This window comes from Bacteroidia bacterium (genome assembly GCA_041391665.1).
Lineage (GTDB): Bacteria > Bacteroidota > Bacteroidia > J057 > J057 > JAGQVA01.
The window spans coordinates 576,714-634,384 of record JAWKNO010000002.1 but is presented as its reverse complement, the minus strand read 5'-3'; the positions used below and the strand labels follow the sequence as shown (position 1 = coordinate 634,384).

Below are 57,671 nucleotides of genomic sequence, written 5' to 3'. Positions count from 1 at the left end.
TATTTGTAAGTAGTTACCATAATGTTATAAACGTAATTTAGTGATTCGTTGTTTAATTCCCAAATGATTATTCTGCCAACCTAACAGAACTGAATATTGTCAGAAAATCAGCCTTTGTGGATTATTAGTATCCTTTTGTTATCCATTACTTTTTGTATAAATTCGCGTCCCGCCCCAGCCCCCAATCCATACTCAATTATTCCTACATGCAAACTGAGATTACCAAATTCGACAAAATATTAGTCGCAAACCGCGGGGAGATCGCCATTAGAGTTTTACGGGCTATTTCCGAACTGAATATCAGCACCGTAGCCATTTATTCTTTTGAGGACAGGTACTCACTCCACCGCTATAAAGCGGATGAGGCCTATCAGATTGGAGAAGATGATGATCCGCTACGCCCCTATCTGGATATCGAAGCCATTATCTCTCTTGCAAAAAGTAAACAGGTAGATGCCATTCACCCTGGCTATGGATTTCTTTCAGAAAATGTGGACTTTGTTCGCAGATGTGAAGAGGAAAAAATTGTATTTATCGGCCCACGTTCCGAAGTGATGGATAAACTGGGCGATAAAGTAAAGGCGAAAACGGTAGCCGGTGCGGTAAATGTTCCTTTGATTCCAGACAGTAAAATCAAACTGGACAAACTTTCCGATGCGATGATGGAAGCAGCCAGAATCGGGTTTCCCGTGATTCTGAAAGCTGCCGGCGGCGGCGGTGGAAGGGGCATGCGTGTGGTTCGCAATGAAGAAGAACTGATTAAAGCCTATCAGGAAGCCCGTCAGGAAGCAGGGACTGCCTTCGGTAATGATACCATTTTTATCGAAAAATATATTGATAGCCCCAAACATATTGAAGTGCAGATTCTGGGGGATAACTTTGGCAATATCGTTCATCTTTTTGAGCGCGACTGCTCCGTACAGCGGCGATTTCAAAAAGTGGTGGAAGTGGCACCTTCTATCCTTCCCGATGAACTTCGCAAACAGATATTTGAATATGCCCTCCAGATCGCAAGGTATGTCGGATACAACAATGCAGGTACTGCCGAGTTTCTTGTTGATCAGCAAAACAATGTATTTTTTATTGAGGTAAATCCCCGTATCCAGGTCGAACATACGATCACGGAAGAAGTAACCGGGGTAGATATCGTGCGCACCCAAATCCTTGTTGCAGCCGGATATCGTCTCTCCGACCCGCAGATCCTTATCCGTAGTCAGGAAGATTTGCACTGCAATGGTTTTGCCATTCAATGCCGCATTACCACGGAAGACCCCAAAAATGGCTTCAAGCCCGACTACGGCAGAATTATCGCCTACCGCAATGCCGGTGGGTTTGGTATCCGCCTCGATGAGGGTTCTTCCTACGCAGGGGTAGACGTCTCCCCTTTCTTTGACTCCATGCTTGTCAAAGTTTCTGCATGGGGACGCACACTTAAAGGTGCTACCCAACGTATGCACCGCACGCTGCGTGAATTTCGGATCAGAGGAGTAAAAACCAATATCAACTTTTTGCTCAATGTCATCACCCATCCGGTGTTTATGGCAGGCGAAGCTAGTGTTGGCTTTATCCAGCAAAATCCAGAACTGCTGGATTTCAGAACAAGCCTTGACAGGGGTACCAAAACCCTGCGTTTCCTCGCCAAAGTCCAGGTGAATGGCAACCCGGATGTAAAGTTTGTGGACAGTTCACGGACATTCAGGCATCCGGTAGTACCACATTTTGATAAAAATGCACCTATACCCGAAGGCACAAAAACCCGGTTGACTCATTCAGGCAGAGAAAATTTCATTCAATGGCTGAAGTCTGAATCTAAAGTTCAATATACTGATACGACCTTCAGGGATGCTCACCAGTCTTTGCTGGCTACCCGGATGCGTACCATGGATATGCTCAACGTCGCCGAAAGTTTTGCCAGAAATCACCCGGAAGTTTTTTCTATGGAAGTATGGGGAGGCGCTACCTTTGATGTTTCCATGCGTTTCCTCCACGAAGATCCATGGGCGCGGCTCAAAATGCTCAGAGAAGCGATTCCTAATATTCTTTTCCAGATGCTGCTCCGGGGCTCCAATGCGGTTGGCTATACGGCTTATCCTGACAACCTGATCGAATTGTTTATCGAAAAGGCCTGGAAAAATGGAATCGATATTTTCCGGATATTTGACTCGCTCAACTGGCTCGATGCCATGAAAGTAAGTATCAAAACGGTAAGAGAAAGAACCGAAGCCCTGGCAGAGGTTTGTATCTGCTACACTGGTGATATCACAGACCCGGCCAGAACCAAATACAACCTCGCGTATTACCTGGACCTCGCGCGGCAGATCGAAGATCAGGGGGCACATATTCTGGCTATTAAAGATATGGCAGGTTTGCTCAAACCCTATGCAGCAGAAATATTGGTTACCGAGCTGAAAAAAGCGGTTGACCTGCCAATTCACCTTCACACACACGACACTTCTTCCAACCAGATCACTACCTACCTCAAGGCTATTGAAGCCGGGGTGGATGTAGTGGATGTGGCTCTCAGTGCCATGTCAGGGCTGACTTCTCAACCGGGATTTAACTCAGTGGTTGCCGCTTTCCAGGGCCATCACCGTGCGCCGGATATTAACCTGCAATCACTCAACGATTTCTCCAACTACTGGGAAGCTGTCCGTGGATATTACTATCCTTTTGAATCTGAACTCCGGGCCGGAACAGCAGAGGTTTATAAACACGAAATCCCCGGAGGGCAATATTCCAATCTTCTTCCCCAGGCACGCTCACTGGGACTGGAAGATAAATTTGAAAAAATCAAGGAAAACTACGCCATCGTCAATCAGATGTTTGGGGATATTGTCAAAGTAACCCCTTCCTCCAAAGTTGTGGGGGATATGGCGCTCTTTATGACCAGCAATAACCTCACCGAACAGGATGTATATGACAAAGGGGATCACCTCGCTTTTCCAGATTCCGTAAAATCCTTTTTCCGGGGAGATTTGGGACAGCCTTATGGTGGGTTTCCGGAAAAACTGCAAAAACTGGTACTCAAAAATGAAAAACCCTACACAGAAAGGCCCAATGCCTTCATGTCTCCCGTGGACATTGATAAAGAGTTTGCAGAGTTCCGGGAAAAATTTGCAGACCCACGGATGAGTTTTCTGGATTTTCTATCCTACAAACTCTATCCCAAGGTTTTTACTGAATACTACGAACACCTCATCACATTTGACGAAGTGTCCAAAATCCCCACACCTGCGTTCTTTTACCCAATGAAGCCAAATGAGGAAATTCTGGTGCAGATTGAGCCTGGAAAAAACCTGCTGATTCGCTTTATGTATGTATCAGAACCTGATGATGAAGGTTTCCGTGCGGTATTCTTCAAAATCAATGGCCAAACCCGATCCGTAGAAGTCCGCGATGAAAAAGTATCTGTGAAGAAAGTCGTACACAGAAAAGCATTGACAGCCAACGAAATCGGCTGCCCCCTCCAGGGAAGGCTCACCCGGATATTTGTAAATCCCGGAGACAAGGTCACCAAAAACGAACCCTTATTTGTCATCGAAGCCATGAAAATGGAGTCAACGATCACTTCACCTGTCAGCGGTGTGATCCGGGCAGTCCACCTGGCAAATAAAACCATGGTAGAACAAGATGACCTCGTTGTGGAATTTGAGCCTGCCTGAAAAAACTACTCAAAATTGACAACAATTACCAGCACCTGACTCAGCAGTTTACTGATGGCGTACGGGTGACTGGTAAACTCTGGTTCATAAATGTTTTTTAGCCCCAGAGAATAGCGTATTTCGGGCGAAAGTTTAATCCTGTCGCCATAGAGATTGACCCCTGCGCCAAAAACCAGGCTAACGTCCTGTGTTTTGATTTTCAACAGGTTCATATCATCACGCACCTTCTTGTTGCTGTTGAGGTTTATCCCTATCTGCGCGCCGGAAAGTACATATACCCGGGTTGCCTTGTAGTATTTGGTTTTAAACTGAAATACCAAAGGCAGATTCAAATAGGACGCTTCAATTTTGCGCACAATGAGAGAATCATTGGCAAAGAAATAATTGAAGTCCCGCTGTTCCAGAGAAATATTTATACCCGACCGGAGACTTACCTGATCAGCCAGATTGTAATTGGCGATCATGCCAAGGGAAAGCCCGTAGCGGGGCACGACATTTATTTGGTGGAGAAGAATTCCTCTGTCGATAATGTTGATTTGTTCCTTAAGGTTGTAGGCGTTGTAATTCAGCCCCATTAAAAATCCCAAATTGAAATTTTTAAAATCGAAGGGGTGCCTGTTACCATAACTCTGGGATACCCCCCGCAGTGATACACACAGCAGGAACACAACCACCAATGTTGCGCGTGCAAATTGATTGCCTTTCATATAATAGTCTTAAAAACGTAAGGTACAACTGGTGGATATTTTTTTTCTAATTAAGGGTTTTTAATTCAGACAATTTATGCAAACCTGCGAAATTCAAAACATGTGTGCAAAAAAAACATACAAAACCTTACAAACATTCGCTATCATTTAAATAACGGATATCCAGACATTCAGATGCCACGGGGAAAAAGAAAGATTTACTTTTCCAAAACATACATGGAGCAAATCCCCAGCGTCAGGGGTTTGTACGCTGCCTTTTTAAACCCAACTTCCCGGCAGATTTGCGTAAATGCAGTGCCATTGGGGAATGCTTTTACAGAATCGGGCAAATACTTATAGGCTGCATTGTCCCCGGAGATCAGCTTTCCAATGAGGGGCGTGATGACCTGAAAGTGGAGGAAAAACAACTGCTTCAGCGGGAAGCGTGTGGGATACGAAGGCTCCAGTATAACCGCAGCTCCACCCGGACGAAGCACGCGATATATTTCGCTCATTCCCAGCTTGAGGTTTTCAAAATTGCGCACCCCAAAACCTACCGTGATCGCGTCTATGGAATCCGTTTCCAGATTCAGGGACTCAGAGTCTCCCAAACGCATTTCTACCCGCTGATCGAGGCCTTTTTTCTTCATCTTCTCAGCCCCTATCCGAAGCATTTCCGCAGATATGTCTATGCCAATGATCTTATCGGGATTGAGTTTTATCGCTTCTACCGCAAAATCACCCGTCCCGGTCGCTATATCAACGACAACCCGTGGGTGATATTGTTTCAGCATACGGATCGCTTTTTTCCTCCACAGAATATCAATCCCAAAAGAAAGGGCATGATTCAGAAGGTCATAACTGGGAGCAATGTTGTCAAACATTTCCGTTACCTGAGCCTTCTTTGAGGCGTCTGGTTTTTGGTAAGGTGTTACTGTTTCAGCCATTTATGAATAATCTCTTTTTATCAACAAGTAATAACTAAAAACTAATTACTATTTTTGTGCACTATGATCATACACTCCGCAACATTCGTCAAAAGCAGTGCAAATATAGGGCAATTCCCTCCTAATAACTATCCGGAGTACGGGTTTGTTGGGAGGTCTAATGTAGGAAAATCGTCCCTCATCAACAGTCTTTGCGAAAGAAAAAACCTCGCAAAAACCAGCTCTACACCCGGTAAGACACAGTTAATCAATCATTTTCTGATCAACGAAGCCTGGTATCTTGCAGATTTGCCAGGCTATGGCTATGCCAGAGTTTCGAAAGATAAACGTGAAGGTTTCTCCAAACTTATCACCGACTACGTCACCAAAAGAAACAATATGTTGAACCTGTTTGTTTTGGTCGACAGCAGAATTCCCCCCCAGGCTATCGATATGGAATTTATGGAGTACCTCGGTGTCAAAGGGGTTCCTTTTACTATTTTGCTGACCAAAACAGATAAACCTACTCAAAAAGAATTCTCCCAAAACTTCAAAGCCCTTAAAAATGAATTATTAACTTCATGGGAAGAATTGCCGCCTATGATCCAGACTTCCGCACTTTCGGGAAAAGGGAGGAGTGAAATTCTCCAGTTTATTCACGAAACCAACCCGCTTTTCAAACTTTAGTTTCAGGCGACAAGCATCCCCCGATGGTAACAGAGGGTCTTTCAGGAAAATGATATGTATTAAACCTGAAATATCTTTCAAACCATCAATTATGAATCCAATTACAAAATTATTTCTGCTTGTATTTGCCACTGCGGCGCTAGCCTCCGGCTGCGAGGTTTTGTCTCTTTCAGGTGACCATGAAGTACAAAGTACGCTCGATCACTCTTTTGTACAAAGTGAAGTTACCATCATCGGCAATCAGTTTGATGCCATTGCCCAATCGGCAAATAATCTGAAACAAACCGGTAGCATTCAAAGTCCCTTCTGCGATTGCGCGGTGATTGATATTGCACAAAGTGCCAATGACCAGTATATCGTTACCGTAGATTTTGGTGAGGGATGTGTCTGTAAAGATGGGCGTACCCGTTCGGGAAAGCTAACCGGCACATTTACCAACCTTTGGGATCAGGAAAATGTACAGCTAAAGATAACACCTGAAAATTATACAATTACCAATCTGCTCGGAACCGTCTTCGACTTCAACTTTGAAAAAACGATTACCCGGGAGAATGTAACATCTGACCAGCCTGTGTTTAATATCCTCGTAACCTCAGCTGAGCTGACTTCAGAAAAGGGCGAAACCATTACCTGGTCATCGCGCAGAAAAACCACATTAATATCAGGTGCAGGAGATCTTGACCCATCCAATAATGTGTATAGTATCACAGGAACTGCTTCCGGAGTTGCCCGCAATGATGTAGCCTTTGATGTGGAAATTACAGAGCCCATGGTGCTTGATGCGACATGTGGTTTTATCTCTTCTGGTATCGTGGTTCTCACACCTGAAGGAAAAACAGCCCGCACCATTGACTATGGCGACGGCACATGCGACAAGGAAGCCACCGTTTCAATTGGAGACTTCACGACCACGATTTCTCTCTAAACAAAAATTCCTTACCAACGAAAGCCTGCGGCCAGATTTCCCGATACAATAAATTGGGGATCTGGCCCAATAAATTCATGTAGCGAAGGATCGATCCTGACCATAGGGTTTATCCCCATCATCACAAACCAGTTGGCATTCTGCTTCTGATACCGGTAACCAAAACCGCCACCTATATACAACAGTGATTCCGAACCTTTGATCGTAAAGGTGTCGTAATCCTCGATATAAGGGGTAAGGCCAGCACTAAACTGGACATGGTGGTCACCGAAAGTATCAAAAATATTGATCCCAACAGGTATTGCCACTACATGAGGCAGAAGCGACAACCCAATCCGATACTTATAAGTGAACATAATGTTCCCCGGATCAGGCGCTCATAGTTGAACGAGTACACAGGGCTAATGCCACCAAGCTGAAAGAAAGCGGCGTTAGCATATTTAGGAAGGGCTGGAGATTGAGAATAAGCAAAGGAAGAAAGCAGCAAGAATAAAAATGCCAGGGGTAGACAGAAACGCATGAAGCGGCTTTTTTTCCATGTAAACTGCTCAAATCTCTGTAAATTCTGTGAGAATGCCAATCTCCCCGGGAAAATAAACCTTAACTATTTGCGAAAGTAAAAATTTAATTAAAAGCACTGGTTATTTCCCAACTAAATGTTTAGTTTTGTCTAAAAGCTAATGTATGGAATTAAAACTGCTCACCCCGCTGGAATTGAAAGTGATGAACATCCTATGGGGGATGAAAAAGGCGTTTGTAAAAGAGATCATTGCCAAATGGCCGGAAAATTCGGAGCCTGCGTATAACACCATTTCTACCATTGTGCGTATACTGGAGGAAAAAGGTTATGTGGGGCATGATTCGCAGGGAAGAAGCCATCAGTATTTTCCTTTAATTTCGAGAACCAAATATCAAAAACGGCTGCTCAGCAGCGTATTAGATAATGTTTTTTCAGGATCACTGACAGGCATGGTATCCAGCCTCCTTGATAATGAGAAAATATCGTCCGACCAGCTGACCGAATTGCGAAAGCTTATTGATAATAGTGATAAGGAATGATCTCGTTCATCTTCACCTCCATCCTCCTTTCCGCAGTCGCCTGGCTGTTGTACTTTTTCCTGATCAGGGGAAAAGCTACTTACAGTCAGCAAAAAGGATTTATCTATTTCTCGCTGGCAGCATCTCTACTGCTTCCACTTACGGTGTCATTTGAGGCAGATTATTTCCCGGCTCCCAATCCGACAGTAAAACCACTGGCTTTCGGCCAAAAGATAGACCACTCCCAACTCACTCATTATTGCCGCTGCGAAAATCCCAACTATTCTCATCGAATCAGCTACAGGGCAAACAGTTGGTATAATTTTCTGTTTGACTACAAAAACTGGGTGGGTGGAATCATCTCTCTTGCCGTCGGGGCGCTGGTAATGAGCTTTTTTCTCCAGCTATTATTCCTTATTCACCTTGTCCATTCTTCTGAAAAAAAACAGATTGTACTTCAGAATACGCGTTTTTTCCTGCTAAAAACCCGAAAGCGACTCGGCACAGGCGCATTTCGTCTTAAAGATAAATTTATCATCTGGCAGCCGGAAATGGATTCTTTATCCGAAAATGAACTCCATGCGGTTTTCCTCCACGAGCTTTCGCATCTCCACCAATGGAATACACTGGAAAAAGCCATCCTGAAGATGATCCAGTGTTTTTGGTTTGCCAATCCGTTTTTTTACTTTTTCAGGGAAGAGCTTGATTTCCTCAGTGAATGTATTGCAGATGCCGAAGGTGCCCGGGCTTTCTCCAACCGTAAAGCATATGCCAATCTGTTGCTGAATCTTAAGTCGTTACAACATATCCCTCTCGTCCAGCACTTTAAAGGAAATTCTCTTCGAAGGAGAATTGAAACCTTACTCACCGATACCACTACTTCTTCCCCTGGCCTGGGTTTCCTGCCAGGTCTAATGCTGGTTTTGACTTTGCAGATACTGATGGTTCAGCCTGTTTCGGCAACGGTATCTCAAACCATTCACGATCTGGAGACTTACGAAGAAATCTATCATAAGATTGTTCCCGGCCAGACAGAAGCCGTGTATTGCACGGACTGTGAGACTGTGTGTTTCCCGTGATTTAGTGAAACGCCCATTTTCCCCGCCAGGTAGGTTTTGGAACAGAAACAGCCAGGTCTGAAAGGAATTTTTTCCGGCTGATTTCCACAGCTCCGAGACTTGACAAGTGATCGGTATACACCTGACAATCAATCAGTTCATAACCGATTTTTTCCAATCCCCTTACCAGATAGATAAACCCGGCTTTAGAACCATTGCTTACATTCGTAAACATCGATTCTCCAAAAAAACATTTTCCCAAAGAAACCCCGTAAAGCCCTGCGACCAATACGTCCTTCTCCCATACTTCCACCGAATGGGCAAACCCCAGATCGTGTAATTCACAATAAGCTTCCAGCATTTCATCGGTAATCCAGGTTCCATCCTGGCCTTTTCGTGGCGCTTTACTACAAGCTGTAATTACCTCTCGGAATGCTTCATCCATGGTAAATGTAAATTTGCCCTGGTTAAATACAGGACGCATACTGCGCGATACGATAAGTTGGGAAGGGTACAACACCAACCGGGGATCAGGAGACCACCAGATAATCGGGTCATCATGAGAATACCAGGGGAAAATCCCCATAGAGTAAGCAAGCAATAGCCGCTCAGGGCGAAGGTCCCCACCCACAGCAAGAATTCCGTCCCGGTTTGACAGATGAGGCGGAGGAAAAATCAATTCTTCGGTGAGACCATAAACAGGCATGTGTGCAGGGTCTCAGGCCAATTCTTCTACTGTGGCACCAATCCCACGGTCAACCAGTGCTTCCCGCATGGGGCCTATTTTTTTCCTGGGGCCTTTTTTGACATTATACTTTCCTTTGTAGTGAATAATCCAGGCGGACTGCTCTGCCTGCTCAAAGGTATGTCCACAAACTTCGACAAGGGATTGAATCACCCAGTCAAAAGTATTCACCTCATCATTCCACACGATGAGGCTTACCGGAGTATCAAGGTCAGTATCTTCCAGAACAAGCTCTAATTCTTTGACAAGAATGTTATCCAAAATCATACTTCAGACAGGTATTTGAAGCCGCTAAATTAAAAAATTTCTCTGCGATTCCCAAGACTCTTATATTCGCATAGTACAGCACCCATAAAACCATGAAATACAAATCAATTATTTTCACCATTTTACTGACAATTTCTGTCAAAAATCTTGTCGCCTGGGGTTTCTGGGCACACGAACGAATCAACCGGCTGGCAGTTTTTACCCTTCCGCCGGAGATGATGGTTCTATACAAACCGAATATTGAATACCTGACAGCTCACGCCACAGACCCCGATAAAAGGCGTTATGCGGTAGATGGAGAAGCAGCAAGGCATTATATGGATCTGGACCATTATGGCAATTTTCCGTTTGACAGTCTGCCCAGGAAATGGAAAATGGCAGTTGAAAAATATTCGGAAGACAGCCTTAATGAACATGGCATATTACCCTATCATCTGCCGGCAGGTTTTTTTCAGTTGGTTTCTGCCTTTGAACACAGAGATCTCAAACGCATTCTCAAACTTTCTGCTGATCTGGGGCATTATGTCGGAGATGCTCATGTACCGCTGCATACGACCGAAAACTACAACGGACAGCTCACCGGACAAAAGGGAATTCACGGGTTTTGGGAATCACGCCTGCCGGAACTTTTTGCTTCAGAATATGATTTTTTTGTAGGAAGAGCGTGGTTTATCGATGACGTAGTTTCTGAAAGCTGGGAAACTATATTTGAAAGCCACCGTGCATTGGACTCTGTGCTGTCTTTTGAAAAAATACTCAGCACTCAATTTCCCCCCGACCAAAAATACGGATATGAAAACCGCGGGAATATGGTCGTTCGTACCTATTCACAAGAATATGCAACCGCCTATCACCGTATGTTGGATGGAATGGTCGAAAGGCGAATGAGAACAGCCGTAAGGCGAGTGGGCTCCTACTGGTACACCGCCTGGAAAATGGCAGGATCTCCTGATTTGCAGGATTTGGGTAAAGAAAATGATTTACCCGAACCCGATGAATTTGAGAACAAACTGCCCGTTACTGACAGAGAAAATGAAGATATCGGCTATTTGACGCCAGAATCACAACCATTTTTTGCGGCGGAAATAAAAAATCATCCCTATCGCCATGGTCAGCATAACCGCCCACGTGATAGCATATCCCCAATGGTACTGCAGCTCGGGCATATAGGAAAAATTCATTCCATATATACCTGCGATGAAAGTCAGCGGAATAAAAATCGTCGAGATAATGGTCAGCACTTTCATGATTTCGTTCATCCGGTTGCTGACTTCGGAAAGGTACAAATCGTGCAGACCGGAAAGCAGATCCCGAAAGGTTTCGACCGTATCCGAAACCTGATAAATATGATCATACAGGTCGCGGTAATAGACTTGTATTTTTGATCCTATCATTTTCCCATCTCCTCTTAGTATCTGACTGATCACCTCGCGAAGCGGGAATACAGCCCTTCGAAGGTAGATCAGTTCTTTTTTCATAACCTGAATTTCCTGGAGAATGATTGAATGGGAATCGTCATACAAACGCTCTTCAATGTCTTCGATTTTGTCTTCCAGTTTTTCAAGAACGATAAAGTAATTGCTCAAAATCACATCCATCAGTGCATACAGCAGGTAATCCGATTTGCGTTTCCGGAGACGTGAACCATCCTGTCGAATCCGGTCTCTGACGCTTTGAAAGACATCTCCAAATTGTTCCTGAAAGGTGATTACGTATTTTTTTCCCAGGACAAAACTCACCTGCTCGATCAGAATCTGTCCCGTTTCTTCATAAAAATAAATCATCTTCATGACTACAAAATAGTAATCATCGTATTCTTCGATCTTGGGCCGGAGTGAGGTATTGACAATATCTTCCCGGGTAAGGGGGTGAATACCAAACATTTCGCACACCTTGTCAATGACGCTGGGCTCATGAATGCCATCTACATTGACCCAGGTTACGGTTTCGGGGTTGGTGCAAATAGACAGTTCTTCCGGCTGAAGTTTTTCGTGAAACTCGATCTTTGAGTCGTTGTAGTCAAAGGCTGAAATAACGGTTTCCCCTTCACGGGCTTTCCCCACATACACCATAGATCCGGGCGGTAGTCCGGCTTTTTGGGAGGGTTTCCCCATAAACTTGATGCGGGGAATGGCAACGGGCAGGATACGTCTTCTCTTTTTTATCATCTCACTACCAGAGCATATTATTTGCGGTATTCCATGATCACTTTGGCTAACCCCTCTGCTCCCTGCAATAAAACATCAAAAACAGGAAGTCCCAAATCTTTTTGGATCGATTCACAAGCCGCAAGGGTTTGCTCTCTGCTCATTTCCTCGTGATTGATTGTTATCGCCTGAACCTTGCGATCTGACAGTACCTCTATCGCCTGAATTTGTCTTTGAAGCGGATGAATAGGATAACCGGGAAAACCGTCGTATTCTTTTCGGGCGGGAGCATGCTGCAAAACGACAATATCAGGTCTTCCGGCAGCGAGGATTTCAAATCCGCCAGGGTACGCCGGATTCATCAGACTGCCTTGCCCTTCAATCACAATTACATCGGCCCCGCCGTCGCGCCAGGCAGAATGTACGGCATGTTCGATTTCACCAGATACAAAATCATTGACCAGGGAATCCATGATAATCCCATACCTTGCCCCCTGCATCCAGGCTGTCTGCCCCGTTCCGACCAATTCGGTTTTTACGCCCAGTGCATTGAGCGCATGAACGAGAATCCAGGCAGTGGTGCGTTTACCGACAGCAGAATCCGTTCCCAGCAGAGCAATTTTGAGGGCGCGCACATCTTCAATTTTGCCCGAGAAAAAATGAAGGGAATCGCGGGCGGGTGGTTTACGCACGTCCCGGATCATTACGCCTTCTTTCTGGGCGGCAGATGCTATTTTGGGATCATCGGAAAGAAAATCGTGTAAGCCGGAAACCACATGTAACCCCTCCGTAATCGCTAAAATCACATCCGCTTTTACCTCCGGCCCTACCCTGCCGCCGTCTGGCGCCAAACCGATAACCAGGTGGGTTGCAGGAAATTCACTGTTCCACGCCAGCCGCATGGCATCATGAATACTGGGAACTACCGGGATTCCATTGGGTTTTCCGTCGAGCACTTCTCCGGCGTCTTTTCCGGCATATCGTGAATCAATGACTGCCAGCACTTTATATCGGTTGGTAAAACGCACAAGTCCGTGCGCAGTTTTCCCGTTTGGGGTATTAAACGCCCCCTGACAATAGACAATGGCGTTTCCTTCAGGCTTTTTTATCATTTTCTTCCGGTTAGTACCGCCACGTACCGGTCAGGTTCGAGCGGCGTTTTTTTATGTTTTTCTATCAGTGAAATCAACCCTGCGGTCGAAGCGGGTAATACATGTACCCCTTCTTTTTCTTTGAGCATTCTGGCAAATGCAATCATTTTCCGGTCGCTCACATTCACCGCCCAACCTTCCGTATCCCGAATGCAGTCAAGTGCAAGTTCTCCGTCAAAAGCATGCCAGTTGATCAAGGGTTCATTTACATCCGTCTCATGAATATCCGAAGGAGAAAGGTCTTCGCAAAATGTTTTCCCACCAACATACGCCTCTACGATCGGATTTTTTTTAAAGGCTGATCCTGTAACCATCTTTGGGATGCGGGAAATTTTACCTCTTCTGTGAAGCCGGACAAATCCTTTGTATATACCGGCCAGCACCGTACCATTGGAAACCGGGCATGCGATTGCACGAGGCGCATCGCGAAGAATATCATAGATCTCGTAGGCAATTTCACCATATGCCTGAAGTTGAAGCATGGTATTGTCCCCCCCCGGATTGGCATCATACCATTCGTGCCGGGCGGCATCTTCCTGAGAAGCGGCTACGGCGGTTTCATAGTCTCCATTTACCCGGATAATCTCGGCACCCAGCTTTTCCATTTCATCGAGGCGGCGGGTATGATAGCTGGCAGGTATATATACTTTGGTGTGCAGGCCTGCCTGTTTTCCGGCAAAAGCCGTCGCAACCCCATAATTTCCACAGGTAGCAACGGTAATGATGTCGTATCCCCGGCGCAGCGCATCCATACATTGAGCAAAGGCGATACGATCTTTATGAGTTCCCGTAGGGTTTCCGCCTTCAAACTTCAGGTAGAGCTGTCTGATGCCAAACTCTCTTTCGAGGTTTCTGGCCCGAACGAGGCTGGTATCGCCCACTTCGGAATCGGTCATGTCTTCAAAGGCTTCGAGACGCTCGGCAAGGGTCGCCTGTGAATGGTCAAGCCGGGGAATCAGCTTTAGATGGTCGGCAGGAATTTCAGGTTCGGAAAGGATTTCTTCCGGAAGGTTTACAAGGGTGTATGGGGGCAAACCCGGAGGTTCCTGGGATTTATCGGGCAAATCATTTTTTTCCATTTTTCGATTGCATTTATAATTCGGAATAATAACGAAATATGGAAAAATAAGTTATTGCACAGACCATATTTGAGATATTCGGGGCAGGTCCCGATACGAGCCGCCCGGCGTTGCCGTCGAGGGTTGGTTAAATTTGCTGAGCCACCCCCGGATGTTGTATTGGTAATCACGGATTTGGAGGAATTGTGTCCCGGCGTCGTGGTCGAGGTTTTTTGTTCGACGCGCAGGAGGCGGCCCCGGGGGTCGTAGGTGTAGGATTTGAAGATCGTCGCGCTGCGCTCGTAGGGGTCGAAGTCCAGGCCCGGCGGCTGGTCGTAAAAAGTGATCGTCCAAAGCCAATCGGGCATGTCGGTGTCTTTTTTATCTCTACTGCAATTTAAGTTTTTTTTACACTTAACTTGTGGTCTAAATTTGTCGAGGTATTAATGTGTGCGGCATTCTGAATGTTTACGCTCGTTTAATGGATGTAATATTTTATAAACCCTAGAGAAAAATGATACTTAATCTCTTCTAAATCGTACGAGGTAAATTCCGAAGAATGGCTGAGCATGAAATCTGAAATGGTTTTCTGTGACTCCATTTTAGAGTTTGAGGGAGTATGTATAGTTCCATCAAAAAATAGGAAAAGTCCGTCTGTCGGCGGTTGTTCAGGATTGCTCCTGTTTTCCGATAGATAAAAACTATAGAGACCCGTACAATGATCACTATCTGAAATTATATAAGGATAAACTATTACATGATGGAATTGAGCAGTATCACGTGTTATAAAATAGCTCTCGGATAAAAGTTCTTCAATGATATTTACGGGAAGGCATCTTTTCACAGTTCTAGTTTTATACGAGAACTTTTTTTTCATACCTACTTGGGCACTGTTACAAGCGATTATCGTCAGCAAAAATATCAGTAGTATCCATTTATGTTTCATCATTCATTTTTGATAATTTCTTTTAAAATACCTTACTTCTCGTTTCACCGCATGTGCCTCAGCATTTTTAATATTATTTGAAGGAAGAGTATGAACCGCTTCATGATAAGATACCAATTCAACAAATTTGTCTAAGGAAGAATACTTGTAATTCTCAGATTTTCTATAAAGGGATTGATCATGTCCTGGAGAATTAATAGCTTCTCTTTTTTGACTTTCTACTTCTGTCTTGTTTTTATATAGTTCTAAAATTTCTGTTTTACTCATATTCATTGTGGCAAGCTCTCTTCCTTTCGTTTCGTCAAAATCAATTACATTGTAGCTATCTTCTGTTAAAGACTCCTCAGAAAGCCGCTTTGTCTCAAAAGATCCTTTAAACACATAAATTGTAGCATTTCCAGTTTTATCCGTAAGGGTCAGCCCTCGTGCTATTCCCACAGCGTTAGATTGCTTAAGTATGCCTATGTTTTCAGAGAGAATAAGCTTCCTTTCTTTTGAATTTCTATCCAATTTACGGAGGAGCTTTCGTCCGTCATGATTTTGGTTTAGAGAACTCAATATCTCTTGCGTACCTTCATTTAATTTTTCTCCATTTGCAGTTGAAAAAGATAGCGTTTTTGTCTTTTTATCATTTTGAACAATGATTTTATTTCCGTCAGCATCATAAATAGTCCGCCCATCCGGATCAACAAATATTAATGGATTCCCCATCACATAGTTATATGGACTCCATCCCACATATTTCTCCCCCAACGCATCCACCCCATTCCACCTACTACTCGCCGCATCATACATCCGCGCCCCAAAGTCGATCCAGCCCAAACCCAACTCATCTTGTGTCTCCTTCCCCGTAAACAAGTAACTATTCTTCACCCCCGGCACCAGCGAAAGCCCCGCCATTCTCAAACCAAAAGGATCCGCTTAGGCGGATGCAAGCATACTAATGATCCACCTGCAACACCTCCCCATTGACGGGATCGGGATCAACCCAGCCATCGCCATTCATATCGGCAAACATCACGCGCACGTTCCCGAGGTGATCCTTCAAAAACGACTCATACACAAGTTCGTTCCCCGCTCGCCTTACCCGCCCCTCCTCATGGGAGAAGAAAAGGATTTCCGGTGTGGCACTGCTGCCGTCGCCGTCCGAGTCCTCATAGTGAAACGGCCCGACGTAGTCGGTCTCCACCGTCGTCGAAGACCCTCCATTGCCAAAGACCTTCTGCCTTAGCTTTGCTCCGGCAGCATCCCTTCGAGTCCCCTCAGGGCAAGCATAAATATACTGAATTTTCTTTCCATTGGAAAACGTCACCAGCGTCGGCTTATTCAGATGATTATAGACAATGCTGGAAATGCCCTTATTCAAATCCTGTTTCAGGTTTCCGCTGTTGTCGTAGAGGTAGTCGGTGTTGGACGTGTTGCCATCCACGAAGTGCTCTACGCCGGTCATCAGCGTCTTCACTCCCGCATCGTTGATGCGTTGACGGTAGGGGCAGGTCGCGACCTGCCCCTACGCCGTGTTTTCGTAGGTGTAGGTGAGGTTGTCCATGACGCCGTAGGCGATCGGATCGGACAAGGGCTTGAGACAGAACATGCCTCAACTAGTATAAAAAATGCCTCATCGTATAGTTTTAGAAGTATTTCTGTCCACTACCAAAGAAATTTCACTGTTTTGATGTCAATTTCAACTAATTCCGTATAAATGCTGATTTTATAAGAATGGGAAGAATGATGTATAAAAGACTCTCTTGTTTTTGATTCCAAAATCTTAGCATAGAGAAGGGTGGAAATCGTAATTTCAATTCCTACCCATCGAAAAAATTCAAATTCGTTTGTTGAATCGTCCTCAATGTACGAATTGTTATATAGAACGTTACTGGGGTCGTCCGCTAGAACAATTGCAAAAGTATCTGTCAAAATCGCCGTTTTCCAATTGTCAAAATTAGTGGGAATAAATCGGGGAAGTACCATTTCTTGAGTGATAACAATTCCTCTTATGGTAAGACTAGAATCTATTTGTGAGTGCGCAGAAATAAATCCTAAATAGTAAAACACAAAAACACCTATTAAAACTCTCCAATTTTTCATATTATTATTTTTGTGGAAGTTTTCCTGATTTCTGTTTTACAGAAACCTTACTCAAATTATAATTGACTACCCCTTCAGAAGCACTGTTAATGTAAAAAATAGCTTGACTTTTTTCCTGCGCACTTTTAGCCAATTCGACAATTCCCTGAAATTGCTCCGGATTCCTCAGGTACGTTCGTTTTCCCTGTCCCATCATATCGTCATCATACCCCCGGTCGGGCTGCGGCCCTGCGTACCGGTCTAAAATGCCAAAAGCGTGGAGCACTTCGTGGGGTAATGTATTCGATCCTTCCTTTTGGTATGGGTCAATGACTCCATCGGCATTTTGTTGGGTAAGTTTTATATTTCTACCCGGCCATACCCGAACATCGGCTTCGTCCTTTTCTGGGTCCATTCGTTCCAATTTCCAATCCGAAATTCTCATATGATTTGCTCCGGGAACAATATCCACGAAATTGTCTTTCGCCGGGTCAAATTCATCTAAATTCTCTCGGACTGCATTAACCTGAAACGCAATCACAATGTTTTCGTCATATTCCACCGACTGCGTATTCAAATAGCGGTTGAGTTCGCGGTTCATATTGGCGATTGTTTCATCGGAAACCTCTCCTCTGACATGAAGGGTAGAGGAAAACGTCAAGACAATTTTTCCATCACCGCGAACGGAAATCGAAACAACTCCGGAATTCCCATCGGGATCTATGAATAACGCCGGGTTGTTATAGGCATAATGATACGGACTCCAAGCCGTGTATTTCTCCCCCAACACATCCACCCCATTCCACCGGCTACTCGCCGCATCATACATCCGCGCCCCAAAGTCTATCCAGCCCAAAGAGAGTTCGTCTTGGGTTTCCTTCCCGGTAAAAAGGTAGCTATTCTTCACCGCAGGCACGAGCGAAAGCCCCGCCATTCTCAATCCAAACGGGTAAAAATGCTCAATCTGCAAAACTTCTCCATTCACCGGGTCAGGACTGACCGCCCCATCGCCATTCATATCGGCGAACATCACACGGACATTGCCGAGGTGGTCTTTCAGGAAGGTTTCATAGATCAGCTCTTCTCCCGCTCTTCTTACCCGCCCCTCCTCATGGGAAAAGAAAAGGATTGCCGTCGTGGCAGAAGAACCGTCGCCATCCGAGTCCTCGTAATGAAACGGCCCGACGTAGTCGGTCTCCAAAGTCGTAGCACTGCCTCCATTGCCAAAGACCTTCTGTCGCAATTTTGCGCCAGATGCATCCCTTCGAGTCCCCTCAAGGCAAGCATAAATATACTGAATTTTCTTGCCATTGGAAAATGTGACGAGGGTGGGTTTGTTTAGGTGGTTGTAAACGATGGAAGAAATGCGCCACACCCGTCATCACCGTCTTCACCCCCGCATCGTTGATGCGTTGACGGTAGGGGCAGGTCGCGACCTGCCCCTACGCCCGTGTTTTCGTAGGTGTAGGTGAGGTTGTCTATTTTGCCCCTACCCTATCTGTACATTCAAAAGTTCTTTAGCGAGAAACTGGCCGGTAAATGAATCCGGAAATGCTGCTACTTCTTCAGGAGTACCTGATACCAGTATTTCACCGCCCCTTTTCCCGCCTTCGGGTCCAAGGTCCACAATATAGTCGGCGACTTTGATTACATCCAGGTTATGTTCGATCACCAGCACGGTATTTCCTCTGTCTACCAATTGGTTGAGCACAGCCAGCAACATTTGAATGTCCTGAAAGTGAAGACCGGTAGTAGGTTCGTCGAGAATATATAAGGTATTGCCGGTATCTTTCCGGGAAAGTTCGGCGGATATTTTGATCCGCTGTGCTTCGCCTCCGGAAAGTGTTGTAGCTGGTTGCCCAAGGGTAATATAGCCCAGCCCAACATCGTGCAGTGTTTTTAGCTGGCGTTTGATTCGGGGAAGGGCATCAAAAAATTCCAATGCCTCGGAAATATCCATATTCAGGACGTCGCTGATAGATTTTCCTTTATAGCGAACTTCGAGGGTTTCCCGGTTATATCTTTTTCCCTGGCATTTGGGACAGGTTACATATACATCGGGGAGAAAATTCATCTCAATAGTCTGAACCCCCGCTCCCTCACATTCTTCACACCTTCCGCCTTTTACGTTGAAGGAAAATCGCCCGATTTCGTAACCTCGCGCCTGCGCTTCAGGAAGCGATGCAAACAACTGCCGAATAAAAGTAAACAGCCCCGTATAAGTTGCCGGATTACTTCTGGGGGTACGCCCTATGGCCGCCTGATCAATTCTGACAACTTTGTTGATATTTTCCATTCCCTCAAAAGCCGTATATTCCATGGGCTTTTTCTTGGAGCGGTAAAGGTGCTGGCTGATGATCGGGAATAAGGTTTCATTGATCAGCGTAGATTTACCACTGCCTGAAACGCCGGTAATACAGTTAAACACACCTAGTGGAAGAGAAAGGTCTACCGACTTCAGGTTATTGCCGGATGCACCCTTGAGGTGAATAAAAAGGTCTGTGGGTTTCCGCCTTTCGGAGGGAATTTCAATTCTTTTTCGGTTGGACAGATAATCAGAGGTAGCACAGGGAATTCTTAGCACTTCCTCCGGCGTACCTTGGGCGACAATCTGCCCGCCATAAATCCCAGCGCCGGGACCAAAGTCAATGATATAATCGGAGGCGAGCATCGTGTCTTTGTCATGCTCAACAACGAGCACCGAGTTTCCGAGATCGCGAAGTTCAAGGAGAGATTGTATCAACCGCTCATTGTCGCGCTGATGAAGTCCGATACTGGGTTCGTCAAGAATATAGAGTACATTGACGAGTTGTGAACCGATTTGAGTTGCCAGGCGAATGCGCTGCGCTTCGCCTCCTGAAAGGGAGCGGGCAGGTCGGTCAAGTGCCAGATAATCCAGCCCTACCTGCATCAGAAAACCCACACGTTTGCGAAGTTCTTTGATAACCTCCACGCCAATCGTTTTTTGGCGCTCTGACAAATGATTTTCCAGGTCATCGAGCCATGCAGCAAGTGTACTGATGTCCATGCAGGAGAGGTCGAAGATATTTTTACCTGCAATCTGGAAATACAGACTTTCTGCTTTCAGCCTGCTGCCATTACAGGTCGGGCAGGTAGATATTTTCATAAACTCCTCCGCCCAGGCTTTGATTTTTTCAGAGCCTGACTGGTGATACTGATCGGAGACGAAGGTTTTAATTCCTTCAAATTTGGAGCGAAACTTTGTAGCGACTCCGGCCTTGGTACCATCAAGTATCAGATTGCGAATGTCTTCGGGGAGCTCAGCAAAAGGCGTCGTCATGGAAAACCCGAGCGTTTCGGCCATTTTCCTGAGCCTGCGAAACATCCAGATGTCGCGGTATTCGCCTAGAGGCGCTATCGCCCCACGACTGATAGAAAGCTGCGGATCTGGTACGAGCGCATCTAAATCCACCTCGTGTATTTGCCCCAATCCATTACAGGTTGGACATGCGCCATAAGGAGAGTTGAAGGAAAAAGTATTGGGGGAGGGAACATCGTAACTGATACCCGATTCCGGATCCATCAGGTTCCGGCTGTACCAATGCGTCTGTTCAGACTCCATATCAACCAACAGCACGATTCCATCACCAGTTTTCATGGCGTGGGATATGCTTTCAAATAAACGTTTGTTGTCTTGTCCGATTTTTATCCGATCCACGACAAGTTCGATATCGTGGATTTTGTATCGGTCGAGTCGCATTTCTTTTTCAATCTCCATGACTTCGCCATCCACCCGCACACGGGAGTAGCCATGTTTGGCGAGATTTTCAAACAGCTCCCGGTAGTGTCCTTTTCGCGAGCGGACCAATGGAGCAAGAATATGCATTTTTTTTTCGGGAAACTGCTCAAGGATGGCCTCGACGACCTGCTCGTCTGTCATTTTGACCATTTTTTTCCCATTTTTGTAACTGATTGCATCCGCAGCCCGGGCAAACAGCAGGCGAAAAAGGTCATAAATCTCTGTAACCGTACCTACTGTAGAGCGCGGGTTGCGCGAGGTAGTTTTTTGCTCAATGGCGATAACCGGGCTTAGTCCGTCAATTTTATCGACATCCGGGCTTTTGAGGTCGCCAAGAAACTGGCGTGCATAGGCAGAAAAGCTCTCTAAATAACGACGCTGGCCTTCGGCATACAAAGTGTCGAAGGCCAGTGAACTTTTCCCTGATCCACTTACACCGGTGATTACCACCAGTTTTTTGCGGGGGATAGTAAGGTCAATATTTTTTAGATTATGCTCCCGCGCTCCGAGAATAAGGATTTGATCCTCACGACTTTGGCTCATCTTTAAGTTCTGTGTTCAGTTCCGATTTGTGCTGCGAACCGGAATTCAGCTGCTGTTCTACCTCCTCATCCTCTGAACTATCGATTCCCTGTGAAGATTGAAGGAGCAATTCATTTGCATGGAATTCACTCCTGAGTGGGAACCTGATTTCGTATATTTTTCCCGGCTTTCCTTCCAAATGGTCAGAAATCAGCCATGGATTCATATTTTTAAGAATCTGGTAGGTAGATCCGTTTTGTTCGGCAAAGGTACGAAGATCCTTGATATTTCCACTCACCTTCACGACTTTATAAGGGATTGGCTGATACAAATCTTTGTCTTCAAATGTGAATCCGTATCGGTCAGGCTGGTCAATGATACATTTAAATCCCAGGATGCGGTACATATATCTGGCGGTCTCTCTGTTGAGTTTCAGGCCATAATAGCTATCGGAGGTCTGCTGTTCCATGGTACGTTGCAAACCCGGCCCGCCCATATTATAGGCTGCGGCAACCAGCGCCCAATTGTTGAACTGGCGATAAGAGGCCAGCAGATAACTGGCGGCGGCATGCGTAGATTTTTCGGGGTGATAGCGCTCATCTACCGTCGCAGAGACCTCCAGTCCATACTCCAGTGCAGTATTTTCCATAAACTGCCAGAATCCCTGAGCTCCAACCGGAGAAGATGCATTTGCCAGATTACTTTCAGCAACTGCCAGATAGAAAAAATCTTCAGGCACACCTTTGGCGCGGAGAATCTTCAGGAAGGTATCGCGGTAACGGTTGGCCCTTTTCATGGTCAGGAGCGAACCGGAGTAATACTTTACGTTACGGGCAATTTCGCGGTCAAGCTTTTGTTTGATCTGAGGATTTTGAAGCGGAACCTCTTCCCCTGCAAAGCTGAGGGATGTTGGAGCGCCGAAGTTGATCACACTGAGGTGGCCGGAAATATGTTTCAGGTTTTGTTGAGAAGAAGAAGAATTCTGAGAAGGGTTTTGAAAGATACTGCCAAAAGCTAAGCCCAGGATGGGTATCAGCAGATATAATAGTTTAGAAATCATACAGGTCTGTTTGGGTAGTATTTGCTTTAATTCTAAATCAATGGTCAAATTTCATTCCATAGACTCAAAGTTTTCGGACAGTTTCAGCAAATTTCTTTCAACATACCGTATTGTACGTAATTTGAGAGTGTAAGTTTAGCTCTAAAAATTAGGTTTTACGGAGTGTTTGCTATAGAAGTTGGTAATATATTCAACTACTTCATCTGCGGTGTCCACCACGGTGAAGAGGTTCATATCTTGCGGCGAAATGTTGCCAGCCTGTTCGAGGAGAATGGTTTTTATCCAGTCAATCAGGCCATTCCAAAAACTTTTGCCCACCAGCACGACCGGGAATCTGTCAATTTTAAGGGTTTGGATGAGAGTAAGCGCTTCAAACAATTCGTCCAGCGTACCAAATCCACCCGGTAAAGCCACAAATCCCTGGGCGTATTTTACAAACATGACTTTGCGTACAAAGAAATAATTGAAGTCTATGTTTTTATCCGGATCAATAAATGGATTTGAATGCTGCTCAAAAGGAAGTTCGATGTTCAGGCCAACGGAAGCGCCTCCGGCTTCATGAGCACCCTTATTGCCCGCTTCCATAATCCCTGGCCCACCGCCAGTAATCACACCAAAGCCAGCTGAAGCAAGTTTGGATGCAATTTCAGTGGCAAGCTCATAGTGTGGTGTGCCGGGTTGGGTTCTTGCTGAGCCAAAAACCGAAACACAGGGTCCGATTTCCGCCATTTTCTCAAACCCTTCGACAAACTCCGCCATGATCTTAAAAACCAGCCAGGAGTTTTGCGCAGTGCGTTTTTTCCATTGTTTCTGCCGCTCGGAGAAGTAAGTGCTCAAGTGATTATCCATATATTTTCTCTGAAAAAGGAGCCAAAAGTATAAAATTTTTCCCAACAAGAAAGATTCTATTTGTTTGGATATCTATACAAAGTCTCTTTAAACGAACTGAAAACCAAAAGGATATGTTCAAACAAAAACATCAAAAGCGGGCAAATCTGTTTCCGGAAATTATATCTTTGTATGTCATTATGTGAAAGAACGATCGAAAGCAAGATGGCAAATAGTCCGGAAACAGAAATGTCTGACTGCGCAGAAGGTCAATTGTTTCGCTTTATTGGTAATGATTCCCATGTGAGAGGAAATTTTTACCCTGCCCAAAAAGGAAAAAAAAATTAATTTCGTATCGTGAAAAAGATACTATTCATCCTTATCAGCCTGCTTACCCTTTTTGGGGGTTACCTTCCTGCTCAAATCGGTGGGAGACATGTTTATGACTTCATGAACCTTTCTCCTTCGGCACGTCTTGTGTCTCTGGGAGGGGTAAATATATCCACTCTCGATGATGACCTGAACTTTGCCACCCAGAATCCGGCATTGATGACGGACTCGATGCATCAGAAGGCAACGCTGTCTTTCAGCCGCTATCTCGCCGGCATACGGTACGGATATGCCGGCTACAGCCATACGGTCGAAGGAGTTGGCAGCTTTCATACCGGCATCCACTATGTCAACTCCGGAGAAATGCAGGGGGCAGATATATTTGGCAATCTCACACAAACCTTTTATGCCAATGAACTGGTCTGGTATATGGGCTATTCCCGCGCCTGGGACCGTTTTCGCTATGGAGCTAACCTCAAATTTATTAGTTCTACCCTCGGACCCGGATTTACCAGCACCGGGCTCGCCATCGACCTCGGTGGTTCTTATATGGGTAAGCAGGAATTGTTTTCAGCAGGAATTGTGATACGAAACATGGGTACGCAACTTTCGACCTATACCGCCACCGGGGGGCGTGAACCTTTGCCATTTGAAGTTGTCATTGGTGCATCCAACAAGCTAAGGTATATGCCACTCCGGTTTTCGGTTACCCTTACAAACCTGGAGCATCCCAACCTGATTTTTGAAGACCCCAACCGTCAACCCGAATTTGACCTTGGAGGCAATGAAATCAAACCGCCCAATCAAACCGCAGACCGAATCTTCAGGCATTTTGTATTTGGAACAGAATTTTTGCTTGGCAAATCACTAAGACTGCGAGCCGGATACAATCATCTCCGCAGACAGGAACTTCGCTCAGAAAACCGGGGCGGATTCACAGGATTCTCATTGGGGGCAGGCATTCGTGCCAAAAGGTTTGCCCTTGATTATGGCTATACCAGCTATGGGGTCAGTTCGGATTTCAATACGCATCAAATCAGCCTGTTACTCAATCTTGAAAAAGCATCAGATAAAGCAACCAAAGGTTCATGGTAAATATTTTCTATACGCTGTTTATCGTTGCCTGCCTGCTTTATTTTATCCTTTCCAGTCGGAAAGAGATTCCCTTTTTGATCCTGGTCCACGCCTTGTTTCAATACCTCTTCACACTTTCTGCCTGGGTTTTCCAGATGAATAATCCCATGGCAGGGCTGCTGCTCGGGTTTATTTTTGCCAGTACTTTGCTGCTGATATGGGCCAGAGGGCTGAATTATTCGCGGGAGCTACTCAGCATTCATCTATTTTTCTCCGTCAGTCAGTGGATGGGAATCCTCGCTGTAGGTCTGTTTATATTTTTTAAATCGCCGTTTTATTACCTGATGCCCTCTTCCGCCTGGCATTCCAATCTTAGTGCCCACCAAATGTCTATCCATCCGGTGATCAAGCTATGTGGAAATTTTTTCCTGTTTACCACATTCTTTCATTTGATTTTGAGCTGGGGTGCCAAATGGTCACTGAGGAAATCTCTCGTTGATTTAGGACCGCTGATTGTCTATTTTGCAATCATTGCTGTTTTGCGGATATTTCAGGCAAAAACCCAGTCACTCCCCTTTTCATGAGTCTTTGGGATCAGGATATTAGAAAGATATTTTGTACAATTGCACCCTAAATCTTACATCCAGGCAGGGGAAATTTCCATCCGCCCGGAATAAGACACATCTTTAAGGATTGGTTTGGGGATGTTTAACTTTTTCAAAATATCCTTTCTTATTGTAGAATTATTACCCATTATTTACGTTTTTATTTCATTCGCTATAATCACAGAAAGGATTATTTGCCTGATTAATAATAACATAGAGATAATCTGATTGGGAGATCAATCGCTGAGAATGATCAAACAGACATAAAATTTGTTTTGCTCAAGTAATTCCCTGTAGAATCATTAATTGTGATTTGCAGCTTTGAAAACAAAATTATTTTTTACCGGTATGCATGTAAAAAGGTTTTTGTTCCTGAAATGGGCTATACTTTTCGCCCTGGTTTTTCCTTCTGCTATTTTCTCACAACCCACCGCAAACTTTACTGCAGATACAACTTCTGGCTGTAGTCCGTTTTCGCTGGTTGTAAACTTTCTGAATTTATCCACGGGAAGTCCTACTTCCTATAAATGGGAGTTTGGTGATCCGGGAAATGGTACGAGTACGCTGGCAAACCCGACATTTATCTACAGCTCTCCGGGTTGTTATACGGTGACTCTGATCGCGACCAATGCCCAAGGGAGTGATACGATCACTCAGCCTTGTTTTATACAGATATTTCCTCAGCCATCACCGGGTTTCGTACTGGATGCGTCCGAAGGTTGCGTACCGCTTACGGTTACTTTCACGGATACGTCTGTTGCCAATGGCGGGGTAATTTCCAATGTTCAATGGACTTTATCAGACGGATCCCCGGGGAGCGGTCCAAACCCTTCGTTTACGTTTAATGCTCCGGATACGATTGGGGTGGTCATGACTGTAACAAATAGTAATGGCTGTCAGAAAACTTCGGTTTTTCCCAATGTGCTTAAAATATATGACGCACCGGTCGCAAACTTTTCGGTCAATACAAACTCTGCCTGTATTTCACCCCTGACGGTCAATTTTACCAATACGACTCAGGTAAACGGCGCAACCAACCCGACCTATCAATGGCTGTTTCCAGGCGGAACACCTGCATCCTCCAATGCCGTCACACCTCCGCCCATAACCTATAATGCACAGGGTCAATACGATGTTACGCTTATCGTTAGTTCGGCTAATGGGTGTACAGATACCCTTCTTCAACCCAATCTGATAGGAATTGGGGGGGTAATAGCGGATTTTACGGCGAGTGCCACACAGGTTTGTCTCGGTGACACCATCACCTTTACCAATATATCTACGGGCGGCGTATCCAGTGTAGGGTGGAATTTTGGAGAAAATGCAGGGGTAAACTCTACGGCAAATACCGTAAGTTACGTATATAGCACCCCTGGACTTTTTACCGTGACGCTGATGGCCAACAACAGCCAGTGTGGGGATACGATTGTTCAGACAAACTTTATAGAAATTCTTCCCGTACCGGTTGCGGGGTTTTCGGTTGACCGAAATCAGGACTGCCAACCCGGTATTCCTTTCAACTTTACAGACGTCTCTACGGGTGCGTCTATCTGGACCTGGAATTTTGGGGACAACACTACCTCTAATCAGCAAAACCCCACCCATACCTTCTCAACCTTTGGCACCTTTGAAGTGTGTCTCACCACAAGCAATGCCAGTGGTTGTACAGACTCCATCTGTCAGACCATCACCATAGCCCCACCCAATGCAGGGTTCACACGAAACCCTACGGAAGGTTGTGTTCCGCTGAGCGTACAATTTACCGACGTTTCCAACAGCCCTAATGATCCTATTGTCAGTTGGCAATGGGCTTTTGGCCCCCCGGCGGGTGCTGCACCGGCCACGTCGAATATCCAAAACCCGGCAGTTGTATTTAATAACCCAGGCGTTTACAATGTAGAACTGATCATTCTTACCCAGTCGGGCTGTACTGATACGACCAATAATTCGACGGCCATTATGGTCGGCACCCCTCCCACAGTGAATTTTACAGCGGACAAGGATACGGTCTGTATCAATGAAGACATCACGTTCACCAGTACATTCTTCAATTCTGACTGGGATTTCTGGTGGGACTTCCAGTACCAGGCACCGGGCAATTTTGCACAGTTGGATTCTGCGCCTACCACGATCTATCCAGACACCGGGTTATATAGCGTGGCATTAATTATCGATAACAGAGGATGCCGGGATACATTGATTATCTCTGACCTCGTATATGTTTCACCTCCCAGAGCGCAATTTACGGTAAGTGACTCTTTGATTTGTAGCCTTCCGGATACCGTGCAGTTTACCGACCTGTCTATCGGGCCTGCGGACATATACGAGTGGTATGTAAATGGCAACCTTTATTCGACACTTCAGACACCACCCGACCTGCCAATATTCAATATAGGTACCTATCTGGTATCACAGGTGATAGAAAACAGTCTCTCGGGTTGTAGAGATACCTTCACACTTGCAATCAATGCAGGAAATCCGTTTGTCGATTTCACCTCCAATGACCTTATCGGATGTAAACCACATCAGGTAAGATTCAACAGCATTGCATCCAACGTACTTACCTATCAGTGGAAATTTGTCATCCCTTCTCCGGGCAACAGCGACTCTCCACTGCCTAACCCGATTTTCACTTATCAGGATACCGGTTTTTACGACATTCGGCTTGTAGGGATAGACCAGTTTGGCTGCCGCGATACGATGCTAAAAACTGACTACATCCAGGTAGTAGGTCCATACGCAAATTTTGCGCCTATACCTCCCGCCGGATGTCCGCCGCTGGCCGTTCAGTTTACAGATAATACCGCTACTACCGCAGCGACAACTCCTGTAGCGTGGACCTGGAATTTTGGCGATGGATCACCTGTATCCAATATTCAAAACCCAACACATATCTATAATAATCCGGGATCATATGCAGTAACACTGACGGTAACAGATGATCTGGGTTGTACTGACACAGAAACCATTCCAGGTGCTGTTTCCGTTACTTTCCCTATACCCGGTTTTGTGATCCCTGATGATTCCACCTGTGCCGGTAATCTGGTCAACTTCTCCAATACTTCTATTGGTATTGGGCTGACCTTTGTCTGGGACTTCGGTGATGGCATCGGCACCTCCACACTGACAAATCCCTCCTATGCGTATGCAGATACAGGCAATTATACAGTTACACTTATTGCCACGGATCAAAACGGCTGTACAGATACATTGGTGGTTCCCAATGCTGTATATATAGAACCCTTTTTCGCCAATTTCGGCGGAGATCCCATCACAGGTATTTGTCCACCGCTGAACACGATGTTTACAGACTCTACAGTAGGTAATGTAGTCGGATGGCAATGGAGTTTTGGGGATGGATTTGGCGTAAGTCAGCTTCAAAATCCGGCTTATGTTTATTTCCAGCCCGGGCAGTTTGACGTCAGGCTCATTGCAAGACATGAAGACGGATGTCGCGATACGCTGGTCAGACAAAACTACGTGCAGCTGGCAGGCCCCAACGGAACATTTGTTGCCAACCCGCCCAAAGTTTGCCTGGGTGACTCCATCTGTATCCAGGCAGTAACTACCGGAGCTTCCACTGCTACTTTTGACTTCCGCGATGGCAATGTCGTAGTTATGAGTGGCCTTTCGGGTACCACCGACACGGTTACCGTATGTCATACTTACTTAGATCCGGGCAACTTTGATCCCGTAGTCGTACTTCAGGACGCTCAGGGCTGTATATTTACCCTGACTTCACCTGACAGTGTCACCGTATTCTCACTTCCGGTAGCCAATATTGCTCCGGCAGATACCATTGGCTGTCTTCCATTTCCTGTGCCATTCAGGGATGTCTCTGTACAAGGAGACTCGGCCATTACCAACTGGATATGGTCGTTTGGCGACGGAGACTCATCTTTTGTCCAAAACCCTGTACACAACTATCTTACCAGTGGTGTACTTACGGTATCCCTTACCATCATCGATCAGAATGGTTGTACCCATGATACCACCACTACGTTAACCTCACTGGAAGGTGCCATAGGAGACTTTGTCGCTTCCGATACCATTGGCTGTTCGCCTATTGATATTACGTTCACTGACCTGAGTACCAATGCTACAGTGGTAGCCTGGGAGTGGGACTTTGGCGATGGAAATGGCACCACAGGTTTTGCCAATCCGCTCCATAGCTATCTCAACGACGGGTTGTTTTCCGTAACGATGATTATCACGGATGACCTGGGTTGTACTGACACTGTCACCAAAACCAATTATATAGAGCTCAGACATCCGGAGTCTAAAATCTATTCGACCGTAACCCAGGGTTGTAACCCATTGATCGTTACCTTCTTTGCAGACAGCTCCAATTCAGCATCACCGATTACCGGATATGAATGGTGTCTCAGAGAACTGACCACCAACCAGCAGGTTTGTTTTAATACAACCGTCGATACGCTGGATATCGATTTTACAGAGCCCGGCAATTATCTGATGACCGTCGCAATTACCGACGACCTGGGGTGTTCTGATACCTCCGCTGCGATTAATCTGCTTATTGACCCCCGCGTCACCCCTGAGCCGATCATTATGCGCAATGTCAGTGTCACCGGAAATAATTCTGTCGATATCAGCTGGGAGCCTTACCCCGGAGTTGATTTTGTGGAATATGCTGTTTATCGGATGGATGGCGCCAACCTGGTATTGGTAGGAACCATCACAGATCAGAATATTACATCTATTTCAGAAAGCAACCCAAATCTAAACACCCGTAACAATTCTTATTGCTATAAAGTCCTGGTTCAAAATTTATGTCTGGAATATTCGCTTCCTGACCTTACAGAAGAACATTGCACCATCAACCTGGAAACCACCTCCGGTCTTGACCAGATTGACCTGACCTGGACGCCTTATGTAGGGTATGTTGTAGGGCAGTATGAAATTTATCGGGCCAATGACTACAATACTGCCAATCATATTCAGATTGGTACGGTTCCCGGTAATGTGCTTTCATTTACTGACCTGGAAATGTTCTGCCGGGATTCCGTGTCTTACCGGGTACTCGCAGTAGGGTTTGCTTCCAATAACCAGCGCTCCTATAGCGACCTCAGCGCCAATGCGCCCCGCCATAACAAACCCACCCTGCCGACAAATATGATGTATGCATCTGTCGTGGGAGATTCGGTGATTGATGTCGAATGGCAGGAATACACCGGATATCTGCCGGGCACTTACACCCTGGAGAAATCCATTAACGGACTGACATGGGATTCTATTGGCACATTCCCACTCAATAACCGGTCTTATACCGATACGGATGTAAAAGTCGACGAGCGGTCTTATTTCTACCGTGTATTTAATATTGATCAGTGCGGAGACAAATCTGTAGTGGGGTTGTTTGGAAAAACCATTCTCCTCAATGTTCAGTTGGATCGAAGCGGAAAAATTCCCCAGCTCACCTGGAGTCATTATGAGCAGTGGAACAATGGCGTATTGAACTATAGAATTGAAGTGCGGAATGAACAAACAGGTGTATGGGAACTGGTAGAAATCGTAGGAAGCAATGAGCGCAGATTTGAAGACAATCTCACGAAACTCAACCAGGCTACCTATTGTTACCGCATTCACGCGACTGAAGTCGGCGGCAATGGTTCAGAATCTTTCTCCAATGAAGTATGTGTGATATTTGGGCCCGATATATTTGTTCCAAATGCATTTTCTCCCAACAATGACGGCAACAACGATGTATTCCTCGTGTATATGCCCAATATTTCCAACGGCCAGTTAAGCATATTCAATCGTTGGGGACAATTGCTCTATCGCACGAGTGATCTCGCTTCAGGCTGGGACGGAACCTACAATGGAAGTCCGGTACCCGAAGGCGTTTATGTCTTTGCGGTTGAAGGGGTAGGAGTAGATGGAACTAGTATCAGCCGAACCGGAACCGTGACATTGATCCGATAGGTAAATGGTAAAATTTGCCGGCATGTTTGGCATCATTTTGGATTTGAGTGGTAATAAATGAGATTCCCCTATGAAAAGCATGATGTTTATTACCGCTCTTTTCCTGATTTCTTTTTCTGCAGTAACCGCACAGACAAGATCTGTACCCTCTGCTGTTGAAAACACATTGTCAGACGTTATTTCTATTGGCTGGTATCCAAACCCGGTATCTGTTGGAGAAAAAATCAAAGTAGATGTTGAGCTTGCAGAAAGCAGAGAATTAAAAACTGAATTACTCGACGCGCTGGGTAGAAAAGTGTTTCATCTCAGCACCTCCTACCCTCCCGGTAAAAGCAGGATTTTTATTTACACCAATGATGTAAAACCCGGATTATACTTTGTAAGGGTAAGTACGGAGTCAGGAAGCCGTTCGGAGAAGGTGATTATCAAATGAAATTTGCATTTCCGAAACAAAAATTATTCCCCTTCGTTGGAGATAATTGACAAATAACTATATTTGCACCTGCATTGAAAAATGCAATGGATATGGTGGTTATAGCTCAGTTGGTTAGAGCACCAGATTGTGGTTCTGGGGGTCGTGGGTTCGAATCCCATTAGCCACCCACAAATAAAAAACTCCGGTCATCAGATCGGAGTTTTTTATTGGGTATAACAGATAATTCTCTACTCTCCGGCGAGCGTTTCAATTTCTAATAAAATCTCCTCCCATTTTTCCGTCGCTTCTTCTAGCCGGGTGTGTAGTTTTTGATGCAGTTCCTGCTCTTTCAAAAGACGGTCAAAATCGCTCGCAATCTCTGGCAGCGACATTTTCTGCTCCACTTCATGAATTTCGGTTTCCAGCCGGCTGATTTCGGTCTCAATATTTTCCTGATCACGGGTCAGTTTGCGAAGTTTGTTTTTGTACTGCTTCTGATTTCTGTAATCAAGGGTTTCTGTAACGATTGATTCCTCGGGTTGTTTATTTCGAACAGGCTTTTGGATATCAGCAGCCGGTGCGTTTTGTTTTTCCCGCCACCATTCATACTCCTCGTATGTTCCGGGGTATTCCTTAATCTGCCGATCCTCAACATACCAAACTTTGTTGGCGATTTGCTGCAGAAAAAACCGGTCGTGAGAAACCACCACAAATGTTCCTTCAAAAGCTTTGAGCGCCTGTACCAATACCTGAATGCTACCCATATCGAGGTGGTTGGTGGGTTCGTCAAGCAGGAGGAAATTGGCTTCCGAAAGCAAGGTTTTGGCAAGGGCGACGCGAGATTTTTCGCCGCCGGAAAGGACCTGAATTTTTTTCAGGATGTCATCTCCTGAAAACATAAAACAACCCAGTACCGAACGCAATTCTGCTTCGGTTTTGTCGGTGGCACAGGCTGCAATTTCGTCGAAGATATTATTTTTCAGGTTTAGCGCTTCCAGCTGATGCTGGGCAAAAAAGCTGTAAATTACATTATGGCCAATTTTACAGTTCCCTTCAAAAGGTTCAGTACCAGCCATTACCCGCAGGAAAGTAGATTTTCCAATTCCATTGGCGCCAATCAGAGCGATTTTGTCACCACGCATCACCGTGGCCGAAGTATGGTCAATGACGGTTTTCCCATCATAGGCTTTATGAATATCAGACAGCGTGAGGACTTCTTTTCCTGAATTCACCTTCAGTTTAAATCTGAAACTCATGCTTCCGGTTTCTTCTTCAGGAGGCTCTACCCTATCGAGTTTTTCAAGTTGTTTGACACGGCTTTGCACCTGCGTTGCCTTGGAGCTTTTATAGCGAAAGCGATTGATAAACAGTTCCTGATCTTCAATAAATTTCTGCTGGTTGTCATATGCCCGGCGATGTTGTTCCTGGCGCAAGGCTTTTTCTGCCAGGAAATAAGAGTAGTTTCCGGTGTAAGTATGAAGCTGTTTGAGAGAAATCTCCACAATCTTATTGGCTACGCGGTCAATAAAAAATCGATCATGAGAAACGACGATGCAGGTTCCGGGATAATTTTTAAGATACGATTCCAACCACTGGATCGAAGGGAGATCGAGGTGGTTGGTCGGCTCGTCAAGCAGCAGGACATCGGGGCTGTTCAGCAGCATCTGAGCCAAAAGAACACGCATCCGCCAGCCACCGGAAAAGGTATAATACGGTTGTTCGTGTTCTTCCGGACGAAATCCAAGACCGGAGAGAATGCTATGCACCTGCGCTTCGATCTGGTTGCCGCCCTGTGCTTCAAACCTCGCCTGACTATCGGCCAGCCGGTCCCATACCTCCTGACTGGTTTCACCAGCCTCCATCCGCTCCAGCATATCATCAATGTCCTCCTTGAGTTTTAGCAGAGGGCCAAATCCTTCACGTGCGACATCAGAAATAGGTTTGTCGGTATGGTAGGAAAGCAGATCCTGGTGAAAATAAGCAATGCGAACTTTACCGGCCTGATGAATATGTCCTTCCGATTGGGACATTTGACCTGCCAGCACTTTGAGCAAAGTGGATTTACCCGCGCCATTGCGGCCGATAAGTCCGATTCTGTCACCGGGAAAAAACTGGTAACTGGCATTGCGGAGCAGCCACCTTCCGGCAAATTCAATTCCGAGATTATCTATATTTAGCAATGCGCGACTTTTGGGACAAAAATAGGACGAAATCTCCAAAATCCCGCCTTAAAGTAAAGCGGTTCGCTAAGATTTCAGGTGTCCGGGAGATATTGAACAAAAAATTATCAAAAAAAACACATCATTTTAGTTTTATTACTAATTTTTTTATAATTTGCTAAGAATTACGCCCGAGTGCTAAACGGATTAGTGATTTAATTTTCAAATCATGAGTGAAAAAGATAAGTTAATCATTGGGAAAAACCTGAAGTACCTTCGCAAAATGAAGGGGCTCACCCAACAGGAGCTGGCTAATCATCTGGCGATTCGCCGATCTTCCATAGGTGCCTACGAAGAATGCCGTGCGACGCCCAAATATGAAACACTGGAGCGGATATCGGACTTTTTTAATGTCTCTATTGATCTCCTGGTAAAAGAAGATATTTCGGGCCTTTCCGAGGAAGAAATGCACAGCTACCCCGGGCAGGGTCAGGTTGATATCGAAGGGAAATCGCTCCGTGTCCTGCCGATTACGCTTGACTCCCGCGGGCGTGAAAACATAGAATTTGTCCCTCAAAAGGCATCTGCCGGGTATCTCAACGGGTATGCTGATCCGGAATACATTGAAGATTTAACCAAATTCCAGCTTCCCATGTTGGGAGCAGGAACATTTCGCGCCTTCGAAATCAAAGGGGACTCCATGCTGCCACTGAAATCTGGAACCGTCATTATCGGTGAATATCTTCAGAATTGGCGGGAGATCAAAAACGGACAAACATATATTGTAGTTTCTGAAACAGAAGGCGTTGTGTATAAGCGTGTTTATGTTCAGGCTGATCTGGAACAATCACCGGTACTTAACCTACGCTCAGATAATACGGCTTACCCCCCATATGATATTAACATATCTGAAGTCAGGGAATTGTGGAAAGCCAAAATGTTTCTGAGTGATGATTTCCCCAACCCTGAAATTTCTTTGGAAAAGCTTTCAAGTATTGTCATGGAGATCCAACAGCAGATGATAAAACTTAAGGATAAAAATTAGCGATTGGATTATTCCTATCTTTGCGCGTTGATACTTCGCGCATGAGATATATTTTCTTTTCTGTCTGCATTTTGTGCCTGCTGATGATGGGGGCTTCCTGTAGCAGGGATCACCAACAGTCGGGCCAGTCTCCAGCTTCTAAAGATACGCTTCTACTCAAAGAGCATAGCGATTCTCTGGAAGTGACCGCTATTGACGATTCACTCCTTTCCGGCAATATGGCTTCAGTGAAGTCCGTTCCGGATACTTCTCAGTTGGAGCGCAATCTGATCGCTCAGGGGTTGGTGAATATTTTGCAAAGGGATCCCGGAATTCAGACTGATATCAAATATTCAACTACAGACAACTTTCTTCATGAAGATGTTTATGAAGATTTTGATAAGTGTTATCTGCAACCAGAGGTAGCTGATATGCTTCTCAAAGTTCAAACAATTATCAAGGAGAAAGATTCTTCGCTAAGCCTGATCGTATTTGACTGTGTCAGGCCCAGGTCCGTTCAACATAAAATGTGGAAAATTGTTAAAGGCACACCTCAACAACCTTATGTCGCCCCTCCGGGCGGTATTGGTTCCATGCACAACTACGGTGCGGCAGTTGACCTGAGCCTGATTCACCTGGATACGGGTCTGGTTGATATGGGTACGCCGTTTGATTTTTTTGGGCCGCAAGCACAGCCACGTTATGAAATGGATTATTTGAAAAAAGGAGAACTTACCCAAACACAGTTACAAAACCGCTGGCTTTTGCGAAATGCAATGAAAGCTGCGGGCTTTGAGGTAATCCTTTCCGAATGGTGGCACTTTAATGCTTTTCCGGCCGAGGAGGTTCGGAAGCGTTTTGTAATCGTCGAGTAGGACGTTCTGCCGGCGGAGAGACTGGCGTTTCGTCTGTGGGTACCGACGCTTCCTCCGTTGGAACTTCTTCAGTTGGGACATCCTCAGTTGGGACTTCTTCTGTGCCGGGAATTGTTTCAGATTTGAAAATTGAAGGTTTTTCCGGACGTTCTGTGATTCGCCATTTTAATCCATCTAATGCATTCGCCTCAAAGATTACCTTAAAAAATGGCGAATATGTCCCCTCCGGCTGGGAAAGAAATACAATTCGTTTGACTTCATTATCCCGAAAATACATGACCATCTCCTGCGCCAGCGCCTTATTCATTCCTTCATAATAGATATGCGTCGTATCGTCTTCATTTTTAGCAAAATAAATGCTTTCACTGTTTCCAATAATGTGCATCCGATATAACTCATTATCCTTGAACTTTGCGCGCATCTCTTTGCCTTTCACCTGATTATACCCGACAGTATCTTCCCGGCTGGCGAGAAAGCCATCTTTTCCCACCCACATAGAATCAGCTTTTTCATTTTTCATCCAGATAATGATGGTATCTCCGGTGAGCTGATTCTCATCTGACCATAATACCGGGTCATGATACAAATACATCACAGAATCATCGTAAAAATACACCATCGAATCCGCCCGCCCCTGCATATTATTCATAAAAAATCTGACATTGTTGTATGCTTTAAATAATCGTATTTCTACTGTATCTACTTCATACAGCTCATCATTGGTTTGCATTGGGCCCACCATATTTCTTACCTCGTCCATTTCCAATGTATCGACAAAAACCGCCCGTGCAGTGATCGTATCTGAAACTACGGAATCAGCGGCCAAAGAATCAGCGGCAACCGAATCGGAAGAGCGGATCATATCCCTATTTGAAGCCGAATCAGGCATGATCTGTGACAAAGTATCTGGCCGTACTGGCGCATCATATCGCTTTCGAATCAGTTTTTTTTGTTTGATCGAGAAAAGCGTATCTGCCATCATATATAGTGTGTCATCGTCAAATAAATGAATGGCAACCGCCTCCCGCGTTACCCAGCTCTCGTCGGTTTTCCGGTTAAACTCCGCCAGGCCGCCTCGTATCTGAAGGGAAGAATCGTCCTGAAAAACGAGAACGTTTCCGCGCGCAAACCCCATATCTCTTTTGTCGAAGTATGTCAAGGTATCTGCTACCAGCAAATATGAAGAGTCCCGCACAATGGAGCGCGAGTAAAGGTTAACAATGCCCCGGTCTGTGTCATAATTCCCATTCTCCGTTTCGATTTCCCCATCCTTACTTGTGATAAAAGTTTTGGTAAGGAAATAGGAAATTTTATTCTCAGTATCATATCCCAATGTGTCGGTTGTCAGTACATAGTCAGGATTTACAAGCTTTACGCTATCGCGAAAATAGGCCATATCCTTCCTGGGATAATAATACCCGTGAATACTAGTGAGCACATTGTCCCCATCGACCATTTTTCCTCCTTCCCGATAAAACCCATAATCTTCATTTCGGAAATAAGTCAGCCGGTCTGTGGTGAGCACGACATCCTGATTGGTGAGCTTAATTTTGCGGTACACCTCCGAAATTTTAGACTCGGTGTCATACGTAAGCTTATCTCCATAAAGAAATACACTGTCAGGCATTTCTATTCTCACCCTGCTGTAGGCTTCCAACCGGTGATCTGTCTCATAAAAATATGCGCTATCGCAGAAAAAAAGTGTCGAATCCTGCATCATTTCCACGCGCCCAACGAGTTTTTCAAATATAGCCTCCTTAGACTTGAGGTAACTAAGAATCGATGCATGAAGAATTTTCACCCTTTTAGACTGCGCAGTATCATTGACTACCGGTTTGCCCGGCTGTCCATACAGCCCGGCGGTCAACCAACCTGAGATGATCAGGAACAACAATCCTGTCTGGAGAAAACGCTTTTTGTGCATATTGATAAATCCTCCTGCAAGTTACGACAGTTCGTATCCGCTTACCAAATTTTCGCAGTGATCCAAAGAGGCAAAAAAACTATTCAGGGTTGTATGGGTGATTCCTTTCTCAAAATTTAGGGTATTTTATTCCCCTGGCGTACATTTGTCAGCCAAATCATTAGCCATAAACCGATGAGAAAACTTTTTTACCTTTTTGTACTTTCTATCCCAGTGATATCCCTTCAGGGCCAAAATAAGGCTGAATCTGAAAAATGGGATGTTGCAGCTACCCATGGCCCCGCTCACGAACTGCGGTTTACCGCCAGTGAAGGTACATGGATGAATCTCGATGTGAGCCCTGATGGGAAAGAAATAGTTTTTGACCTGTTAGGTGATATTTATATCCTCCCGCTGGCAGGAGGGAAAGCCACCCTGATCTCAGGGGGTAATCCTTATGAGGTTCAACCTCGTTTCAGTCCCGATGGAAAACGAATTTTATTTACCAGCGACAGATCGGGTGGCGATAATATATGGGTAATGGATCGCGATGGATCCAACCGGAAACAACTTACGAAAGAAGATTTTCGGCTGTTGAATAATCCCGTCTGGACACCTGACGGGCAATATTTTGTAGCGAGAAAACATTACACCGCCACCCGGTCGCTGGGTGCCGGAGAAATGTGGCTATATCATATCAGCGGCGGCAGCGGTATCCAGCTCACAAAAAGAAAAAATGACCAGCAGGATGCAGGAGAACCATTTGTATCGCCTGACGGGCGATATGTGTATTACAGCGAAGACATGAGCGGAGGCTCTAGCTTTGAGTACAACAAAGACCCAAACGGTATGATATACATGATTCGCCGCTATGACAGACAGAATGGCGAAATCGAAAATATCACAGGCGGGCCAGGTAGTGCATTTCGCCCTACAATTTCACCAGATGGAAAAACCCTGGCCTTTGTCAAAAGGGTCCGCACCAAAACGGTTTTGTATTTACACAACCTCGCCACCGGCGAGGAATGGCCGGTATACGACGATCTCACCAAAGACCAGCAGGAAACCTGGGCCATTTTTGGTGTTTATCCCAATTTTGCCTGGATGCCCGACAACCAACACATTGTCATTTACGGCAAAGGCAAATTTATGAAAGTAAATACAAAGGATTTTACGGCAACGGAAATTCCCTTCCAGGCCGAGGTCAGACAAATGCTGGAAGAACCTGTACTTTTCAGGCAGGAGGTGTCGCCCGAAACTTTTGAGGCAAAAATGATCCGGCATGCCACCACTTCTCCCGACGGAAAACTGCTCGCATTTAATGCTGCCGGCCATATTTACCTCAAATCTCTGCCAGACGGAAAACCCTACCGGCTCACCAATGACGTTCATTTTGAGTTTGAGCCATCATTTAGCAATGACGGAAAATCAATTGTGTATACAACATGGAGCGACACCGCTACCGGTGCGATTTTCGTGAAAGAAGTCGGTGCTTCAGGATCACCGGCACGTAAACTTACCTCAGAGAAAGGATTTTACCATTCACCTACCTTTAGTGGTGATGGAAAACAAATTGTCTTTCGGAAAGGACGGGGCAATACAGTATTGGGGACGACCTATGGCAAAAACCCGGGCGTATACCTCATACCCGCAGACGGAAATGCTGCACCCAAATTTATTGGCGACGGAGGTGAATTTCCCCGCTTTAGCCCCGATGGCGAATATATTTATTTCCAGAGAGGCAACCAGTATTGGGCGATGAATCTGGAAACAAGAGAAGCGCAGACCATATTTTCCTCACAATACGCAAATCAATTTTGCCCAAGCCCTGACGGAAAATGGCTGGCCTTTACAGAATTGTTTCAGGCATATATGATCCCGTTCCCAATGGTCGGGAAAGCGATTGACCTGTCGGGCAATACAAAAGCAATCCCGGTAAAAAAGGTAACCAGAGATGCCGGGACATCCCTTCATTGGTCGGGAGACAGCAAAACACTTCATTGGGTGCTGGGACCGCAGTATTTTTCCAGAGAGATTCGGAACTCATTTGACTTCGTGGAAGGTGCGCCGGATACGTTACCGGCGATAGACACAACCGGACTGGCGATAGGTCTTCAGCTGACTACCGACATCCCCCAGGGGAAAATCGCCTTTGTGAATGCCCGAATTGTCACAATGGATGGAGACAAAGTGATCGGGAAAGGATATGTGTTGGTAGAAAAGAATATCATTACACGGTTGGGAGAAGGAGATCGGAAATTTCCGGAAGATGTAAAAGTGATTAATTGTGAGGGGAAAACCATTATTCCCGGACTGATTGACGTACATGCGCACCCGGGGGTGAGCTACAATGGCATTTCCCCCCAACAGCAGTGGTCATACTTTGCCAATCTGGCTTACGGAGTTACGACCACCCACGACCCTTCCAATGACACAGAAATGGTTTTCAGCCAGTCAGAAATGGTTAAAGCAGGAATTATGACCGGGCCGAGAATCTATTCAACCGGAACGATTCTCTACGGTGCAGATGGAGACTTCAAAGCATTGATCAACTCGTATGAAGATGCTTTGAGTCATTTACGCCGGCTGAAAGCCGTAGGTGCATTTTCGGTAAAAAGCTATAACCAACCCAGAAGAGATCAGCGCCAACAGGTGATCAAAGCAGCAAGAGCCCTGCATATGATGGTCTATCCGGAAGGTGGATCCACTTTTTATCACAATATGTCCATGATTTTGGATGGGCATACGGGGATCGAACATTCTATTCCTGTCAATCCATTTTACGGCGACGTTACGCGGCTTTGGGCAGAAAGTAAAGTCGGCTACACACCTACCCTGATTGTGGGATACGGTGGTCGCTGGGGAGAAGATTATTGGTACGAAAAAACCCATGTCTGGGAAAATGAACGCCTCCTGAGCTTTACCCCACGGGCCATGATTGACGCCCGGTCCAGAAGAAGAGACATGCTCCCCGATGAAGAGTGGGACAAAGCATTTGTAGAAAACAGCCGTGGCTGTAAAAGACTTTTGGATGCAGGCGGCCGGGTTCAGTTGGGTGCACACGGACAACTCGAAGGACTGGGGGTACATTGGGAATTGTGGATGCTTCAAATGGGTGGAATGACCAATCTCGAAGCGCTTAGAGCTGCTACCCAGCATGGCGCAGACTATATCGGTATGGGAGATCAGTTGGGTTCGATCAGTAAAGGAAAACTCGCCGACCTTGTGATTTTGGATGCCAATCCACTGGAAAACATCAAAAATACCGAGCAGATACACTATGTAATGTTGAACGGAAGGCTATATGATCCGGCAACGCTCAATGAAACCGGCAATTATGAGCGAAAAAGATTGCCTTTCTACTGGGAAAACGGAAGATCCTCAGAAGCCTTTGACTGGCACGGGGAAACGCATGGATTTATGACCCCAAAATGTGGATGTGTACACTAAAATGTAGGGTAATCTGCACTTCAAGAAATATAGACTTAAGCTTTTGATTTAATAAAATATTATTAATTGTTTTGCACGGACAAACATCAACCTTTATCTATCTTAAAAAACATTTTTATGAAGAATTTTTTACCACTCTTTCTGGCAATCATGATCGCAACGATTGGTGTTCAGGCACAGAGCATTGAGTCAGCCGGAAAAACGTTTCCTGTCGTCAAAAACACTGCGCGTGTTTCAGATTTGCGCGAAATGGCACGGACAGCTACCTGTGGTCCTGATACCAACCAATATACGCTGTTCAAAGCTTCAGCTGCCAATGCCCTGAACCTCAATAATGCCACTTCCGCAGTCGGCCTGGCTCAGTATTTTGATGTACCTCTGCATCCGGTCACTATTTACGGGTTCAATTTTTATGGATTCACTAACTCCGCCAATAATGATACCCTGAATATTACCTGTACTCTTTTTGACGCAAAAACAGACTCCACCCCCAATACAGTGCTGGCATCAGCTGTAATCAAAGTAGATACTACTTCCGGTGCTACTATTTTTGACTTTCGCAGAACTGTCATCTTTACCACTCCGGTAACTGTCGCAACGCCTTACCTTGTTGCTATTTCCAACCCTTCAGCAATCAGTCTTTTGGCCGTTACCAGCAACTGGACAGCCGGAGACGGTGCAGGCGAAAACCTTGGATTTGCGCAGTTTGGTGCAAACTGGGTATCTGGTGCCGGTGTAAATATTAGCGGAACCACCTTTGATGCAGACCTGCTGATAGAGCCGATTGTTTCTTTTGATGCTACTGCCGGAATAGGCGCGCCTGCCGGAGGTTGTGTCCCCCAGAATACGCCATTGACATTCACAAACACCTCGTCTTCCATCTTCAACAGCAGATTTTACAATGTGTTGTCCTTCGACAGCTACTTTAACAGTACGCCTGACTCCACTTTCTTCTGGGATTTTGGTGATGGTAATGATGCCTATGGAAATACACCTACACATACTTATTCCGATGGCGGGACAAGCTATTCTCCCAAAGTATATGGTCTGATCCTGGGTTATTCCTCTGCTTGTATTGACTCCGCAACCATTACTTTTACATCAGGTGCATCCGCAGATGCAAACTTTGTAGTAGGGTCTCAGAATGGTGGTGCTGTCGCCTTTGTTGACAACTCTGTTGCTGATTCATGGAGCTGGAATTTTGGCGATGGAAATACTTCGACCGTACAAAGCCCGACTCATACCTATGCAGCAAGCGGCAACTATACCGTTTCACTGATAGTAACGAGCTGTGGTTCTTCAGATACAACCACACAGCAAATCTCAGTGATCCTTACCAGCCTGAAAGATGATCTTCTCAACGAAGCGCTGAATGTATATCCTAACCCCAGTGCCGGTGTATTCAATATTGAACTTACACTTGACAAAGTTTCTCCGGTTACGGTATCTGTATTCAACCTCGTTGGCCAGCAGGTACAATCGCTCAACCTGGGTAATGTGCTGAATGTAAACGAACAAATCAGCCTTACAGGAAAAGAAAAAGGCATCTATCTGCTTCAGGTTACCGCTGGCGACCGTCAGGTAATCCGCAGAATTTCTGTCGAATAAGCAACAGACCTAAAAATCTGTTCAAATATATTTTTTCGGGCAACACGGGTTTTACCTTTGTTGCCCGTTTTTTATTGAAATGCGTACCAAATTTGCTTACTTGGTATCAAACATCACAACATGTCTCTGCAAAAACCAAAAATACCCGTCATCTTTCTAGCCTTTGCCAATGAGCGCAGTCAGGATGGATTTCTCCGGAAACTGACAACCGAGATGAAAAAAATCATGAATGCCCTCGAACCCGCCATTCAGCAAGGCAGATGTCAGCTAAAAATCCTTCCTTCTGCGACGCAGGAAGAGATTGCGGCTGTATTTCAGGATGAATGGTATCAGGACCGAATCTGGATTTTTCACTATGGAGGTCATGCTGATGAAGACGAGCTATGGCTGGAAACTGATACCGGCAACAACCAATCCTTCTTTTCACTCGGGCTTGCGCGTTTTTTGGGGGCGCAGGACGGGTTGAAGCTCGTATTTCTGAATGGATGTGCGACAGAAGAGCATGGCAAACTTCTGCTGGCGGAAAAAATCCCTGCAGTGATTGCGACATCCCGAAAAATTCTTGACGCTCAGGCTCTGCAGTTTTCAGAAACCTTTTATCACGGACTCGCAGGCGGAGCAAGCATACAGGAAGCATTCCAGGAAGCAGAAGGTATGCTACTGGGAACCTATGGAGACAAAGCTTTTGGCAAATCAGAAACTCACCGCAGCATTTTCTGGGAAGATGAAGAAAAAGTCCCCGAATCAGGAGATCTGCCCTGGCGACTGTTTTTGCAAGAGAATGCCAGTTGGTTCCCCGCACAATGGCGACTATTTCATGAGCTTAAAGAGCCGGAAGCACAAAAAGAAATTTCATCTGAGGCTTTTCTGGGAGAAGAATTCAACAACTACCGCATCACAGAATTTTTGGGGAATGGCTCGTTGGGTGCTGTATACAAGGCCCTTCATACAGAAATGAACGAAGAGCGGGCTATCAAGATCACCCATAATGTCCTCAAAGGTTATGAGCTCGTCAAATCAGCCCTCGTGGCCGGGAGCAAAGGACTGGCATCTATCAAACATCCCAATGTGATGGATTTTTATGATGTAGGGGAACTCACCCTATACGGCCAAAAGCGATTGTATATGGCAATGGAAATTGTTAGAGGCGAACGACTCGACAAAATCGACTATCAGCCATACCGGGAGGATTATAAAGTATTTCTCGAACTGGCCCTTCAACTGGCTGCCGGACTGGAAGCTGCGCATAAAACCAGTTTTGAAGATGAAACAGGTACGCCAAGGGAAGGCATCATACATGGGAATCTGAAAACCCGAAAGATTCTGTTTAACCAGAAAGGTACGCCCAAGATTACCGATTTTATGTTCACCGACCTTTCCCGTTCTTCCAACATCGTCTTTGATATTCCAGAGCTTGTACAGATCCGCGACCGCACAGAAAAACTTGAAGACTACTTCGCACCTGAGTTAATACAGGGTTTTTCGAGTGTAAACCGGCAAACGGATATTTACTCATTAGGAGCCATTTACTTTGAAATTCTTACAGGTACCACGATTGCAGGACAGGAGTTTCTTACCGTAGATGATATGCACAAAACACTTCGTGCAACCACCCACAATTATCCCAGAAGTATTTCCAAGGCTATTTTTAAGTCCCTCCGCAAACAACCTGCGGAAAGATATCAGGATGTAAGTGAATTGATAGGAGAACTTCTTGTCCCGACATCCTGGCTTAAAAAATTAAAATACTGGTTTAAAAGAAAATAAACCCTTTCCAACAAAACACAATTTCTGATAGTTTTAGTCAGATAAAATCCGCAAAATGTAGTGTACAGCCACACGAAAGCGGGAGAAAAAAGTGGGTGCTAATAACTAATTGTTAACCAATTAGTTATATATTTTTTTCAAGCCCGTCCTGCCGAAAGTACGTTTATTACGGAAAAGGCTATTTTTCATTCAACTTTCAGGCAGATTGGTACAACCCTAACCACTTTTCCTACGTTCTTATCGTATATATAACATCAGTCTTTTATATTGAAGAAAAATTACCAATTTGTGGTTTATTACTAAAAGCTTAATACTTTAAATTCTGAAATGAATCTAATCCGGTAACTATTTTATCTGAAAATAGTTTCAAATACTATGTCTTTAAGTCAATTTTAGAAAACACTAATGACAAAAATCAGCAGGAGCGATATGAACAACTTGCAAGAATCCTCTAACCTTGAAAAACAATTGCTGCAAATGCGGGACGCTTTCCGGCAGCATCAAAACGAAATCCGCAGAAGATACAAGATCTCTGCCAATGAAATGGAAATCATCCTGTATATCGAAGACTTTGGTCCACAGCGAATGAAAGCCGTAGGCGAACAGTTTAAAATTAAGTTTAGCACGCTTACCAGTCTTGTCGATAAGATTGAAAAACTTAATCTCGTAAAAAGAGTGAACTCCAAAGACGACCGCCGGTCTATTATGGTGACAATCACGAAAAAAGGCAAAAAAATGCTCGAAGAATACAACAGCCAGATCAAATCTCTCGCTGAGCGTATTTCTGAGGTATCTCAAATGGAATCACTTCCTCAACTCGTGGAAACGCTGGAAAAGGCCACCTCCTGATTGTATCCGTTTACAATCTTACGTCATTTGTTGGCTGATTTGCTTTCCGCCGCCTTCGTTGTCTCTTTCAGTTGACTACGAAGGCGTTTGTTTTTCTGTAACCACCAGATTTTTTACATTTGCCAAATGGGCATAAAAACCTTGGCTGGTATTACCTGGGCAAAATACCGGGCCAGCCAGATTCACCAAAATAAATCAAGAGCTGTAGAAATACAGGCTCGCACATTTCAGCACCTGATCCAAAAAGCCAGCCAAACGGTATTCGGCAAAAATCATCATTTTCACCTCATCAAAAACTACAAGGACTTTCAGCAAGCTGTCCCTGTCAGAGATTATGAATTGTCCCGCCCATGGCTGGATCGCATTTATCACGGTGAATCAGATATTTCCTGGCCGGGGAAACCGCTTTACCTGGCAAAAACATCAGGCACAACTTCAGGAACCAAATATATCCCTATCACCCGCGATTCTATCAAAAACCAAATTGGCGGCGCACGTGATACCCTGATGATGTACATGGCCGAAACAGGCAAAGCAGATTTTCTCGATGGAAAGATGATGTTTCTGTCAGGAAGTCCGGAAATCGAAAAAAATGACTATGGCATACAGACAGGAAGGCTTTCAGGCATTGTCAACCATTTTGTACCGGCCTACCTGCAGCGAAACCGGGTACCCGGTTATGAGACCAATATTATCGAAGACTGGGAAACGAAAGTAAAAACGATCGTTTCGGAGGTCAGCAAACAAGACCTGCGCCTGATTTCCGGCATTCCCCCTTGGGTACAGATGCTCTTCGAAGAACTGGAAAACCAAACAGGCAAACAACCCCTGCAAGTATGGCCCAATCTGTCGCTATTTGTTCAGGGAGGTGTGGATTTTCAGCCGTACCAACCCATATTTGACCGTTATTTTAAGGGGAAAGTCGATATTGCAGAATTGTACCCGGCTTCTGAAGGGTTTTTTGCCATACAGGAAACACAAAAAGACAATGGGCTGCTGTTAATGCCTGACTATGGCGTGTTTTACGAATTTATCCCGCTCGAAGAATATGGCAACCCTCAACCTACCCGCCTGACGCTTGAAGAAGTCGAAGTAGATCAACAATATGCCCTCATCATTTCCACTAACTCTGGATTGTGGGCGTATGATATCGGGGATACGGTAAAATTCACATCTGTAAACCCATGGAAGATACGGGTTTCGGGAAGAGTGAAACATTTTATCAGTGCATTTGGAGAACACGTAATCTCTGAAGAAGTAAATGCAGCCATAATGGAAGCCTCACACGTCACGGGGGCCGAGTTTCATGAATTTACGGTCGCTCCGCTACTTAGTACCGAAAAAGGAGCGTCTGCACACGAATGGCTGATCGAATTTGTCCGTCCGCCTGACAATTTTCAAAGATTTACTGACGTTTTAGATAAAAGTCTTCGAAAAAAAAATGCATATTACAATGACCTTAGAGAAGGAAATATATTAAGGATGGCTCAGGTGAAACGATTAAGGATAAATGCTTGCAGGGATTATATGAAATCTATCGGTAAATTGGGCGGTCAAAATAAGTTTCCCCGGTTAAGTAATAACCGCAATATAGCAGACGTACTTTATACTTTATTAGAAGAAGAATAACAGCACACCCGTAAGTAAATTTTTGAAATTATCCCCTATTTTTTTTTAAGAAGGGAAATTTCGTATTAGATTCGGAGTATAGTTCAAATTAATTATCAGCTAAAATTAATGGTTTCCACCATGCACGACAACGACCATCCTAAAGACCACAACCAAAACCGGGACGAACAACAACCCAAAAAAGAAAATCAGGGGCGGGATGAACATAATGACCGCTTTGAAGATCGGAACCGGGACGAAAACAACAATACGACCAACGACCGTAACCTCGGAGAAAACCGGGACACCAACGACAATCGTGGGAATTATCAAAACCGAGGGTATAATGATAACCGCGGAAACTACCAAAACCGTGGAAATTATGACAACCGCGGCAATTATGGTAACAGAGGCGGCTATGACAACCGGGGCGGTAACTACGACAATCGCGGGGGTGGCTATAACAACCGGGGTTACAATGACAATCGCGGCGGCTACGATAATCGGGGAAATAACTACAACCGTGGCAACTATGACAACCGCGGAAATACCGAAAACCGTGGCAACTATGACAACCGCGGAAATACCGAAAACCGTGGTGGCTATGACAACCGGGGGAGTAATGAAAATCGCGGAGGCTATGAAAACCGTGGCGGTTATGAAAACCGCGGAGGCTACGACAACCGCGGAAACAATGACAATCGCGGAAACAACGACAACCGCGGAGGTTATGAAAACCGGGGCGGTTATGACAACCGCGGGGGCTACGACAATCGGGGGAATACGGAAAATCGCGGAAATAATGAAAACCGCGGGGGCGGGGGTTATGAAAACCGTGGCGGCTATGACAACCGCGGAAACAATGAAAACCGTGGCGGCTATGAAAATCGCGGAGGCTACGATAATCGGGGCGGAGGATACAACAATAACCGGGGCGGCTATAACAACAACCGGGGCGGTGGCTATAACCGTGGCGGAGGAGGTGGCTACAACCGGTTTGGTGGTAATGACCGCGGCGGTGTACGCCTTACTTCTGTGCTCAAAAGACTTCAGGTACTGGGGGTAGAATACGACCACAAAGACCTCGTCAATATTTCTTCCCTGATCTCCATGGAATATCAGTTCAGATATAACCAAAACCCCAAAAAGATCAAGCAGAAAGAAGGAGACAAGATGTTCTTCGTACGTGCTTATGAACCTGAATTCATTATTACCGTCGATGAAATGATTACGCTGTATTTTTCCAAAGAAGAGGAAAAACGCATGGAAGTCTATCATGCGGCCAAGAAAAACCCCAGCGGCCCACTCGCCAAACTCAAACGAAGGCTCCGTAAAAGGAAAAAGTCTGAAGATGGCGAAGATGAAGGCGGAGACGAGGAATACGAAAACAGCGAAGATTGATCGCTCGCTGGCTATTCGCATACAAAAAGCGGCTGCTCTGGGAAGAACAGCCGCTTTGCTTTTTATATACTCTTACTAAAGATTTTTGTAAATAAAGTCTGTCATCATCCGATATAGATGATACCTCGTATATCCACCATATATCCCATGATTCCGGTTGGGGTAAAAAAACATGTCAAATTGTTTGTTGGCGGCAACCAATGCATTCACCCACTCCATTGAGTTTTGTACATGTACATTATCGTCAGCTGTGCCATGTATAAGCAGATAAGATCCCTTCAGATCTTTGGCAAAATTGAGTGGAGAGTTGTCATCATAACCTTCTGGATTTAACTGAGGCGTTTTCAAATACCTTTCTGTATAAATCGTATCGTAAAACCGCCAGTTGGTCACAGGTGCTACAGCAATACCAGCTTTAAAAAGCCCATTCCCTTTAGTCATACACAGAGACGTCATATAGCCCCCATAACTCCACCCCCAAATTCCGATTCGGCTCTCATCCACAAACGCCTGACTGGCAAAATATTTGGCAGCTTCCAGTTGATCAATCGTCTCGTATTTTCCGAGATTGGCATAGCTCACATCCCGAAAAGCACGCCCCTTACCTCCCGTTCCCCGGTTATCTACGCAAGCGACAATATAGCCATTTTGCGCCAGCATCTGGTGCCACATATAGTTAAACGGATCGCCATTTCCCCATGCATTCAGCACCTGTTGGTCTCCCGGGCCCCCATACACAAACATCAATACAGGATACTTCTTATCAGGAGAAAAATCTTTGGGTTTGATCATCCATCCATCCAATGATACGCCTTCTCCAGTCTTGAAAGTAAAAAATTCAGGCTCCCGGATAGCTAATCCTTTCACCCGGTCTGACAGCGCCCGGTTATTTTCCAGCTCCTTGATGACCTTGCCTTTGTTGTCGCAGAGCTCCGTAGTTCCAGGTCTTTCAATCGAGCTATACGTATCCACATAATAATTGAAAGCAGAACTGAATACAGGATCATGCATGCCTTTCTCTGAGGTCAACCTTGTTTTTTTCTTCCCATCCAGATGTACCGCGTACAAATGGTCTTCCAAAGGAGAAACTTCTTTTGAAAGATAGTAAACGGTATTGTTGGTTTCATCAACACCCAACATCCTGGATACTTCATATTTACCGGATGTAAGGGCTTTTTTCATTTTCCCATCTCTGCCATACCGGTAAATATGGTTATATCCATCCATTTCACTCAGCCAGAGAAAATCTTCACTATCCTTCAGAAAATACCATTTATCGTCAGTAGCCTCTTCAATGTATGTATCACTGGTTTCCGTAAGGATAACCGATGATTGGCCGGTTTTCGCCTGTATAAGCAACACATCTACCTGATTTTGCAAACGGTTGAGACGCATGGCAGCCAGTTCGTCAGATGATTGTGTCCACTTGATTCGGGCAATATATTGATCCGTTTCCGGGCCCACATCCGCCATTACCGTTGTCTGCTGCAACAGGTCGTACACATGGATACTTACCACTGCATTTTTTTCTCCAGCCTTCGGGTATTTATATTTGTATTGATAAGGATACAGCGTCCCATATACAGGCATGACAAACTCTTCCACATCGCCTTCGTCAAAACGATAAAATGCAATACGGTTGCCATCGGGAGACCAGGCAAATCCTTTCTCAAAAGCGAATTCCTCTTCATATACCCAGTCCGTAGCGCCATTGATAATCCGATTGGGCACACCATCCTGTGTAATTTGAACCGTTCGGCCACTTTCAATATCCAGATAGTAGAGGTTGTTTTCAAATACATAGCCTAGCTTTGTACCATCAGGAGAGAAGATCGGGTTGCTGACCGGCTTCTGGTCCATCACCGGCTGAACTTTTCGCGAAATCCGGTTGACCACAAAACACACTTCCCGGGTCGAATGCCGGTAAATATGCTCAACCATGGTCTTCAATAAAATCTGATTTTCATCAGCACTAAATTCATAAGATTGTACGGAGGCAGGCTCCACAAATTCCAGACCGTCGAGGGAAAGTACTTCATCCACTTTTTTCGCATCCCCTATGGAATATCGGGAGATGGCCTTATCTTCCTCCAGCACGGAATAAAAATTATCGTCATTCATCCAGCGAAACTCTGAAGGTGTTCGCGGATAATAGCGATAATACAGCCATATATCCTCCAACGTTACCCGATCCCGGCTTTGGGATGGTTGCGCAAAAAGATTTGATGAAAAAATTAACAGAGAAAAACAAAAGATTCTGAAAATTCGGGTCATAGTATTCGGTTTTAATCAGCCAAAATAGAAAAAATGGAAAAGTAAACCTAGCAGGCAAATAACGAATTGATTCGCCTTTGGTATTATCTTTTATAATAAATTTCTCCAATTTGTGTTTTCTTCAAAATAGTTCTTGAATTACCCTAAGTTTATCTTTACACAATTCAAATGAAACAAAAAACCGTACTGTTTACTATGCTCTTGGTCCTTTTCGCAACTTTTTCCTGTGAATTTGGAGAGGATGATTTTTATGATTCAGAAGAAGACGGAAAATCCTATTTGCAAATCCGGCTTACAGACAATCCCACGAATGTAGATCAGGTAAATATCGATCTTCTTCAGGTATCGGTAAAAACCAAAGCCAGCTCGGGTTTTGTCCCACTTTTCACTTATGCAGGTGTTTATGACCTCCTCCAATATCAGGCTGGTCAGGACACGCTGATTGTCAATGACACGCTGCCTCCTGGCGAAATTCAGGAAGTCAGACTTCTTCTGGGTCCCAACAATAGCATTATGGTTGATAGTGTAATTTATCCTCTGAAAGTTCCATCGGGCATGTCCTCAGGGATAAAAATTAAATTCAACAAAATCATGGTTCAGGACAGTCTTACCAATGTCACCCTGGACTTTGATGCTGAAAAATCAGTAGTAGAGCAGGGAAATGGCGGATATTTACTAAAACCTGTAATCAGCGCTATTTTATAGTTTGGACGGTTGATCTGAAAAGCCGAAATTTGACCGCCAAATCAAACTAAAAACTGTGTCTTTTTTCGGAAAAAACCTTCGTCATATTCGAGCCAGGAAAAACCAGACTACGGCCAGCTTTGCCCAGGAAATGGGTATTTGGGAGGATACCCTCCGCAAATACGAACTGGGCAAAGCTGAGCCGGATTTTGATACACTGATTGAAATCTCGGACAAGCTTAACTTACCGGTTGATCACTTATTAAAACGCGATATCGGTATGTTCGAGCAAACTATCGCAGGAAAAAAAATAAGGTTTATTCTTCTGGACGTGGATGGTACGATGACAGACGGAGGAATGTACTACAACCAAACCGGAGATCAGATTAAGCGATTTAATGTAAAAGACGGATTGGCCATTCATCGCGCCATCACACGACACGGCATGAATTTTGGCTTTATCAGTTCCGGTTCTGCGGATAAAGTCATTCAGGCACGAGCCGAAGCAATTGGGGTGCAGTTTGTACATGCAGGAAGGGAACCGAAAACAGAAGTAGCTGCCCGCTGGATTTCTCAGACAGGCATCGGATTTGAAAATATGGCCTATCTGGGCGATGATCTCAATGACCTGTCTTTAATGAAAAAAGTTTCCCTCTCAGCCTGCCCGGCAGATTCCGCAAGACAAATCAAAAGTATAGCTGATGTCGTATTAACCAGGAAGGGCGGAGAAGGCTGTGTACGCGAATTTATTGAAGATGTACTGGCCTTTGATATTACCTATTAAAAAATGCGACCATGCAGGTGATCATATTTGACGGAGTCTGTAATTTTTGTAATGCTTCTGTAAACTTCATCATGGACAGAGATCGGCAGGGTGTATTCAGATTCACGGCCAATCAGTCAGAAGCCGGCCAGAAAATTCTTACTGAGGCAGGAGAACCCACCGAAGAAGTAGGCACCGTTTATCTCTATGAAAATGGGAAACTCTATAAAGAATCTGCTGCCGCCTTGCGTATCGCAAGGAAGTTGATATTTCCGTGGAATCTGTGTTACGGGTTTATCATCATCCCGGCTTTTATCAGGGATTTTGTTTATAGAATTATTGCCAAAAACCGTTACCGGTGGTTTGGGAAAAGAGAATCCTGCCGCCTGCCCAGTCCGGAAGAAGCCGCGCGATTTATCTGAACGATATTAACGGCCGGTTTCTATCGTAAGCTTGTAGAGAACAATACCGGCGGCAACCGATACATTCAGACTATGTTTGGTTCCAAACTGAGGAATTTCGACAGAAACATCTGAAATATCGACAATTTCCTGACTCACCCCTTCTACCTCATTGCCAAATACAACCGCGCATTTTTCATAGGAGGGCAAAAACTGATTGAGAGGAATGCTCTGGTCAGTTTGTTCAACAGAAAAGATTTTATAGCCTTCCGCTTTCAGGGAAGCAACAACGGATACAATATTCGGCTGATATTCCCAGCTTACACTTTCTTCTGCCCCAATGGCTGTTTTGCGAATTTCACGATGGGGAGGAATCGGGGTAATACCGCAAAGAATAACTTTTTCGATCAGAAAAGCATCCGCCGTGCGGAAAACCGCACCCACATTGTGCATACTTCGTATATTGTCGAGGATAACCGTAACGGGTTGTTTCTCGGCCTCGTGAAATTCATCGAGGGAAAGCCTGTTGAGTTCTTCTAATTTTAGTTTTCGCATAATTTTGGGGATACCCGCAGACAATTTGCGTGATCCTTATGGAATTTCCGCTTTTTTCAGCATTTTTTTATATTTACGCCATGAGTACAAAAGAGAATCAGAGTAGTGACCGGACCACAGAACTGTTGAAGAAGGTCCGAAAAATTGAGATTAAAACCCGAGGCCTTTCCAATCAAATATTCTCCGGAGGGTATCACAGTGCGTTCAAAGGGCGCGGTATGTCTTTTAGTGAAGTGCGGGCCTACCAGTATGGAGATGATGTACGAAATATCGACTGGAATGTCACTGCGCGATTTGAAAATCCCCATATTAAAGTCTTCGAAGAAGAACGGGAAATCGCCGTTATGATGCTGGTGGATATCAGTGGTTCGACCATGTTTGGTACACAGATGAACCGTGAACAGGTAGCGCAAATGAAAGCGGATATAATGGCTGAAATCTGCGCCGTACTCGCATTCTCTGCCATCAATAACAATGACAAAGTCGGCGTGATGTTTTTTACCGACAGAATAGAAAAATATATCCCCCCGAAAAAAGGCAAAAATCACATCCTCCGCATTATACGGGAGTTGATCGACACACATCCTGAGGGAAGCGGGACAGATCTGGCCGAAGTACTCCGGCATCTGACCAATATGTTGAAAAAGCGGAGTGTGGTCTTTATTCTCTCAGACTATATGAATACCGGTGCGGCCTACCAGGATGCCCTGAGTATTGCGAAAAGACGTCATGACGTGGTTGGGTTACATATTTTTGACGATCACGAAGCACACCTGCCCGACATTGGACTCGCGAGGGTAAAAGATGCAGAAACAGGAGAATCGATCTGGCTTGATACGGCCCATAAAGCGACCCGGATGAGTTATGACAAATGGTATCAGGAAAATCTCAACCGCACCCGTGAAATTTTTATGCGGTCTGGAGCAGATTTTCTGAGTATTAATACCAAAGACTCTTACATCCAGGCGCTTATGAACCTGTTTAGCAGAAGAGAAAAGCGGAAATAAGCCGTTTGCTCAGGACATAGGTTAGTCCACTTCAATGATAAACGGAATCATCAACAGACACCGTCTTTCTTCCATTTCCTTCTCCGAAGGATTGGTGAAAGAAAGGCCCTGGGTGGGACTGGCCTTTGCTGGCGTCGCTGGCTTTGCCGGCTGAAGCGGAGGCTTGGGATCTTCATTTCCCTTTACCATAGAAGAATTGGGTTGTGCTGCCGGTGCAGGGTTTGCCGCCGGCTTTTCTTTCTTATCCTTTGGCGTTTCATCGCCAGAAGGAATCCGGCTTATGGCGTTGGTCGCCAGATTTTGGCAAACACCCGCGTAGGCTGACTGGGAACCAATCCCTAAAAAAAGAAAAAGGGAGATCTGGATTACTCTTTTCATCATTTCAAAAATTAATTAAGTGAATAGGAAGTTTAATGTCCGTGATTACCATTGTTTACCGCGGCCAATCACAAATATTACATACAATTATATATTACATTTTTGTATTACGCAAATAAATTTAAAAACGTAACACAAATTTTGTAACACAAATAGTGATAGTTTGCATTTTTATATGTAAATTTTACCCGTCGAAATAATTTTTGACCCAAACAATGAACTTATATCAGCTCGTAAACAACAAAGATCCCCGGTTCAATAAGTTTGGCACGGCCCAGGAAATCTGGCAGCATGTGCAGGAATTGGGTTATGATGGGAAAATGCGTATCGTGGATGGTTATCCCCTACCGGATCAGCCTGACTTTTTAATTGAGGATTCATATATTAAAAGAGCAAGTTCTTTCCGCTTAAGCCACCAGTTGTGGAATGATATGGATAAGCTGATTGCTGACCAGGGGTTACCGGAGGTAACAAACCGTGTGGAAGCCATTGAGTATGCACTGAAAGTTTTAATGAGTGTACAGGAGTTTGGACCTGTATATGCCATTACCCCGGAAGGAATACAATCTTTTTCCAATATTTCCGAATGTATCAGCCTAAGCCCTTTCTTTGAATTTCACAAACACGAAACTGTCATATCCCGGGATAAATCCCTGTTAGATAAGCTGTTATAATAGATTTTCTCGCGTAACATTTTGCCAAATTATTCTCATTACTCTGATATTTTTTATCAGAGCAATGCAGATATATTTGCGCATATTTTTCTTACTGGATTTTCAAATATTTATTTACTTATTTTGTTGGATAAAACCAAATTTCCAAGCATGCACATCCTCTTAGTGGAAGACTCTACGAGTCACGCGGGTCTCTTTCGATATGCACTGGAGGACCTCGGTATCGAAAAAAAGGTTCTGTTAACCTGGGCAAAGAATACCGAGGAAGCCAGAGCTTATCTGGAAGAGATTTCATTTGATCTTATGATCGTTGATATTGGGATTCCGGGTGAAAATGGTATTGATTTTACCCGGTTTGTGAAAAAAGGTATATATGCGCCAATCCCCGTGTTGATTCTCTCTATGTCTCAAAGCCAAAAAGATATCATATTTGCCTACGAAGCCGGAGCCAACGCCTACTTATACAAACCATCCGACTTCGACAATTTCCTGAATGAACTCTCTCAAGCCATCCGATATTTTTCAGATATCTCCCCGCTTATTTCCTGAATAGTTGCCAACTTTAACAAAACATTAACAACCAAAGCATTCAATAAACGGTATATTTGCGGGTTGACTTATGGAAAAGATCAAAAACCTGAAATATACGACCGCCTCGGCTTTGTTTTTGCTCTCATTGCTGTTCAGACTATCTGCACAACAAATCGAAGCCCGTCTGAGCGCTGATACTACGGAAATGCAGATCGGCGACCAGATTCATCTGTCACTTACGGTGCGCCATACACCTGATATTCTCCTGCAATGGCCCGTTATAGACAGTATCGAAGGCTTTGAAATGCTGAGTTTCACACGGGTAGATTCATTACCCAATCCTGATGACAAACAAGTAACTCAGGTTCAGCACTTTACCCTCACATCTTTTGATTCAGGCAGCTATAGAATTGCCCCCATAGACATTTATTATCATACCAAAACGGATCCGGCGCAGAAGGCAACCTTTACCAATGCTTTGCCTTTGGAAGTGAAGACTGTTGCGGTTGACACAACTGCAGAAATTAAACCTATCAAAGATATTCGCGGTGCACCTCTTAGCTTTCGCGAAGTTTTGCCCTATCTGTTAATCGCCCTTTTGCTTGCAGCGATTATCTGGTTTGTCATTAGAAAAATCAAAAACAGACCGAAACCTCTGCCACAAGAAAATATCACAGTCGTGCCTACAGTTCCCGCCCACGAAATCGCCATGCGAAAACTGGCGATACTTGAAGAAAAGAGACTCTGGCAGAAGGAGCTTATCAAAGATTATTACAGCGAACTGACAGATATATTCAGGGAATATCTGGAAAACAAATTTCATATTATGGCGCTGGAGTACACGACCAATGAAATTATCAGCAGCCTTCGCCAGTTACCTGCCCTGAAACCTATACAGGTCAGACAAATTGACGATTTACTCACAACCGCAGATCTTGTAAAATTTGCCAAAGCAAAACCTGCATCCGGTGAAAATATGGAGGCAATGGAAACGATCCGAAACTTTGTGAAAGACACCATCCCATGGCAGGAGACGCCTGCTCAAACCGAAAAAACACCTGATTCAGAACCGGTAACCGATCTTAACCCATGACCAGCTTTTGGAACAAAATCACTTTTGCCAATCCGTGGATTTTTCTCCTGCTGATCATCCCTGTGCTGATGATTTTGTGGCAAATATGGCGGTACCGGTACCTATACCCTACCCTGCGACTGCCCATTCTTGAAGGAGTAAAAGCGCATGCCCGTCCTGTAAGAGGGTTTATCAAAAAATACCTTTTTGTGCTGCGCGTACTGGGAGTAAGTGCCTTTATTATTGCCCTGGCTCGCCCACAGTCAAGCATGAGCGAAGAAGAAATCAATACAGAAGGTATTGACATTGTCATCGCGCTGGACATATCAGGAAGTATGGAAGCGCTTGATTTTGAGCCAGACCGACTGGGAGCAGCCAAACAAAAAGCTAAAGAATTTATTGAAGGCCGCAAAAATGATCGAATCGGACTCGTCGTATTTGCAGGAGAAAGTTTCACCCAATGCCCGCTTACTATCGATCACCCGGTATTGCTGGATATGCTAAAAACAGTAAGAACCGGTATTATAGAACAGGGAACGGCGATCGGAATGGGACTGGCTACCGCTGTGATCCGTCTCAAAGAAAGTGAAGCAAAAAGTAAAGTTATCATTCTGCTTACAGACGGCGTCAATAATAGTGGGTTTATAGATCCGCTCACCGCCGTCACGGCAGCTCAGGAGTATGGGATCCGTGTCTATACTATCGGCGTGGGGAAAAATGGCATGGCACCCTTTAAAGTGCAGGACTTCTTTGGCAATACCCAGTACCAGCAACAGGAAGTGCGGATC

At 45.0% G+C, this 57,671-nt stretch carries 47 protein-coding genes and 1 tRNA gene (2 of these 48 cut by a window edge); 26 read left to right on the top strand and 22 right to left on the bottom strand.

All coding sequences use genetic code 11. The features are described from left to right. Positions 1-20: the 5' portion of a hypothetical protein gene (locus R3D00_14235; GenBank protein MEZ4774339.1), read on the bottom strand. Its footprint begins 475 nt before the window's first position; only the first 20 of its 495 coding nucleotides appear in the window; it begins with the start codon at positions 18-20; the stop codon falls past the left edge of the window. Between the two features lie 186 nt (positions 21-206). Here R3D00_14235 and R3D00_14230 point away from each other — a divergent pair, with 186 nt between their 5' ends. Next, a complete protein-coding gene (locus R3D00_14230) occupies positions 207-3,662 on the top strand; it encodes a pyruvate carboxylase (protein MEZ4774338.1) in 3,456 nt (1,151 codons plus the stop codon). 5 nt (positions 3,663-3,667) lie between these two features. Here R3D00_14230 and R3D00_14225 read toward each other — a convergent pair whose 3' ends face one another. Both R3D00_14225 and ubiE read right to left on the bottom strand, forming a co-directional pair. Beyond that, entirely contained in the window at positions 3,668-4,369 is a 702-nt protein-coding gene (locus R3D00_14225; GenBank protein MEZ4774337.1) for a porin family protein, read from the bottom strand. Between the two features lie 197 nt (positions 4,370-4,566). Further along, positions 4,567-5,295 (bottom strand): bifunctional demethylmenaquinone methyltransferase/2-methoxy-6-polyprenyl-1,4-benzoquinol methylase UbiE, encoded by a 729-nt coding sequence (ubiE, locus tag R3D00_14220; GenBank protein MEZ4774336.1) that lies wholly within the window; start codon positions 5,293-5,295, stop codon positions 4,567-4,569. A gap of 63 nt (positions 5,296-5,358) precedes the next feature. On the opposite strand from ubiE, the gene yihA reads away from it, so the two are divergent. Together yihA and R3D00_14210 are read left to right on the top strand one after the other, a co-directional pair. Then, positions 5,359-5,961 carry a ribosome biogenesis GTP-binding protein YihA/YsxC gene (gene yihA / locus R3D00_14215; protein MEZ4774335.1) on the top strand — a complete coding sequence of 201 codons (603 nt, stop codon included), beginning with the start codon at positions 5,359-5,361 and terminating at the stop codon, positions 5,959-5,961. A gap of 91 nt (positions 5,962-6,052) precedes the next feature. Continuing rightward, positions 6,053-6,886, top strand: coding sequence for a hypothetical protein (locus R3D00_14210; protein MEZ4774334.1), 834 nt, complete (start codon positions 6,053-6,055; stop codon positions 6,884-6,886). Between the two features lie 11 nt (positions 6,887-6,897). Here R3D00_14210 and R3D00_14205 read toward each other — a convergent pair whose 3' ends face one another. Then, positions 6,898-7,242, bottom strand: a complete 345-nt coding sequence (locus R3D00_14205; protein MEZ4774333.1) for a hypothetical protein — start codon at positions 7,240-7,242, stop codon at positions 6,898-6,900. A gap of 328 nt (positions 7,243-7,570) precedes the next feature. Between R3D00_14205 and R3D00_14200 the strand changes: the two genes are divergently transcribed. Together R3D00_14200 and R3D00_14195 are read left to right on the top strand one after the other, a co-directional pair. After that, complete coding sequence (locus tag R3D00_14200) at positions 7,571-7,945, top strand: BlaI/MecI/CopY family transcriptional regulator (protein MEZ4774332.1); 375 nt, start codon at positions 7,571-7,573, stop codon at positions 7,943-7,945. Then, on the top strand, positions 7,942-9,003 hold the full coding sequence (locus R3D00_14195) for a M56 family metallopeptidase (protein MEZ4774331.1): 1,062 nt from the start codon (positions 7,942-7,944) through the stop codon (positions 9,001-9,003). The genes R3D00_14200 and R3D00_14195 overlap by 4 nt, the downstream gene beginning before the upstream one ends. Position 9,004: 1 nt before the next feature. Here the strand turns inward: R3D00_14195 and aat are convergent, their stop codons facing one another. The 13 genes from aat to R3D00_14130 all read right to left on the bottom strand — a co-directional run bounded on the left by aat (position 9,005) and on the right by R3D00_14130 (position 23,554). Then, on the bottom strand, positions 9,005-9,688 hold the full coding sequence (gene aat, locus R3D00_14190; protein MEZ4774330.1) for a leucyl/phenylalanyl-tRNA--protein transferase: 684 nt from the start codon (positions 9,686-9,688) through the stop codon (positions 9,005-9,007). A 12-nt stretch (positions 9,689-9,700) separates the two neighbouring features. Further along, on the bottom strand, positions 9,701-9,994 hold the full coding sequence (locus R3D00_14185) for an ATP-dependent Clp protease adaptor ClpS (GenBank protein ID MEZ4774329.1): 294 nt from the start codon (positions 9,992-9,994) through the stop codon (positions 9,701-9,703). Between the two features lie 1,061 nt (positions 9,995-11,055). Beyond that, on the bottom strand, positions 11,056-12,162 hold the full coding sequence (gene corA / locus R3D00_14180; protein MEZ4774328.1) for a magnesium/cobalt transporter CorA: 1,107 nt from the start codon (positions 12,160-12,162) through the stop codon (positions 11,056-11,058). A 17-nt stretch (positions 12,163-12,179) separates the two neighbouring features. Then, positions 12,180-13,253, bottom strand: a complete 1,074-nt coding sequence (locus R3D00_14175; protein ID MEZ4774327.1) for a DUF1611 domain-containing protein — start codon at positions 13,251-13,253, stop codon at positions 12,180-12,182. Further along, positions 13,250-14,371, bottom strand: a complete 1,122-nt coding sequence (locus R3D00_14170) for a pyridoxal-phosphate dependent enzyme (protein MEZ4774326.1) — start codon at positions 14,369-14,371, stop codon at positions 13,250-13,252. Before R3D00_14170 ends, R3D00_14175 begins: the two co-directional genes overlap by 4 nt. Further along, complete coding sequence (locus R3D00_14165) at positions 14,305-14,718, bottom strand: hypothetical protein (GenBank protein MEZ4774325.1); 414 nt, start codon at positions 14,716-14,718, stop codon at positions 14,305-14,307. The genes R3D00_14170 and R3D00_14165 overlap by 67 nt, the downstream gene beginning before the upstream one ends. Positions 14,719-15,299: 581 nt before the next feature. Beyond that, the gene (locus R3D00_14160) at positions 15,300-16,202 is read right to left on the bottom strand and encodes an RHS repeat-associated core domain-containing protein (GenBank protein ID MEZ4774324.1); all 903 of its coding nucleotides are present in this window, start codon (positions 16,200-16,202) and stop codon (positions 15,300-15,302) included. 34 nt (positions 16,203-16,236) lie between these two features. After that, positions 16,237-16,758, bottom strand: a complete 522-nt coding sequence (locus tag R3D00_14155) for a hypothetical protein (GenBank protein MEZ4774323.1) — start codon at positions 16,756-16,758, stop codon at positions 16,237-16,239. A gap of 188 nt (positions 16,759-16,946) precedes the next feature. Further along, positions 16,947-17,384, bottom strand: coding sequence for a hypothetical protein (locus tag R3D00_14150; GenBank protein MEZ4774322.1), 438 nt, complete (start codon positions 17,382-17,384; stop codon positions 16,947-16,949). A 4-nt stretch (positions 17,385-17,388) separates the two neighbouring features. Continuing rightward, positions 17,389-18,606: an RHS repeat-associated core domain-containing protein gene (locus tag R3D00_14145; GenBank protein MEZ4774321.1), complete on the bottom strand. Its 1,218-nt coding sequence runs from the start codon at positions 18,604-18,606 to the stop codon at positions 17,389-17,391. Between the two features lie 246 nt (positions 18,607-18,852). Beyond that, positions 18,853-21,666, bottom strand: coding sequence for an excinuclease ABC subunit UvrA (gene uvrA / locus R3D00_14140; GenBank protein ID MEZ4774320.1), 2,814 nt, complete (start codon positions 21,664-21,666; stop codon positions 18,853-18,855). Next, positions 21,650-22,705, bottom strand: a complete 1,056-nt coding sequence (locus R3D00_14135; protein ID MEZ4774319.1) for a lytic transglycosylase domain-containing protein — start codon at positions 22,703-22,705, stop codon at positions 21,650-21,652. The genes uvrA and R3D00_14135 overlap by 17 nt, the downstream gene beginning before the upstream one ends. Positions 22,706-22,846: 141 nt before the next feature. After that, positions 22,847-23,554 carry a TIGR00730 family Rossman fold protein gene (locus tag R3D00_14130; protein ID MEZ4774318.1) on the bottom strand — a complete coding sequence of 236 codons (708 nt, stop codon included), beginning with the start codon at positions 23,552-23,554 and terminating at the stop codon, positions 22,847-22,849. Positions 23,555-23,890: 336 nt separating this feature from the next. Here R3D00_14130 and porQ point away from each other — a divergent pair, with 336 nt between their 5' ends. From porQ to R3D00_14105, 5 genes are all read left to right on the top strand, one after another. Continuing rightward, positions 23,891-24,958, top strand: coding sequence for a type IX secretion system protein PorQ (gene porQ / locus R3D00_14125; protein MEZ4774317.1), 1,068 nt, complete (start codon positions 23,891-23,893; stop codon positions 24,956-24,958). Continuing rightward, the gene (locus tag R3D00_14120) at positions 24,952-25,521 is read left to right on the top strand and encodes a hypothetical protein (GenBank protein MEZ4774316.1); all 570 of its coding nucleotides are present in this window, start codon (positions 24,952-24,954) and stop codon (positions 25,519-25,521) included. Before porQ ends, R3D00_14120 begins: the two co-directional genes overlap by 7 nt. A 369-nt stretch (positions 25,522-25,890) precedes the next feature. Continuing rightward, positions 25,891-31,485 carry a PKD domain-containing protein gene (locus R3D00_14115; GenBank protein MEZ4774315.1) on the top strand — a complete coding sequence of 1,865 codons (5,595 nt, stop codon included), beginning with the start codon at positions 25,891-25,893 and terminating at the stop codon, positions 31,483-31,485. Positions 31,486-31,555: 70 nt separating this feature from the next. Further along, positions 31,556-31,918, top strand: coding sequence for a T9SS type A sorting domain-containing protein (locus R3D00_14110; GenBank protein ID MEZ4774314.1), 363 nt, complete (start codon positions 31,556-31,558; stop codon positions 31,916-31,918). Positions 31,919-32,013: 95 nt separating this feature from the next. Beyond that, positions 32,014-32,087, top strand: a tRNA-His gene (locus tag R3D00_14105). A gap of 61 nt (positions 32,088-32,148) precedes the next feature. On the opposite strand, the gene R3D00_14100 is transcribed toward R3D00_14105, so the two are convergent. Further along, the gene (locus R3D00_14100; GenBank protein MEZ4774313.1) at positions 32,149-34,080 is read right to left on the bottom strand and encodes an ABC-F family ATP-binding cassette domain-containing protein; all 1,932 of its coding nucleotides are present in this window, start codon (positions 34,078-34,080) and stop codon (positions 32,149-32,151) included. Between the two features lie 208 nt (positions 34,081-34,288). Here R3D00_14100 and R3D00_14095 point away from each other — a divergent pair, with 208 nt between their 5' ends. Together R3D00_14095 and R3D00_14090 are read left to right on the top strand one after the other, a co-directional pair. Next, a complete protein-coding gene (locus tag R3D00_14095; protein MEZ4774312.1) occupies positions 34,289-35,104 on the top strand; it encodes a LexA family transcriptional regulator in 816 nt (271 codons plus the stop codon). 41 nt (positions 35,105-35,145) lie between these two features. After that, a complete protein-coding gene (locus R3D00_14090) occupies positions 35,146-35,958 on the top strand; it encodes a M15 family metallopeptidase (protein MEZ4774311.1) in 813 nt (270 codons plus the stop codon). On the opposite strand, the gene R3D00_14085 is transcribed toward R3D00_14090, so the two are convergent. Further along, positions 35,906-37,882, bottom strand: a complete 1,977-nt coding sequence (locus R3D00_14085; GenBank protein MEZ4774310.1) for an OstA-like protein — start codon at positions 37,880-37,882, stop codon at positions 35,906-35,908. The two genes, R3D00_14090 and R3D00_14085, sit on opposite strands and share 53 nt — an antisense overlap. A 174-nt stretch (positions 37,883-38,056) precedes the next feature. Between R3D00_14085 and R3D00_14080 the strand changes: the two genes are divergently transcribed. From R3D00_14080 to R3D00_14055, 6 genes are all read left to right on the top strand, one after another. Then, positions 38,057-41,311 (top strand): amidohydrolase family protein, encoded by a 3,255-nt coding sequence (locus tag R3D00_14080; protein ID MEZ4774309.1) that lies wholly within the window; start codon positions 38,057-38,059, stop codon positions 41,309-41,311. Positions 41,312-41,428: 117 nt separating this feature from the next. Next, positions 41,429-42,919, top strand: coding sequence for a PKD domain-containing protein (locus R3D00_14075; protein ID MEZ4774308.1), 1,491 nt, complete (start codon positions 41,429-41,431; stop codon positions 42,917-42,919). A 120-nt stretch (positions 42,920-43,039) separates the two neighbouring features. Then, positions 43,040-44,686, top strand: coding sequence for a protein kinase (locus tag R3D00_14070; GenBank protein ID MEZ4774307.1), 1,647 nt, complete (start codon positions 43,040-43,042; stop codon positions 44,684-44,686). A 429-nt stretch (positions 44,687-45,115) separates the two neighbouring features. Then, positions 45,116-45,535: a MarR family transcriptional regulator gene (locus tag R3D00_14065; GenBank protein ID MEZ4774306.1), complete on the top strand. Its 420-nt coding sequence runs from the start codon at positions 45,116-45,118 to the stop codon at positions 45,533-45,535. 126 nt (positions 45,536-45,661) lie between these two features. After that, positions 45,662-47,164 carry a GH3 auxin-responsive promoter family protein gene (locus tag R3D00_14060; protein ID MEZ4774305.1) on the top strand — a complete coding sequence of 501 codons (1,503 nt, stop codon included), beginning with the start codon at positions 45,662-45,664 and terminating at the stop codon, positions 47,162-47,164. A 120-nt stretch (positions 47,165-47,284) separates the two neighbouring features. Beyond that, on the top strand, positions 47,285-48,544 hold the full coding sequence (locus R3D00_14055) for a hypothetical protein (GenBank protein ID MEZ4774304.1): 1,260 nt from the start codon (positions 47,285-47,287) through the stop codon (positions 48,542-48,544). A gap of 75 nt (positions 48,545-48,619) precedes the next feature. On the opposite strand, the gene R3D00_14050 is transcribed toward R3D00_14055, so the two are convergent. Beyond that, positions 48,620-50,818 carry a S9 family peptidase gene (locus R3D00_14050; GenBank protein MEZ4774303.1) on the bottom strand — a complete coding sequence of 733 codons (2,199 nt, stop codon included), beginning with the start codon at positions 50,816-50,818 and terminating at the stop codon, positions 48,620-48,622. Between the two features lie 195 nt (positions 50,819-51,013). Here R3D00_14050 and R3D00_14045 point away from each other — a divergent pair, with 195 nt between their 5' ends. The 3 genes from R3D00_14045 to R3D00_14035 are packed head-to-tail and all read left to right on the top strand — an operon-like array spanning position 51,014 to position 52,687. Further along, complete coding sequence (locus tag R3D00_14045) at positions 51,014-51,523, top strand: DUF4382 domain-containing protein (GenBank protein MEZ4774302.1); 510 nt, start codon at positions 51,014-51,016, stop codon at positions 51,521-51,523. 55 nt (positions 51,524-51,578) lie between these two features. Continuing rightward, entirely contained in the window at positions 51,579-52,286 is a 708-nt protein-coding gene (locus tag R3D00_14040) for an HAD hydrolase family protein (protein MEZ4774301.1), read from the top strand. 11 nt (positions 52,287-52,297) lie between these two features. After that, positions 52,298-52,687, top strand: a complete 390-nt coding sequence (locus R3D00_14035; protein MEZ4774300.1) for a thiol-disulfide oxidoreductase DCC family protein — start codon at positions 52,298-52,300, stop codon at positions 52,685-52,687. 6 nt (positions 52,688-52,693) lie between these two features. Here R3D00_14035 and R3D00_14030 read toward each other — a convergent pair whose 3' ends face one another. After that, the gene (locus R3D00_14030; protein MEZ4774299.1) at positions 52,694-53,221 is read right to left on the bottom strand and encodes an RNA methyltransferase; all 528 of its coding nucleotides are present in this window, start codon (positions 53,219-53,221) and stop codon (positions 52,694-52,696) included. A gap of 80 nt (positions 53,222-53,301) precedes the next feature. Here R3D00_14030 and R3D00_14025 point away from each other — a divergent pair, with 80 nt between their 5' ends. Beyond that, positions 53,302-54,228: a DUF58 domain-containing protein gene (locus R3D00_14025; protein MEZ4774298.1), complete on the top strand. Its 927-nt coding sequence runs from the start codon at positions 53,302-53,304 to the stop codon at positions 54,226-54,228. 21 nt (positions 54,229-54,249) lie between these two features. Here the strand turns inward: R3D00_14025 and R3D00_14020 are convergent, their stop codons facing one another. Further along, on the bottom strand, positions 54,250-54,609 hold the full coding sequence (locus tag R3D00_14020; GenBank protein ID MEZ4774297.1) for a hypothetical protein: 360 nt from the start codon (positions 54,607-54,609) through the stop codon (positions 54,250-54,252). A gap of 212 nt (positions 54,610-54,821) precedes the next feature. Between R3D00_14020 and R3D00_14015 the strand changes: the two genes are divergently transcribed. The 4 genes from R3D00_14015 to R3D00_14000 all read left to right on the top strand — a co-directional run. Beyond that, a complete protein-coding gene (locus R3D00_14015; protein MEZ4774296.1) occupies positions 54,822-55,280 on the top strand; it encodes a hypothetical protein in 459 nt (152 codons plus the stop codon). 150 nt (positions 55,281-55,430) lie between these two features. After that, positions 55,431-55,829: a response regulator gene (locus R3D00_14010; GenBank protein MEZ4774295.1), complete on the top strand. Its 399-nt coding sequence runs from the start codon at positions 55,431-55,433 to the stop codon at positions 55,827-55,829. 70 nt (positions 55,830-55,899) lie between these two features. Continuing rightward, positions 55,900-56,904 carry a hypothetical protein gene (locus R3D00_14005; protein MEZ4774294.1) on the top strand — a complete coding sequence of 335 codons (1,005 nt, stop codon included), beginning with the start codon at positions 55,900-55,902 and terminating at the stop codon, positions 56,902-56,904. Continuing rightward, positions 56,901-57,671, top strand: the 5' portion of a protein-coding gene (locus R3D00_14000; protein ID MEZ4774293.1) for a VWA domain-containing protein. Its footprint extends 237 nt past the window's final position; the window shows 771 of its 1,008 coding nt (coding positions 1-771); the start codon lies at positions 56,901-56,903; the stop codon falls past the right edge of the window. Before R3D00_14005 ends, R3D00_14000 begins: the two co-directional genes overlap by 4 nt.

Excerpts from the sequence above, each read along its gene's own strand:
- R3D00_14230 (MEZ4774338.1), top strand. The coding sequence starts at position 207 with ATGCAAACTGAGATTACCAAATTCGACAAAATATTAGTCGCAAACCGC.
- R3D00_14225 (MEZ4774337.1), bottom strand. The coding sequence starts at position 4,369 with ATGAAAGGCAATCAATTTGCACGCGCAACATTGGTGGTTGTGTTCCTG.
- ubiE (MEZ4774336.1), bottom strand. The coding sequence starts at position 5,295 with ATGGCTGAAACAGTAACACCTTACCAAAAACCAGACGCCTCAAAGAAG.
- yihA (MEZ4774335.1), top strand. The coding sequence starts at position 5,359 with ATGATCATACACTCCGCAACATTCGTCAAAAGCAGTGCAAATATAGGG.
- R3D00_14210 (MEZ4774334.1), top strand. The coding sequence starts at position 6,053 with ATGAATCCAATTACAAAATTATTTCTGCTTGTATTTGCCACTGCGGCG.
- R3D00_14205 (MEZ4774333.1), bottom strand. The coding sequence starts at position 7,242 with ATGTTCACTTATAAGTATCGGATTGGGTTGTCGCTTCTGCCTCATGTA.
- R3D00_14200 (MEZ4774332.1), top strand. The coding sequence starts at position 7,571 with ATGGAATTAAAACTGCTCACCCCGCTGGAATTGAAAGTGATGAACATC.
- R3D00_14195 (MEZ4774331.1), top strand. The coding sequence starts at position 7,942 with ATGATCTCGTTCATCTTCACCTCCATCCTCCTTTCCGCAGTCGCCTGG.
- aat (MEZ4774330.1), bottom strand. The coding sequence starts at position 9,688 with ATGCCTGTTTATGGTCTCACCGAAGAATTGATTTTTCCTCCGCCTCAT.
- R3D00_14185 (MEZ4774329.1), bottom strand. The coding sequence starts at position 9,994 with ATGATTTTGGATAACATTCTTGTCAAAGAATTAGAGCTTGTTCTGGAA.
- corA (MEZ4774328.1), bottom strand. The coding sequence starts at position 12,162 with ATGATAAAAAAGAGAAGACGTATCCTGCCCGTTGCCATTCCCCGCATC.
- R3D00_14175 (MEZ4774327.1), bottom strand. The coding sequence starts at position 13,253 with ATGATAAAAAAGCCTGAAGGAAACGCCATTGTCTATTGTCAGGGGGCG.
- R3D00_14170 (MEZ4774326.1), bottom strand. The coding sequence starts at position 14,371 with ATGGAAAAAAATGATTTGCCCGATAAATCCCAGGAACCTCCGGGTTTG.
- R3D00_14165 (MEZ4774325.1), bottom strand. The coding sequence starts at position 14,718 with ATGCCCGATTGGCTTTGGACGATCACTTTTTACGACCAGCCGCCGGGC.
- R3D00_14150 (MEZ4774322.1), bottom strand. The coding sequence starts at position 17,384 with ATGAAAAATTGGAGAGTTTTAATAGGTGTTTTTGTGTTTTACTATTTA.
- uvrA (MEZ4774320.1), bottom strand. The coding sequence starts at position 21,666 with ATGAGCCAAAGTCGTGAGGATCAAATCCTTATTCTCGGAGCGCGGGAG.
- R3D00_14135 (MEZ4774319.1), bottom strand. The coding sequence starts at position 22,705 with ATGATTTCTAAACTATTATATCTGCTGATACCCATCCTGGGCTTAGCT.
- R3D00_14130 (MEZ4774318.1), bottom strand. The coding sequence starts at position 23,554 with ATGGATAATCACTTGAGCACTTACTTCTCCGAGCGGCAGAAACAATGG.
- R3D00_14120 (MEZ4774316.1), top strand. The coding sequence starts at position 24,952 with ATGGTAAATATTTTCTATACGCTGTTTATCGTTGCCTGCCTGCTTTAT.
- R3D00_14115 (MEZ4774315.1), top strand. The coding sequence starts at position 25,891 with ATGCATGTAAAAAGGTTTTTGTTCCTGAAATGGGCTATACTTTTCGCC.
- R3D00_14110 (MEZ4774314.1), top strand. The coding sequence starts at position 31,556 with ATGAAAAGCATGATGTTTATTACCGCTCTTTTCCTGATTTCTTTTTCT.
- R3D00_14095 (MEZ4774312.1), top strand. The coding sequence starts at position 34,289 with ATGAGTGAAAAAGATAAGTTAATCATTGGGAAAAACCTGAAGTACCTT.
- R3D00_14090 (MEZ4774311.1), top strand. The coding sequence starts at position 35,146 with ATGAGATATATTTTCTTTTCTGTCTGCATTTTGTGCCTGCTGATGATG.
- R3D00_14085 (MEZ4774310.1), bottom strand. The coding sequence starts at position 37,882 with ATGCACAAAAAGCGTTTTCTCCAGACAGGATTGTTGTTCCTGATCATC.
- R3D00_14080 (MEZ4774309.1), top strand. The coding sequence starts at position 38,057 with ATGAGAAAACTTTTTTACCTTTTTGTACTTTCTATCCCAGTGATATCC.
- R3D00_14075 (MEZ4774308.1), top strand. The coding sequence starts at position 41,429 with ATGAAGAATTTTTTACCACTCTTTCTGGCAATCATGATCGCAACGATT.
- R3D00_14070 (MEZ4774307.1), top strand. The coding sequence starts at position 43,040 with ATGTCTCTGCAAAAACCAAAAATACCCGTCATCTTTCTAGCCTTTGCC.
- R3D00_14065 (MEZ4774306.1), top strand. The coding sequence starts at position 45,116 with ATGAACAACTTGCAAGAATCCTCTAACCTTGAAAAACAATTGCTGCAA.
- R3D00_14060 (MEZ4774305.1), top strand. The coding sequence starts at position 45,662 with ATGGGCATAAAAACCTTGGCTGGTATTACCTGGGCAAAATACCGGGCC.
- R3D00_14055 (MEZ4774304.1), top strand. The coding sequence starts at position 47,285 with ATGCACGACAACGACCATCCTAAAGACCACAACCAAAACCGGGACGAA.
- R3D00_14050 (MEZ4774303.1), bottom strand. The coding sequence starts at position 50,818 with ATGACCCGAATTTTCAGAATCTTTTGTTTTTCTCTGTTAATTTTTTCA.
- R3D00_14045 (MEZ4774302.1), top strand. The coding sequence starts at position 51,014 with ATGCTCTTGGTCCTTTTCGCAACTTTTTCCTGTGAATTTGGAGAGGAT.
- R3D00_14035 (MEZ4774300.1), top strand. The coding sequence starts at position 52,298 with ATGCAGGTGATCATATTTGACGGAGTCTGTAATTTTTGTAATGCTTCT.
- R3D00_14030 (MEZ4774299.1), bottom strand. The coding sequence starts at position 53,221 with ATGCGAAAACTAAAATTAGAAGAACTCAACAGGCTTTCCCTCGATGAA.
- R3D00_14025 (MEZ4774298.1), top strand. The coding sequence starts at position 53,302 with ATGAGTACAAAAGAGAATCAGAGTAGTGACCGGACCACAGAACTGTTG.
- R3D00_14020 (MEZ4774297.1), bottom strand. The coding sequence starts at position 54,609 with ATGATGAAAAGAGTAATCCAGATCTCCCTTTTTCTTTTTTTAGGGATT.
- R3D00_14015 (MEZ4774296.1), top strand. The coding sequence starts at position 54,822 with ATGAACTTATATCAGCTCGTAAACAACAAAGATCCCCGGTTCAATAAG.
- R3D00_14010 (MEZ4774295.1), top strand. The coding sequence starts at position 55,431 with ATGCACATCCTCTTAGTGGAAGACTCTACGAGTCACGCGGGTCTCTTT.
- R3D00_14005 (MEZ4774294.1), top strand. The coding sequence starts at position 55,900 with ATGGAAAAGATCAAAAACCTGAAATATACGACCGCCTCGGCTTTGTTT.